Here is a 57671-nt window from a genome sequence, read left to right as displayed (position 1 = left end):
CGTCCATATCAATTTGGGTATAACGAAGGCCCAGCAGGTAATCAGCGGTGTCGGTTTTTCTATGCCATTCGGTAAAACCACTGTAAGTATCGCGGGTAATATCGCTAAAGTTATTGATATAAAATGCGCTGTTATTCGGGTTGGTGATAACAGAGCTATTTCGACTGTGTAAATGACTAAAGCCTACTTCAAGTTCACCATTAAGGGCTGGGGTGATGTAGCTTGCCTCTATTCCTTGTGCAACGGAATCGGCATCGTTTTGTCTTGCCGTGCTGGCCATCGAAACCGCGCGTTGAGAAAAATTGTCCATGGCGTGTTGGTTGCTATTTCCAAACACGCTGACTTTTAACATACGCTCATCATCGGCTTGGTATTGATAACCTAAGCGATACCACGCCGCATCTATAGACGTAATATCCATGGCAAGAGCCGCAGTACCGCTATTGTTAGTGTTCAGTGTTTGGTAGCTGACATCTAGGCTATGCTTGCCCCAACTATAGCCTGCACGAAGTTTACCGCCGTTTCTTTGGTACTGAGAATTAGGGATAGTTATGTTTGAGCCTGCATCGTTAGAGGCAGCCTCGCGCTCGTCACGTTGCTGGTGGGTAAATGCGCCGCTAAAAAAGCCATTGTCTGTGCCATAAAATGCATTGGCTTGGTACTGCTGTGCATCGCCGGGAGAAAACGCACCGGCGCTGGCATTAAACTGCAGGCCATTAGCTTGTGCAAACAAGTGCTGAGCGTCGGCACGAATGTCTAGTTTACCGCCTAAGGTTTCAACCCCTGCACTTACCGGTACTATTCCGCGATACAGCACGGCCTGAAGGCCGGGTTCAGGTAACACATGTGAAAGCGGGGAATCCATAGCGTTAGGGCCTGCGACCGCAATATCTACACCATCAATAGTCACGCCGACTCTATCACCATAAAGGCCACGGTATTGAATTAACCCGGTTACGGGGCCGTTTCGTGAAATAGTTACGCCAGGAAGGGCAGCGAGTTGATCGCCATAGTCAGCTTCGGTATTAGTAGAGGCCGAAACCGGCGCATTATTAGTGAGGGTGAGCGGCTCGCCAATAACGGTAATCACTTCTGTTGAAGCGGTGTCTTGAGCATACAAAAAAGGGGAAAAGCCAGCAGTACATACTGCTAGTGCAATGGCTGTTTTTTTCATAATTAGTCCATTTTAATTAAACAACGTCAGCGATAACGCTGATAAAAGCGCGTTATAAATAAAGTGTTATGGGAAAACTATGAAAGGGGTGGAGCGCGTGACAGCGGAGCCGCGTAGGCGTATGCGGTATAGGGCCGCTGTGCAATGGCAGTAGCAAGGTTGTTATAACTAACAAAGGTTATTAAGGGAAGTGAAAACTCAGGTGACTTTACCGCGTTGGGTAAATCAGAAAGTAGGCTATTGGTACAGTCGATATGTTCTACCGGTATTTTGCTAATATCGACACTAACATAAACAAACTCACCGGCATGTTCAGTCGCGCTTAATGATATCCAGCGCATGGTATTACCGGTACAGATAAGTTCTATATCGTTGTTGCTGTCGTTAAACTGGGTAGTAAATTGCTGGGCCTTTTCCATTGAAACAGCCGCAAGCCCCAATGCCATCGCATTTTGCAAAAGCAGGGTTAGGCATACTAGCAGTGTAAATAATGACTTCAATGGCAAAGCAGTATTCTATTTCTACCGGAACTTATCTAATAATACGTTAAAAATAGGATGTTGAAAGGGTTTTTACTGCGAGCTATTTAACCCTTAACCTTTAACCCTAGCGATTGAAGCTTACGATATAACGTCCGCTGGCTGACACCTAGTGCATTGGCAAGAGTGTCTATACTGCCTTCGTGCTTTGCCACTACCTTTTCAAGGTACTTAGCTTCAGCAGCTTCCAGAGTGAGGACTCTTTCATTTGTGTGGACAGTGGGTTCGCTAACTAGCTCGGGCAAATCGGTTGGGTAAATTACATTTTCATCTGCCAACAAGTACGCTTGTTCCACAATATTTTTAAGCTCTCGAATGTTACCTGGGTAGGTATAGTTGGTTAGCATTTCAATAGTGGATTTGTGTAAACGCTTTTTCGAAGGCAGTTCGTGCAACATGTGGCTGCACAGCAATTCAATGTCGCTTTGACGCTCACGAAGTGGCGGAAGGTGTATGGGGAAACCTGCAATACGGTAGTAAAGATCTTGTCTGAATTCACCTTTTTCCACTAAGGATTTTAAGTCTTTATGGCTAGCGCATACTAAACGGAAATCGGCTTTTTTTACTTGCACGCTTCCAACTGGGCGGTAGGTTTGAGTTTCAAACAACCGTAGTAACTTCACCTGCATGGTAAGAGGCACATCGCCAATTTCATCAAAAAATAGCGTTCCGCCTTGGGCGGCATCAACTAATCCTTTTTTGTTTGATTGCGCGCCAGTAAAAGCGCCTTTCTCGTAGCCGAATAACTCCGATTCAAAAAGCGTATCAGCTAACCCCGTACACTCTATTACCACAAAAGGTTTTTCAGCGCGGTGGCTACTGGTGTGCAGGGCATGAGAAACCAGCTCTTTACCTGTGCCCGTTTCGCCTTGAAGCAACACGGCTATATCGGATTTTGCGGCCCGATTAATTTTATTCAGCATGGCTTTAAAGGCGGCAGACTCACCTATCATTTTACCCTTGGTAGGGTAATTTGATGCAAACGCGAGTTTATCTAATATTTCTAAGTAACCAAGCAGGTCGCCATTAGCGTCGTGAACCGGCCGCATGAGAATATCACAATAGCTTTGACCGCTTTTTGTGGTGTGAATGTGAACCACACTTGCAGTCCGGCCGGTGTCTTTGCATTGCTGAATAGGGCAGCTTTCACCGCATTGATCACAAGGCTTAGTATTACCGTGTGACACCTTAAAACACTGACTTTTACCCGGAATAATATCCACAGGGTAGGTATTGCGATAAGGCTGGTTAACCGCCTCTATTACATACTGATGATTAATGAAAATAGCGGGTTTATCGATGGCATCTATCATTGCCTGAACAATCGAGATATTCATGTAACAGCTTCACCTAGCGATACGGGGTGGGTGCGCATGCGGTATAGATACAACCTACACCCATAAGGTAATTAATCTAGGTTTAAGGTATCACATTGGCACGAGCCTTGTACGTATCTTGGTAGGTAATGCTCCCCATTGAGGAAAAGAATATGAAAACGAGATTAACGGCTGTTGTGATAAGTGGGTTCTTTTTATCTGCTTCACTATTAATCGTACTATCAACCGCGCTAGCGGCGGAAATGCCGCAGCCGCAAGACAGCATAGCTACACAACACGCAACTGAAACCACCCTGGCAGGCCCCGAAGATAAGCTAAATCAAGCACGTAGCAATGCCAAAGCACTAGGGGGCGCGTTAAAGTCGAGGCTTCAGCAAGCTATTTCAAAAGGTGGTTTGGAAGCAGGGGTAGAAGAGTGCTATGTGGCTGCTGGGCCTATTGCAGAAGCGCTCAAGAAGGATGGTTGGACGGTAGGGCGCACCGCGCTGCAAGTGCGTAACCAAGACAACCAACCAGATGCATGGGAAGAAACCCAATTGCACGAGTTTGCAGATGCCTTATCTAAGCAATTGCCTATGCCGCTAGAGGCATCACAGTGGAATGAAGAAACAGGTGAATTGCGCTATATGTCAGCGATTGTTACGGGGCAAGTATGTACAGCCTGTCATGGCAATAACGTGGCCCCAGCAGTGTTAGATATTATTAAAGAGAAATACCCTGAAGATACCGCCACGGGTTTAGCGCCGGGCAGTTTAAGAGGGGCTTTCACGCTTACCTATTCACCCGAATAGCCATTTCTTTATTTAGAAGATGCAACGGGCCTTTACTGGCTCAGTTGCATCTCTATCGCCTCTCGCTTATTTCTTCTTACTCTCTTTACTTATTTCTATTCACCTAATTCCTTTCCAGTGCTTTTTGCAAACCCTCCACTTTCAGATTTTTTGACCTATTACTTCATTTAATTTTTATTTGTCAAAAATGGCGGGAATTGTCATTTTTGGCGCAATTTCCTCTCATCTTGTTTGAGATGGATCAACGCGGCTGGTTCGACTTAGTGGAATAATTGCGCCGCATGGTAGGGAATACAGGTGGTGATGGGCAATCGTGCCATAGCTGGCGCAAAGCTTGCTAAACCTCCGTCAGAAGTACAAGTCTTACGGTGCGGCCTTATTTTTAAGGTTATTGATTTAAAAGAATTTTAGCGGCTTGCCGTACTGTTTTTTAACTAGGGAGAAAACCCATGAGCGATACGTTAGTCGAGCTATCGCGGTGGCAATTTGCGCTAACTGCGATGTTCCACTTTATATTTGTGCCCTTAACCTTAGGGTTGAGTTTCATGCTTGCCATTATGGAATCCGTTTATGTGATGACAGGCAAAGAAATTTACAAACAAATGACTCAGTTTTGGGGCAAGTTGTTTGGTATTAACTTCGCCATTGGTGTGGCTACCGGCCTCACTATGGAGTTTCAGTTCGGTATGAATTGGTCCTACTATTCTCACTATGTAGGGGATATTTTTGGGGCACCGCTGGCTATTGAAGGTCTGATGGCGTTCTTCCTAGAATCGACTTTCGTTGGATTGTTCTTCTTCGGCTGGGATAAAATGTCGAAGGGAAGACACTTAATGACCACTTGGTTGGTGGCTATTGGTTCTAACTTCTCAGCTCTATGGATACTCATTGCCAATGGTTGGATGCAATACCCTGTAGGCGCAGAATTTAACTTTGAAGCCATGCGCATGGAAATGACAAGTTTTGCCGAGGTTATCTTCAATCCTGTCGCGCAAGTAAAGTTTGTGCATACCGTCTCAGCGGGCTACGTAACAGGTGCCATGTTTGTATTGGCTATTTCTAGTTATTACCTACTTAACCACAAGCATATCGCATTTGCCCGTCGTTCTTTCGCTATTGCGGCTAGCTTCGGCCTAGCGGCTACCTTGTCAGTGATTGTGCTTGGTGACGAAAGTGGTTACGAATTAGGTGAAGTGCAAAAAGTGAAATTGGCTGCGGTTGAAGCGGAATATGAGACCCACCCAGCACCTGCGCCTTTTACCGTATTTGGTATTCCTAATGATGAAAAAGAGGAAACCGAATACGCACTTCAAATTCCTTGGGCGATGGGCATTATTGCTACTCGTTCACTTACCGAGGAAGTGAAAGGCTTAAAAGATATTAAAGCAGAAAACCGCTTACGTATTCTTGATGGTATTAAAGCGTACGGTTTGCTCGATAGTGTTCGAGATGGAACGGCTTCTGCAGACGAACAAGCCCTGTTTGACGCACATAAAGATAATATGGGCTATGCCATGTTATTAGAGCCATTTACGGATGATGTCACACAGCCTTCTGAAGCGGCCTTACAAAAAGCAGTAGATTACAGTATTCCTAAAGTCGCCCCCTTATTTTGGAGTTTCCGATTAATGGTGGTATCAGGCTTTATTATGCTAGCCGTATTCTTGGCTGCCTTCTATTACAGCACTCAACATAAAATTACGCAGCCTCGCTGGTTGTTGAAAGCATCATTGTATAGCTTGCCGCTGCCTTGGGTTGCGTGTGAAGCCGGTTGGTTTGTGGCTGAGTTTGGTCGCCAGCCTTGGTCTATTGCAGAGATTCTGCCAGTGCATGCATCAACGTCTAATTTGTCTATTTCTGACATTGTTACTACGTTAGTCGCCTACTCAGCGTTTTACACTGTAATGTTCATTGTTGCTTTTTACTTGATGAAGAAGTTCGCCAAAAAAGGGCCAGTACCGCCTGAAGATAATCATAGTGATGAAGATGACGACCTAATCGACTTTGATGCAAAAGGAGCAAACGCATGATTGATTATGAATTTCTTCGCGTAGCCTGGTGGTGCCTTATTGGTGTGCTATTGATTGGTTTCGCAGTAACAGATGGGTTCGATTTAGGTGTAGGTTCACTGCTGACCATTATTGGTAAAACAGACAAAGAACGTCGCGTAATGATTAATACCATTGGGCCGCATTGGGATGGAAATCAAGTGTGGTTTATTACGGCAGGTGGTGCCATTTTTGCAGCCTGGCCGATGATTTATGCTACTGCTTTCTCAGGGTTTTACTTAGCCCTAGCGCTAACGCTAATTGCGCTTTGGATGCGTCCAATTGGATTTGATTATCGCAGTAAACTGCCAAATGCTCAGTGGCGAAAAGCATGGGATTGGGCATTGTTTGCTGGTGGTTTCATTCCTGCGCTTATTTTTGGCGTGGCCTTTGGTAACTTGTTATTAGGTGTGCCGTTTGAATTCGACAACACACTTAAATCAACGTACACCGGCTCTTTCTTTGGTTTGCTTACTCCATTTGCGCTTGTATCTGGATTATTGTCAGTGGCTATCTTACTGAATCACGGCGCTACCTGGTTACAAATGAAAACGGATGGTTTCATTGAATCTAGAGCACGTGTAACGTCGTTTATATTAAGCCTAGTGGCAGTAGCCTTGTTTTTGATTGCCGGTGCGTGGGTAGCCTTTGGGTTAGATGGTTTTGTCATTACCTCTACCGTAGATACCTTAGCCACCTCAAATCCAATGAAAAAAGAAGTCGCTATTGAAGCGGGTGCATGGATGACGAACTACTCACGATATCCATGGATGATGCTTGCACCTGTATTAGGTGTGGTAGCAGGGCTTGCATGTGCCATGTTTTCTCGCAAAGGGAATGCAGGGATGGCATTTGTTTCAAGTGCACTACTGATTACTGGCGTTATTTTAACTGCGGGCTTCTCAATGTTCCCGTTCTTAATGCCCAGTATCACTATGCCAGAAGCTAGTCTTACGGTATGGGATGCCACCTCTAGTCATTTAACTCTAAATATCATGTTCATTGTGGCTTGTATCTTTGTGCCTATCATCTTGTGCTATACCGCCTATGGCTATTATGTAATGCGTGGCCGAGTCAAAAATAGCGACTTAGATCAATCTCACACTATTTATTAAGGAGTAGCATATGTGGTATTTCACTTGGATCCTCGGCGTACTGCTAGCATGTTCATTCGGTATTTTAAATGCCATGTGGCTTGAGTCTACCGAAGACATGGACCGTCCAGAAGACGCCGAATAACTGATTAATATTCATAGCGTAATATAAAACGTAAAAGGCAACGACCTTGTGTTTTCAAGGCTCGTTGTCTTTACTTAATCAGTTATTTTAACCCGCTCTTTTAAAAGATAGGCAGTGCGATAAAGTCAATGATAAAGTTAGACAGGCAGACATTTCAAGCTAAGTTTAATCAACTCGATAATACGCACAAGCTTGGCGTGCGCAGACGGGTTTTAATAATTACTTTAGTCAAGTGTCTGTCTCTTTTTTCACTGATTGTCGCTTTCTATTTTTTCGCTCATGCCATGCACGAATGGGTGGTCGATACTCATAGAGCAAGCCTGTTTCATATTAAAGGTTTATGCGTTGCGCTGTTTATTTGTTGGATAGTTCAAGGGTTAGTGAACACGCTAACGTTGTCATACAAAAGCCAGTTAATGCAGGCTATGGAGCAAAACTTACAACTTATCTTCGCCGAGCAACAGCACGCCCTCATTCGTCAACATTCCCTTTTTTACTGGCAAACACTTTGGGTGAAGCATATTCGCGCTATCGCCAACTGGGCTTTCGATTACCGCGTACAGCAATATGTTGCTGTACTTGTCCCTTTGATGGCGCTAGTGGTTATTTTTTACGTAAACCCTGTCATAGGTATGGGGTTAGCTGTAGCCCTGCCGATTGTTCCTTTGTTTATGGTCATTGTCGGGAAAGGTGCCGCCAGCTTACATCGCAAGCATTTTGTGGCACTTGAGCGGCTTGGCGGGTTATTTACCGATAGACTCAATGCACTGCCTTTAATGGCGAGTTATCGTGCACACAACACGCAAATGCGGTTACTTAATAACGCCAGTGAACAACTTAACAAGCGCACCATGCGGGTGGTAGGCGTCGCATTTTTATCATCGTCAGTATTGGATTTTTTTGCCACTTTATCGGTAGCCTTAGTTGCGGTATTTATTGGTTTTTCACTGCTCGGCGAGCTTAACTTGGGGCCTGAAATTTCCTTACAGCAAGGGCTTTGGGTGTTGCTTTCTGTGCCACTGATTTTGAGCGAAATGAAAAAGCTCGGGCAGGTTTATCACCAAAAAGCTGAAGCTGAAGCGGCCAGCGAGTGTTTATTTCCCTTATTTACTACGTTGAACGACAATGCGCCTGCCCAGGAAAGAGAAGTGACTAAAGGCGAAATGAAGAACAAACCGTTTGTGGGGTTTGATGCGCAAGATTTTCGAGTGTCTAACTTGCTTAAAGCCGAACACCTGAAGGTTGCTTTAGGAGAGCATATTCGCCTAAACGGCGTTTCTGGTAGCGGTAAAACGGTATTGCTTGAGGCCCTAGCGGGTCAGCGTAAAGCTTCCCAAAGCTTTGACGGAAGCTATGTATGGGTGAGTCAAACCCCAGTTGTTTTACCTGGCAGTGTGAGAGACAACCTTTTACTGGATGCCCACTATAGCGATAGTGCGTTGTGCGAGGTGCTAAATTCAGTTGAGTTAGCGGATTGGCTTTCGTCGCTGCCTAATGGCCTAGATACCTTGATGACCGAGTATCCCAGCCTCTCTGGTGGCGAAGCGCAGCGGCTTGCGTTAGCTCGCGGACTGTTAAGAAACCCTGATATTTGGTTGTTAGATGAGCCCACCGCGCATATTCCCGATGAACAACACCATCGTCTGTCACAACTTATTGCGCGTGTTACACAAGGCAAAACCGTTGTTTGGGCATCGCATAAGTTATTGCCAGCGCACTGGTTTGATGCGCATTGGCATATTGCAGAAGGCGAGGTAACAGTGAAATGAAATCCAAACCGTTACAGCCTGCTGTATCTGCGCAAGGTATAGCTACATCAAAAGCGTCTTCGTCACTCACCGGGCAGACATCAATGGCTGCGTATGGCGCGCTGGGCTTAGCCTTGCTTCATGGTATAGCGGGTTTGAGTATTCTTATCATTTCATCTTGGTTTATTGCCATTAGCGCAATAGCTCCTTTAGGGTTTAACTACGTGATCCCTGCGGTGGTGATTCGTGGGCTCGCACTACTTCGTATCGCTTCTGGTTACACCACCATGTGGCTAGGACACAAGGATTTATTAACCCGAATTGCCAAAGCACGGTTAGCTGTGTTTGAGCAATTAGCGGCAAAACGCCTTGAAAGCAAAGCATGGACAGTTGAAGCGCTCGCGAACCACACTGAGCAACTTGCCTCAGCTTTTATTGCGTGGGTTTCTCCATTAGCCTCATTTATGTTGCTAATGACAGGCTTGTTGCTCACGGGGTATTTCATTAATGTGCCAGGTTATGGTTTTTTCATAGCCCTAGCCATAGTGTGGTTGGTAATTAGCGTTGTTACTGCGGTTTACGGACTGAAAGCTGTGGCTAGTTCGGCTGAGGCAGAGCTTGAATTTCGGCAACAAAGCGCGACGTTTTTTCAAGCAAGTAGTTTATGGCACCTTAAGTCAAAAACGGTAAAGGGCTTGTTTAATGCACCCTCTACTCAGCGCGTACAAGATGCACAACTAAAAGAGCAGGCGCTAGTGTCTAAAGCTATGTGGCTGTTCCAAGGTGGCGTGTTCACTTTAGTGGCGCTGGTTGTTTTGACTGCCAATACGGCAGCCTATTTTGTTCCGCTAGCACTCATTACGCCAATGGTGCTGTTGGCTGCGCCGGACTGGGCGAGCGCCACTTTCAGCAGTGTCGTGAAGCTTGCTAAGTGGCGACATAGCAAGGCAGAGCTACACGCAATGCACACCCAGCCTTTGCCCTTACTAAATGCCCATAAACCCAGCATGTCACTTTCTTTAACGGGTTTTATCGCTAAAGAAAGAAACCTACCAGCGGTCAATATGCAGTTTGAGGCATTAGGGCTGAATGTGATTAAAGGCTATTCGGGGTGCGGTAAGTCGAGCGTACTACAAGCAATATGCGGGCTCCTTCCTTTTGAAGGTCGACGCTCTATAGACAATGTTGCCACCCCGCAAGGCATGCTAGAAAAATGGATTTATGTTGAACAGCAACCCATCATTTTGGCCGGTACTATTAAACTCAATTTAGATCCGGCAGCGTCTGGAATAAGCGAAGATGCTATGCACAATGTTTTAGCCCGGGTTGGTTTGCAGCACCTTACTACCTTGGCTGAATGGGTTGGTAAAGGAGGAAGGGCGTTATCTGGCGGTGAAGGTAAGCGTTTAGCATTGGCCAGAGCCTTACTAGCGATGCCCGATGTGTTGTTAATTGATGAGCCTTTTGAAGGGCTAGACTACGAAGCACAGCAGCGCGTCGCAGAGGTCATTAATGAGAGTGCGCATTCGCGGTTAGTCATTGTTGCTACCCATGTTGTTCCTGCGGCCCTTCAATCTAATACAACCTTCTCGCTTGATGAAAAGGTTATCAGAGTAAATCTCCCCCCAGTCTTCATACTCAACTAAATGGCACCCAGCTAAGTTATAGCCAACCAAGACACAACCAACTAAGTCATAACCAAATAGATCATGCCCACCAAAACACGGTTGGCGAAGGTGGATGGCAGGTAACGTCGCCGAATTGCACGACGCTAACGCCTAGTGAACAGCAGCAACAGGCTTTGGCAGAGCTGCAACACCACGAGCGCAACACGGCTTTTGGTTTTAAGCCGCGAAGGAAATAAGACCCCAGTTGAAAGGTATGCACACTCTTAATAACTGGGCCCAAAGGGTGAAAAGCGAACAAAAAAGCGCCTCAACGGCGCCTTAAACACACATGTATAACTTGTCTTTAGAATCTAGCGCGAAGTTGTACACCGAAGTAACGGTCAGCATCACGCGGGATTTGATAACGGAAGTTATCGCCACTGTAAGTGGTTACATAGCTTTCGTCGGTCAAGTTCTTACCAATAAGGCTGATGCGGTAGTCATCATCTTGGAACGAAAACGCTAAGCTTGCATTAAGGATGGCATAGTCTGGTAACACAGCAGGATCGTTTTCCTCTGCAAACGCACCTGGTGCACCAACGAACATTTCGTCAGTGTAAACGTAAGAACCGTTTAAGATAATGTCCATGTTGTCCATCTCCCAAAGGTACTCACCGGTTACTGAGTATTTAAGGTCTGGAGAGAAAGGTAAGTCTGCGCCAGAACTGCCAGTACAAGGGTTATCGATATCTGTATCGGTTATTGGGCATAAGAACTCATCCACTTCAGCATCTACTTTCGATAAACCACCGGTTAACGATAGGTTATCTGTTGCTTGCCACATGAAGTCAAACTCGAAACCTTGAGTAGTTACTGAGCCAGCATTGGTTAAGCGGGTAATAGTAACGCCATCTAGCAATTCTGAGTTATTCGCTTGGAAACCGTCGATATCTGTTCTAAAGATAGCGGCATTGAAGATAATGTCACGGCTGGCGTACTTATAACCTAGCTCGTAAGCATCCGATGTTTCTTCACCAATAGGCAAGGTATCTGTGTCTGACATGTTGTAGAACACGTTAAACGCAGGGCCTTTGTAGCCTTGTGAGAAGGTGAAATAAGTCATGCTGTTATCAGTTAAGTCATACTGCACACCCAACTTGCCTGATACATTAGTTTCGTCAGTCTTGCCGCTGTAGTCAGTATCGAAGCTACGTACACCTACACCAGTACGGCTGTATTGGTCATTACTGCTTCGGTTATGTGAGTAGCTAACTTCATCATCGGTATAACGAATACCGAATAGCAGACGCAAGTCGTCATTAATATGGTATTTACCATCAGCAAATAATGCCCAGTTATCAAACTGCGTTTCCATGTAAGCGGTTGCGCTAACAATATCGTTTGAATTACAGCTAAGACCTTCATCAGCAATAAACTGGTTAACTTGATCGTCAGTTGGATCAGCTATACCTAAGGTGTCAGTTAAGTAAGCGCTGATAGCCTTAGGGAATTGTAAATCGTTATTTTGACAACTTGCATCACGGGTAAAGTTACGTTCAGATTTTTGTGTCCACCAGAACGCACCCACTTGATAATCGAATGCCTCACCCACAGGCGATGCTATGCGGAATTCTTGTGACGTTTGCTTCCAGTTTTGTGCGCCAATATCATGTAACTGAAACGGTTCGCCAAACACAGGGAAAGGACGGGTGCCCGCTGTTGAGGTGAAGTCACCTTCACGGAATTCTGTATTGTCCCAATCGCGGTAAGCCGTGATTGAAGTGAACTGATGGTCACCAAACATGGTGTCAACTTGCATTGAGAAACCTGTGGTTTCATCTAATGTGCGAGTTTCAAAGTCATGATCAATAAGGCGCTGTTCTAAATCTAAGTCACCAGTACCAGTACTGTTAGGTAGTGCTTCAGAATCAGGGTGACGACCACTTGGTGAAAGTTCTAAATCGGCACAACAGCTATCATCAGATTTCACGTTTTCAAAGATGAAAAGCACATCAGTGTCGTTACCCGCTTCCATATCAAGCATGGCACGAACGCCTTCTTTATCGTAGCCGTTGGTCATTTCATTGTTATAAACGTTTTTAATATAGCCGTCGAACTGTGATTTAAGTACGGTTAGGCTACCGTTTACATTATCGTTTAACGCACCAGATAGACTGGTTTTTAAACGGTATTCATTGTCTTGAAACAAGGATACTTCCGCAGTGCCTTCAAATTCATCAGAAGGGCGTTTAGTAGTAATGTTAACCACACCGGCAGACGCATTTTTACCAAACAAGGTACCCTGCGGGCCACGTAATACTTCAATGCGCTCAAGGTCATATAAGTCAACAAACGCTTGACCGGCACGGCCTAACACAACGCCGTCTACTACTGTAGAGACACTCGGCTCAGCAGCCACACTAAATGAAATAGTCCCAATACCACGAACGGTAATGGCGGAGTTCCGAGTGGTGTTACCTTTTCGGAAACTGACCGATGGTACTAATGCTTGTAGACCTTCAATGTTGTTAGAAAATGCAGCGTTAATTTGGTCTTCGCGTAAAACAGAAACCGCAACCGGCACTTCATTTAAGCTTTCTACACGCTTTTGTGAGGTAACGGTTATTTTTTCGAGCCCTTTAGGCTCAGCAGGTTCTGCTTCTTGTGCGCTGGCAGCAAAGCCAATGGTCATACAAGTACCAATGGCTAATGCCCGAGTAATACTTGAATGTAGTGTGCTAGGTCTTAGTAACATGGTGTTCTCCACGAATTCTTTTTTATGGGTTTAGTCCAGTTATATTTGCCGTGTGTCCGACGGTCTTCTCTTCAATTTCGCTTACGTTGTAGTTAACGCGTAATGCCTGTTTATCTTTTTGTCTTGCTCATTTGTCTTATATAAGACAGAAGATAGTCAAAATTTAACCAAAAAGTAAATCAATTGGAATCTTTTTGTTAATTAAGTGTTTGGTGGATGCAAAGTCAGTTTGAATTTGATTTGTTTTGGTTAAGTGTATGTTATTTATGGGGTTAAGTTTGTTAGTGGTGGATTTTGTTAGTTCGTAAATAGTCGTTATATGTTTTATTTATACAAGTTTATAACAATAAGGCTGCTGGTTTGTCTTGCATTAGACCGGTAAATTTAGGGGGTGTAGAGGCATAAAAGTAGGGTGGGCCAAATTTAATACGTAATTTGGTTAATGTGCTTTTAATGCTATCCCTAAAGTGTCACAGTTATGTGAGCATAATTATTGATTTAACTAGGAATATCAAAATGTATGGAAGGAAGTTAGGTATGGGTGTTAGTAAAAGTATTTTGTTTAAAGGCCTATGTATTGTGTTATGCATAGGTAGTGCGACAGGCAGTTATGCAGAGAATAGAATTGATACTCAACGCTCTGATGCACCAGCACTTTCAGCCTATGGCGAGTATGCTATTGGGGTTCGCAAGCTTGAGGTGGTCAACCCTAAGCAGATTGATATTCTTGCTCTTGATGCTACTAAGGCTAAGCCAAACCCACTTCCTACTTATGACCGCCCACTAACCCTAGAGGTTTGGTATCCGGCAGAGCAGGGTAGTACTGGCAATACAGTGTTAAACGCATTTATTCGCGATGGCAAACAGCAGGTTGAATTGCATGGTAAAGCGGTAAGAGATGCTGCGCCTTTAGAAACGAAAAAAGCCTTTCCATTAGTATTGGTATCTCATGGATATCCCGGTAACCGTTTTTTATTAGCGCATTTAGCGGAAAATATCGCTTCTAAAGGCTATGTAGTGGTATCGATTGACCACACCGACTCTACCTATCGTACACAAGCGGCCTTTGCATCTACGTTAGTGAATCGCTCTGTCGATCAGTTATTCGTGCTATCGCAAATTGAAACCATGGCAAAAGAGGAAGGTTCATTCTTATACCAATTAGCCGATGCCAGTAACACAGGTATTATTGGCTATTCTATGGGGGGATATGGTGCGGTAATTAACGCGGGTGCTGGCATTACCGAACAAGCGGTAAATAGCAAGCTGAGTGCGCCCTTTGGTACCTTGGCTCGCCATCAAACTGGTATTAGAGACAAGGTCGACTCTCGTGTCAAAACGATTATTGGTTTTGCGCCTTGGGGTATGAATTACCGTATGTTTAATTTAGACAGTGTGGCTATTCCTATGATGCTGGTGGCAGGTTCACAAGATGATGTGTCAGGGTATAAAAAAGGCGTGCGAGCCATTTGGGAAGGTGCAAAAAACGTAGGTCGCACCTTGCTAACCTACGACAACGCAAACCACAATGCAGGTGCAGTTATGCCAGCGCCTGAAGAGTCTTTTGTATTTGATGAAGCACTAGGTTTTGATGTGAGTTCACACTATATCGACGCGGTATGGAATAACGCACGCATGAACAATATTGCACAGCACTTTGTTACCGCATGGTTAGGTAAATACCTTAAAAACGATAGTGGAATGCAAGCTTATTTAGACCTAGTACCAGTATCAAATGACGGCGTGTGGGCCATGGATGAAGATGGAAAGCCGAAGGCAGAACATACTTATTGGGAAGGCTTCCCTCATCGCACTGCAAAAGGCTTGAGATTAGAGCAACTGCCAGCGGGGCAATAGTACTTTTGAAGTTTATACGGCGGCTCTTGCGTAGCCACGTGAAAAATTAACAATAAAAAAAGCGGCGTAGAGGTTTATTTCTACGCCGCTTTTATTTTTTAGCTAGTGCTTTTAACTATAACTTCTAAACTATAACTTCTAACCTATGACTTCTAAATACGGCCTTCAGGCGTAAAGGATTAGAAGGTGTAGCGCGCACCGAAAGTGTAGCGAGGACCATATTGACGAGCAAATAAGAACTGCTCTTCAAAACGTCCGTAACCTTGTTCAGTTTCATCGTTAATGTTTACGCCTTCAAGGAACACGGTTAGGTTTTCGTTCACATCGTAGTTTACGCTGGCATCAACCTGTCCATAAGTATCGAACTGGGTTGCTGGGTTATCTGCAGAGCCTTGGTCTTGACCAATACCAACTATGTAGTCAGAACGCCATGCATACGTCACCTTCACAGATAAGCCTTCTTTTTCATAAAACACTTGGAAGTTAGCTGAATCACTAATACCCACAAGCGGATTTTGCTCAGAGCTTAAGTCGTAAGGGTCATACTTCACATCGCCATCTACTAAGGTTGCGTTTGCACCTACACCAAAGCCAGTATCACCAAATGTATGTTGAACCGCGAGTTCAATACCCTCTACCGTTCGTGTATCGCTTAGGTTACGAGGTTTGGTTACACGCCATGTAATTAAGGGGTCATCTGCGTTAGGAGTTACTACGCCATCGGCATCTGCATAGCCGTTATCTACAAAGTATCCATAGATAGCACTGTCAGTTGCTTGCACGCCTGCTGCTTCTAACGCTGATACTGCTTCGTTCCAACGAGGACCTTGATAAATATCGTTCAAGCCTTCGAAGGTTTCTTCAGATGCTGAATACGAAATATAGTTTTTAACTGACTTTCTAAATAAACCGACAGACGCGTAACTGGCTTCGTCGTAGTACCATTCAAAAGAAAGGTCTAAGTTAGTTGATTCGTAAGGTAACAAGCTTGTATTGCCTTCTGTTGCCGTACGAGAACCAATTTTAGGGCTTCCGCTGAATGAACGGCCACCTTGTAGTAGACCGATAGGCGCACGAGTAATCGATTTACCCCATGAGAAACGGGCTACTACGTCGTCGGTGACGTCTACTTTAATATCCAACATCGGTAGCAATACATCGTACTCACCCGTAAAGTCTTGAAGCTGTAAGTCAGCCTCAAATTGGGTTATCCACTCTGACGCTGCTACCCAGTTAACTTGAGTTGGCACGCGAACTTCTGCGGCACTAGGTACTTCCGTTTCTTCATAGCGCAGGCCAGCGTTTACTTGAACATAGTAATCGCTAACTTCGAATTCCCACTCTGATTGTACATAAATAGAGTCGGTGGTTTCTTCAACATTACTCACTGACGGATCGCCACTGAAATAAGGGTCAATCGAGTAAGCGTTACTTTCACCTACCACGTCAGCGGTAAGGTAAGCTAGCTGACGAGCAACGGCTTCATCAAAGTCAAACGTGTAATAGTACCCAGGATTCATGCTAGCGCCGCCACCAGAGAATGCGTCTAGGAAGCCGCTGGTGTCGTTTCTGACGAACATATCGTCTGGGAATATTTCAGTGTAAGAAGGGCTAAAGCCCGGCCCGCCACGCAAGCCACTCCATGCGGTAAATCCTGTTAAGGTTTGCTCAGTTCGTGCATAACCAAAATCAATTTTTACCAATGGAATATCTAAGGCTGAGTTGAACCAGGTTCCGTCTAACTGAAGCTGCTCGATGTCAGAGCGGCCTGGAGAATAGATGAACTGGCTGAAGTTAGAATCAATTTCACCTGGGTTAATTTCGTTCGTGCCGTTATTCCAGTTAACAAAAACTTGTGGAATTTCACCTTCACGGTAGTCATATACCTTAGAGATAAGTTGATCAGAACCCAAAATAACTTGGCCTGCACTACCTAACCCTTCATCGTAGCCATTGTCGGTTTCATTGTACGAATCATGGTAATCAAGAGTGAAAAACCAGTCGTCATTCAATTCCCAATCTAAATTTACACCTAAAGAGCGTGCATCAACCCGTGTTGTATTTCTGCTTGCAGTAAATGAGGCATCGTCGCCGCTAATATCAGCATAAACGGCGGTACCATTGGCATCTAACTCGTAAGCATTGATGTTAGAACCAAAGTTATTCCATATACCCCAGCCAACCGTATTTGTGCCAGTCGTGGCGCGAGTAGCGGTGTAATCAACAGTAGCAGTGAAATTATCTACAGGGCGGAATTGAAAGGTAACTTGACCATTTGAGCGTTCGCGCTGTATATCATTAATGCTGTAGTTCATATCTTTTGGAAAGAAGGCAGCATCAGTGATATTGGTACGATTATCGATAACGTTAGCAGCATCTAAATCTGGTAAATCTGCGTTTTCTTGCAACACCCAGCCTTGAACACTGGCAGCCTGTTGTTGGAAATCACGTTCTTGATGAGAAAAAGACACCCCAAAACCAAACATATCGTCAGCGAAGGTGTTGCTGTAGACCCCAGCAATTTCTGGTGTTACATCATCGCCTTCAGCATTAGAGGTGTCGTAAATGCCCTTCGCCGAAAACGAGGCTTGTTGACCAGGGCGAGAAAGAGGCTTCATGGTAATGATATTTACCGTAGCACCTAACCCACCACTTGGGTTTTCAGCACGGGCTGTCTTGTGTAGCTCAAGAGTACTCACCCCTTCAGATGACAAGTTCTCTAAGTTAAATGAACGGGTGAAGCCGGTACCTGGCATTTGACGACCGTTAAGTGTCACCAAGTTAAATTCTGGGCCAAAACCACGAACGGTAATTTGGCTACCTTCACCGTTAGAACGGCTGATAGTCACACCGGTAATGCGCTGTAACGATTCCGCAAGGTTAGTATCCGGAAACTTACCTAATTCTTCTGCCGAGATGGCATCTACAACGCCGCTTGAGCTGCGTTTTACGTCCATTGAACGAATCATACTGCCGCGAATACCGCTAACCTGAATAACTTCAACTTCACTTGGTACGCTATTGTCAGAGGCTGCAGCTTCTGACGTTTGCGTTTCTGGTCTTTCTACTTCTTGCGCAGAAGTAGAAAATGCCAAAGTTGAACCCAACAACAAAGCCATTGATGTGGCGAGCTGGGTCTTTTTAAATGTTGTATTTTTCATAATTGACCTACTAAATCTTTATCAATTTATTGCTGCCGCTTGAGTGTGCAAGCGGCAGAAGCTTTGTTATTGCGCTGCAATTTCAGCATTATCTATACGGTATACCGCACCTTCACCGGCGCCCCACGCTGGGAACACCATCACAACATCGATAGCGCTGATGTCTAGCCCAGCGTCATACAAGGTTTGAAGTGGAAAGGTGTAGGTCTGCCATTCGCCAGTAATTGGATCTGCGCCTTCAAGGCTCTCTGAAATAGCAAGCTCAACGGCGGTTGAGGTATCGCCTGATTCAATCTTAAAGAGCCAAGGTGCTGATGCATCGTTAGGCGCCGAGCTTACTTTCATTTCGAAGCGCACTACGCCTGTTGAAAGCAATGAAGAGGCATCAAAATAAACATCGTCGTCGGCAAGAAAGCCCATTACGGTAGGTGTCGCACCAATACGGAATTCTGCCACTGTGCCGTGGTCGGCATCATCCACTTCTTCTGTGGGTGTAGAGCCGCCGCAGCAATCCCAAATTGACCATTGGTCAGCCGCTGTATCAGCGAATATAGTTAATTCGGTTGTAGCAGGGGTGTCGCCATCTGGGTGGTAAAACTTCACGTTATCTAAGCGATATACCGCGCCTTCACCTGCTGCCCAGTTTGGAAATACCATAATCACATCAATGGCACTTAGGTCTAGGCCAGCAGCTTGTAGGTCAGCAATAGGAAAGGTATAGGTTTGCCATTCACCAGCAGCGGGTACTTGCCCTTCAACGCTGTCAGATATCGGTAACTCAACCGCAGTGGCACCGTCGCTAGACTCAACTTTAAACAACCATTGCGCACTTGCGTTATTTGGCATGCTAACAACGCGCATATCGAATTGCAGTAAACCGCCATCGGCTAAGGCAGAAGCATCGAATGGCGTATCGCCACCGCCAGATACTGGACGGGTAATAAAGCCCATAACGGTCGGCTCTGCGCCAATACGAAACTCGGCTGTTAAACCATGTTCGTCATTGTCGATTTCTTCTGTAGGAGTTGAACCGCCACAGCAATCCCACATCGGCCAGTCTGGATTCATTTCATCTTCGAATATCACCAATTCTGGGTACGCAGACTCTTGCGAAATTTCAACATTGTTTACACGGTATACCGCACCTTCACCGGCACCCCATGCTGGGAATATCATGATGACATCAATAGCGCTGGTGTCTAAACCGGCATCAGCTAAAGCACTTAATGGAAACTCATATGACTCCCATACGCCTTGCTCAGGTGTATCGCCAGCGGTATCAGCAGGACCGACATAGCCAGTCATTAAAGGTAGCTCGACGGCGGTAGAGCCTTCACTACTTTCAATCTTAAACAACCAAGTAGCAGTCGTGTCGTTAGGGGCTGACATCATCTTCAGGTCGAATTTTACGCTACCGTTTTCTTCCATAGGCGAGGCATCGAAGGGTGATGCTTGACCTGCTGGCTCGGTAATAAATAACTCGCGACTAATAAAGCCCATGACAGTAGGTTCTGCACCAATGCTGAATTCATATACCTGACCTTCAGCGCTATCTTCTACTAACGCAGGTGTTGAACCACCGCAGCAATCCCATACTGGCCAATTAGGGTTGGTGGTACCGTCAAAAATAGTCAGGTTTTCTGCAATACCTGTTGAAGGTGGTGATGGAATTGGAGCGGCACCTTCTACAAGCGCATCGTCAAGTGAGTCGTAGCCTGGACGAACCGTTTCACAGCCAGCACCGGTATCTGGGTTTGAGGCACATTCATAAACCCGAACATAGTCGATATCAAAGCGCTGGCCATTTTCAAATGCTTCTGCATCAATGCCCGTTTCGTTGACCGCTTCAGGCCACTCTCCACCTACCGCTAAGTTTAGAATTAAGTAAAACTCTTGGTCATATGGTGCGTTATCCCAATGGGTAACTAGCTCACCCGTACCTTGTTCGAAGTATTCGGTGTACCAACCACGATGTGACAAGCCAGTGGCTTCGCCATTACTGTTGTAACGTACTTCAGAACGACGCTGGGTGGCATACAAGTAGTCGTCCATATACCAACGAATTTCACCTTCTTGCCACTCTATCGCGTAGGTATGAAAGTCATCTGCTGGGTTAGCGCCATCAGGCAATGAATAAGCTTGGCCTGAACTGTCGTTGTTTGGCCATTCTTGACCATAATGTAATGTGCCGTAGATATGCGCTTCAGGGTTGCCATCTGCATCTGCTGCTTTAAGGTTAACCGCTTCAAAAATATCGATTTCACCCGAACGCGGCCAGCCACCATACACTTCGTCAGTAGGCATCATCCAAAAAGCTGGCCAACTGCCTTGACCCGATGGCATTTTGGCGCGCATTTCAATGCGGCCGTATTTAAAATCTGCTTTGTAACGAGTAATTAAACGGGCTGATGTATAAGGCTTTTGTGCACCCTCTTCAGCGGGTAATGCAACAATGCTCAATGCACCATCACTAACGAATGCGTTTTCCTCGCTGTCGGTATAGCACTGAGCTTCATTATTGCCACCACCATCGCAGTTAACTTCACGTGTCCAGTTGTTATCGTCAATGGTCGCATTTTCGAATTCGTCGCTCCACACTAGTTCCCAGCCTGTTGCAGGGGCGCTAGTGTCAACGGCGTCTATATCCGTAGAAGTGGTTGCTCCACCACCACAGCCAATCAAAGTTGTGACCGTTAACGCGGCAGCAATCCGAGAAAGTTGAGTTACATTTTTAGTCATTATCTTCAGCCCTAATGCTAAGTAAATGGTTATCTAAAACGCCGCGTTGACCACGTCGAGTTATGTTTTGTAAGCGCTTCCATTTAAAGTTGTTATTTTTCTGTTTGAAAGCGCTTACATAAGATTAATGCACGTTAATTGAAAGATCAACAACACTCTTTGATATTTTTAACATTTGGTTTACTTGATGTGGGTGTGTTTACGTGAGGAGTGATTTTAACTTTATGTTATATATGAGTTTTATTTGGTGTGAAGCAAAATCACAGCAATTAGTACAAAAAATTAACCTTGTATTCAGGCGAATAAAAATAAAATGTTAATTGTTTAGTCGAAAGGTTTTTGGCAAAAACTGCTTAGAAATATTGCATCAGAAAACGTGTAGGTTAGCTGCTTCGATTAAAGCCTCTATTGTTTTGTTAGTAAGCTTTCACGAGTGACGGAAAGCGGGCCGCTACGGTATTTTGCATCGTAATAATCATCATCACAAACTGATGTCGCGCCCGCGGGAGCGACAAGGCGGTAAAACGAAGGAGACGCATGGTTATTAGGCAATAGCATCAGTTCAGGGTGCTCGATAAAAATCATGGGATTAATTGAGCTAAGGGCTTGATAGGCGGCAAGCTGACATAGGCGTTCGGCGGAACTGGATTCTATTTGACGAAGTGAGCTCTGAATAAGTTCTTGTATATCCTCTAATACAGACTCTAATCGCCAATGCTCACCGGTATATCGCGCTGATGGGCTTATGAATGCGTGACTAAAGGCTGGGTGTTGATTGAGTTTTTGTAATATCATTTTGGCTTCGCTAAATAGGTCAAACCTGCCTACCGTTACATAGGTTAATGCTGCACTATGATTGCGATGAAATTGAATAGACTCAGGTGCTATGGGTAAATGCTTCATCACTTCAAAAATAGAGCGAGAATGCCTGAATATACCAATTTGAATTTCATATTTGTGGAGGGTATCTGGGTTTGAAACAGGCTCAACGGTTGCAGAATGGTATGCAAGGTTTTCGTTAGATGAAGATGCTTCTCGCGCAAGCAAAATATCATCTATAAAAACAGAATCGCCTTGTGCTAGGGCGGTAAATGAAAGCGTACTGGTTTGAATCGTTAAGCCTTTCTGAATGAGGTAATCCTTATCTATTTCAATGCGATACTCACCAGGGGGAATAGCGTTAACATAGAAATAGCCATCGCTCTCTGTTCGCGTTTTAACGACGATTTGTTCAGTATTATCGATAAGTGCTATGTCAACATAACCCGCTCCACGGCTAGACGAATCACCGATTACGTAAATAGTGCCCTCAACATCATTAAAGGTATGTACTGGGAATTGAGTTTTATTAACCCCGCCGGCGTGGGTCAGTATTTGTACTTTGCCAGAGGCTGGCAACATATATGGGTCAGGAAGCGAATCTGGTTTTAAGGTGAGGTTTTGTACTCTGGCCCCAGTATTGAGCCTAACCATTCCATTTGCATCGGTACTTTTATCACGCCATAGTGAGCTTCCCGTAAACGTAAGGCCTTCTATAGGCATTTCGTTAGGGTCTTTACGTAAATTTCTATTATCGTCTAGGTAGGCAAATGCATCTATGCGTCCAGCGGTGGCCCCCGCTGAGCGTTCAAAATTCAAACTTTGCGTATACGGGTTAACATTCGTATTGCCGGTTAAGGAAAGGTTTACTGACCAATCTCCGCCCTCCATTACGCTGGCTGCCAACCCAATATTTAACGACTCAAAGCGCCAGTTGTGTTGGTGTCTAATTTCCAAGACATTGTCAGTATCTCTTCTATAACGTATGCGAGTTTCTCGATGTTGGGTGAGCGATTGTGGCCACCGCATCGACACATAGAAATTGTCGGTTGAAAAGCGATCTGAAGGAATAAAGTTCCAAGCACTAGAAAGGTTCCATCCATTAACGTCTTTGGCGTAATACAATCGGCCAGTGACCGCATCGCTACTATTGTTAGAGACGCTGACCCCTGAAGCAAAAGTCCCCCCCAGAAAGTTGTCATTTAAATTCACGTTAAAAGCACTTTGGGGTTCATCGAATTCATAGGCTCGGTGGGTCATACTGGCGTTCCAACCAAAGCGCCCAAACCACTCAGTTTTACCGTTCAAACGTAACGAGGAAATGTGCTTAATATCCTCGCCTTGTGAGTATGCATCGCTATAAAAATTGTTAAAGTAACGGGTAGAAAAGTTCAAGTTGAGGTTATTGCTGAACCTGCCGTTCCAACCTAAAAACATACCATAACCACCCGTATCCTGATCTGACACCTCAAATTTGAGTGCCGAGCCGAAAAGTTGGGTATTGATACCGGCTGTGACATACGAGGCAATTTCATCTTCCAGCCAAAGACGTTGAACGCTAGCAGATAATGTTGCGCTATCCGTGAGGCCATAGCCGAGCCGGGCGACAGTGGCTTTTCCTATTCCTGTGGTAGATACTTGACCATCCAGTAAGCGAAATTGATTGTCGGTAAGCCCAAATAAAAAATCGAATTTTCCCTGCCTTAGCTGGTTATTACCCACATTGACGGTTTTAGTTCGAACCTCTTGCTGACCTTCAGGCCCATATAGCTTCAACTCGAATAAGTTTGCGCCATAGAAGGTTTCTATATCTTCGAAAAGTACCTTATTCTCCTCGTTACTGAATTGCTCATCGATAAATTGTCCATTTCTGAAAAGTTGTATCCGCCAGCTGGGTAATACGAACTCTTCAATACTAGTGCTTGAAAAACTGCGCCGCTGCCGTGTATCCCCATTATGTACAATCAAGCCGAGTGACTGTCCAGAGCGTGTAACCAGTTCATCTCTTTGCAGCTGTATATCGCCAAACTCATAGGCAAAGTTGTCTAAGGCGTTATCAGAACCTTGGTAGTTTTCGTTTAAGGTTTTGCCAAATCGCAGGTAATGGACACTGGTGTCATCAACTCTGCTCACACGTAGGTTTGCTGAATGATATAAGAAATCGAACCCTGCGTTTATATTGGCTGAAAAACGATTATCGCTGGTCGCACTATCTTGTTTTGATAGGCGGTAGGTAACCAGTGGCGAAGTGAAGAACTGATATTGATCTTCAACCACTTTACTTACAGGCACTACGCTAGGCTTAAAGTGTAGCTGCGGATTATCAGCGCTTACGTTTGAAGATGAATTTAGGGGAAGACGGCCAGTGAGGTTGAGCTGAAGCAACGTATAATTAAACGTTTGTTCAATCTGCAATAAAGCCGCAATCATGCGTGTATCGATATAGATATCAAAATCATCGGCTGCCCAAAGAAACGTATCAGGCGGCGTATTACTAAGAGTAGGCAAGGCTTGATTGAATGCATAGTTGAAGCTGCAGAAATCGTCATTACCTTGAGATTGTATAATTCCTTGAGTCATTGATATTTCCCAGTCTAGGGAAAGCGCGTCAGCGAACAGAGATGCGGGAACTAGGTATCGTTCACCAACAGGGTAAACGTCAAAGCCATCCCATAGGGGACGACCGTTAAGGCGTAATACACTGATTAATAATTGGTCTTCGTCCAATGCCACCCGAGCCGTTGAAGAAATGGGAGGACAGGGTTCCGCCCAAGAGACGAACACCGTAAGACACAAGAATATGAAGGATAGTATCCTCATGACACGTTAGCAGGCTGCTATTTTATAACGTGTTCAATAGATAGCGCTATATCGCCACCAAATTTATCAATTTCAGTAAACCGAATAACAACGGGCCCTTTTTTGGCGTTTTGCAAGGGAATCAGTACTTTTCGACGTTCAAGAGGGCGATAGACTGCTACGTTATTCAGTACACCGATCTCTTCCCCATTCGCATCCTCTATTATGAAGTTCCCGAATAGCGAACGATTGCCTGAACGTTTTAGCCAAACTTGTACGTGTGGCTTCCCGTTATAAATAATGGTGGAAGGATTCACCATTGAAGCTTCAGCGGTAATGCGTCCATGACGCACTATAATCGGAATATTGTATGCAAGTTTGCTGGCAAGGTTTACATTCCCGTTTGTACCAGGCGCTATTTCTGTTACTAAGCGAAGATTAGCGCGGTACTCGCCATCAGCAAGTCCAGCAGGCTTTCGTAACGCGAAGCGCAGCGCTTGACGCTCTCCGGGTAGAATATTGCCGCGTTTTGGAGAATATCTAATAAACGTTGATGCTGTAAGCGGGTCTTCTGTGACCGCGTACACTAATCCCTCCTCAGTCATCGCATTAATAGATAACTCTGCTTGGTAAGACATTGGCGTTGAGCTTGTGTTACGTATTTGGATAGAGTCTGAGCGAGATTTTGAATCAAAATAAATGCGAAATTTAGATAGCGAAACATCTGCATTAGCCACACTGGAAAAAAATAGAGCAACAGAGATAACAAGAAAAATAGAAAGGCGAATGGGTGTTAACAGCCGTATCAGTATCATATTTACTTCTGATTTCGAGTATAGAAAAGAATAGGCGAACGCAGCTCGCTCGCCTCGAACGATTACTGGAACGTAACGTCAACTATATAGTTAGCTGTATAAGAGTCGCCTGGCGATAACGCCGAGTCCACAGTCATGTCACCATATACATCGATAGTAAGATCTGTACCTGATGCGTCTGTAGTAACCGCAGTCAATGTGCCGTCTGCGATATTGTCGTATGTTGCCACAGCTGAATTGATGTCGTAGTTCGCTTCAAAAGTCACATTGGTGCCAGATGCACCTGTCACTGTTACATTCACAGGAACATTCGAAGCTAAGCCTGATACCGTAATTAGACCAATAGCAATGTTAGCATTAGAAACATCGCAATCGCCCGATACTAAGCCCGCATCATTCATGGTACACACAGAGCCTACCGTCGGTTGCATTGCACCGAAGTGAAGCGTAGCAGTCTCTGCAATAGTGGCATCGGACATCGCGTCTACATTCGCTTGAAATGTTTCACTTGCTGCAAGTGTTGACGCAGAGATAGTAGAAAGTAGCGCTATTGTCATTATTCTTTTTTTCATTTTGTTTCCTCTCATACCTTTAGTCGGGGCTGTCTAACGAAATAGATTACAATTGTTCTAAAATCAGTGAGTTGCTTTGAAGTTATTATTCGAACCCAATTGACAGCGAAAATATATAACCACAGTCTTTACCCTTTTAAAAGGCGTTAAACCTCATGCTTACTTATTGAATTTAATAACTATTATCGAGATGAAAAAAAGCAGATGTTCAACGTATTGATTATGTTTAAGTTTTTTTAAGGTACTTTTTAAAGTTGTACTTTTGTATACAAGCATAAATTTTAAAATTTTCAATATTTTTTAAAAAAATTTTATTTGTGTGGGGTAGAGAGACGTTTTTAGTATTTTATTACGCACTTGAATGCTGACGGAAATTTATTATTGTGTTGTTGAGCGGACTTTAAACTGCATGTTTTTTTAACAAGTATCGTGTTTTCAAGGATGCGGTTTATAATTTCAGTATGCAGTGGACATGCTATTAAAGGAGTAACAAATAATGCACCATCATTCTCACGGTCATGCTCACGGACATAGCCATGCAGAAACTGATAGCACCCGTATAGGCTGGGCATTCTGGCTAAACTTCTGCTTTACCATCATAGAGTTTATCGGTGGGTGGTTAACTAACAGTGTTGCCATTATGGCCGATGCGGTGCACGATTTAGGTGATACCTTGTCTATTGGCCTTGCATGGTGCTTAAGTAAATTGGGTAATAAATCGGCTACCGACAAATACTCATATGGTTTTAAGCGATTGAGCCTCTTGGGCGCTATGATCAACGGGCTCATTCTTGTTGCAGGCTCAGCGTGGGTTTTATCAGAAGCTATTCCTCGGTTGGCGAACCCTGAAATGCCGATGACAGAGGGCATGATGGGCTTGGCAATAATGGGCATTTGCGTGAACGGATTTGCGGCTTATAAGTTAAGTGGCGGCCATTCAATGAATGAAAAGGTGCTCAACTGGCACCTTATTGAAGACACTATGGGCTGGGTAGCAGTACTCATTGTAGCTATCGTTTTACATTTTGTAGATTGGCCTATTCTCGACCCAATCCTATCTATTCTATTTACCCTATTTATCTTATTCAACGTGCTGAGATACGTAGTGCAAACCATGAAATTGTTTTTGCAAGGGTCGCCTGATGATACCCAGAAGCAGGCTATTTCTGATGTCTTGTTAAGCATTGAGCATGTTGAAGAGCTACATCATGTTCACTTTTGGTCTCTTGATGGCGAACAGCATGTGCTAACAGCGCACGTGGTAATTAATTGCAGCATTGATAACACTAAACTTCTGTCTCTAAAGCAAGAGGTGTCACATCGGTTAGCGCCGTTTAATTTGGCTCATACCACTATCGAATTTGAATTGCCTGGGGAGCCCTGTCGGGATGAAAGTGACAATTTACATGTTCATCCGCATCACCATGAACATGTTCATCTTAAATAACAAAGGCGGCCAAGGCCGCCTGTTTGTATTATGGGTGTGCTAAGCGTTTTAACCCTAGTTCGTATCTGGCACGCCACCACTTAAGGCTTATGCCGATGGCGACAAAGCAGGTGCTTCATAGCCCTACCAACGAGGGAATAAAGGCGTTGCTAATACCGCCCACGAAACCTACTGGTGAGAACATCAGGTACAAAGTAACAATTAAGCCAACCAGTATAATTGCGCAAGGAATAGCATAGCGCCACGGTGTCATATCCACTTCTGCTTTAGGAACAAAGCGCCATGGTTTCGCCATAGGGTAGAAGTGACCGATGGCCAACATAATACCTAGCTCGATAGCAAATAAAATAGCGTAAATATGAATAAAGTTAATCTCTACTTGCCACACAAATTTCAATAAAGCGTAGGCAATTACGTGGAAGATAATGGCGACTTTGGCAGCAAGGGCAGGCACATTTTTAGTAAATAAACCAACTAGTACAATGGTAATAACGGGAATGTTATAAAAACCAGTAAAGATACGGATGATTTGCCACAACCCTTCTGGCGCCAGCATTAACAGCGGCGCAGTAATGAAAGACACCACAGCAATAACTAAACTGGTAATTTTGGCTACACGGATAAGCTGAGAATCACTCACCTTATCTTTCTTAAAGGGTTTGTATACGTCTAAACAAAACAGCGTGGCCGCACTATTTAATAGTGAGTTAAATGAGCTAAAAACCGCCCCTAATAATACGGCTAAGAAAAAACCAGACAAGTATTGTGGTAGCACTTCTTTCACTAAGTGGGGGTAAGCCAAGTCGATAGTTTGCAGGTTTTCATTTTGGTACAAGTGATACGCAATAACCCCGGGTAACATCATCATAAAGGGCACGAGTACTTTAAAGTATCCCGAAAACAACACGCCCTTTTGACCTTCAATTAAGTTCTTAGCACCAAGTGTGCGTTGAATCACGTATTGATTGGTACCCCAATAAAACAGGTTGGCCAATATCATACCGGTAAAAATAGTCCCGAAGGGCACGGGGTCATCCGCCCCACCTATGGCATTAAGCTTTTCAGTTTCGGTTGTTGCAATAGTGGTTAGGCCGGCCGCGAAGCTACCATCACCCAATGCAATTAAGCCTAAAATAGGCACCAATAACCCAACAATAAGAAGGCCCACACCGTTAATGGTATCTGACACTGCCACTGCTTTTAAACCGCCGAATATGGCGTACAAGGCACCGATACTGCCCACCATAATAATGGTGACAATAAGGCTGGCTTCATAACTTAAATTCAATAACCCAGGCACATCGAACAACCGAAGAACGGCAATAGAGCCTGAATAGAGCACTGAGGGAATAGTAATTAAGGTGTAACCCACCATAAATAACACCACGGTCATTCTTCTTACGTTATCGTCGAAACGGTCACGTAAAAATTCGGGTAGGGTGGAGAAGGCGCCCGCTAAATAGCGGGGCAAAAATATCAGCGCCATGATAATGGTAGAAATACCGGCGGTAACTTCCCATGCCATAGCACTTAAATTGTACCCAAACGCAGAGCCGTTAAGCCCAATAAGCTGCTCTGCAGACAGGTTGGTCAGGATCATCGAGCCCGCAATGAAGGTGCCGGTTAACCCCCGACCTGCTAAAAAATAGCCGTCTTGGGTATTCACTTCGCCTTTCGTTTTCATGTACGAAATAATGGCGACCACGGCCATAAAGGCCATGCAGGTCAGTAAGGTAAGCGTCACATTCATGCTAATACTCCGACGACTATTACGGCCACATAGTGGTAGCAGACATATCCATTTCGGTATGTTCTACCTCAGGGCCTAAAACCACTTGCTCACCTTTGCGAACAAATACCGCCAGCTCATTCAAACCTAGGATTTGCTCGTAGTACTTACCGCCTTGGTAAGTGTCTTCGTCGGTAGGTGAAGTGCTAGCAGCATTAAAACGAACCCAATCACCTTCTGGTAAATAGAACTTCACTTTACCGCCAGGCACAATACAAGGCACCACTAACAAGCTTTCGCCGCACATGAATTGTTGCTCAAACTGGCTAGCAAGTGGGTCGTTAGGGAAAGCGAGTGCCATAGAACGCTGCACTGGTAAGCCGGTTTCACTGGCTTGTTGCGTAGCTTTTTCTAAATAAGGCAGTAAGCGGTAACGCAGCTTTAGCGCATTAAAGACAGCATCAGACGCTGCTTCACCGTATGACCAAGGTTCGCGAGGGCCAATGCCATGCAGGCGCATGTGAGCAGAGAATACTGATGCCTGTGCCCAGCGAACGTAGAGTTCAGCGTCGCGGGTATCTTTATAGAACCCGCCTATGTCGGTGGCGAAGAATGGACCACCCGACATGCCCCAAGATAAGCTACCGCGGATACTCGCAGCTAGACCATGCCAGTCTGCTTGAGGATCGCCGCCCCACTGGGCAGGAAAACGTTGGCTGCCGGTCCATGCTGAACGACTGAACAGAAATGGCCCGGTTTTACAGTATTTCTCAGCCGCTTCGTACACGCAGCGGTTATACAGCATGCTGTATACGTTATGCAGGCGGTCACCTGAGTCACCACTGTAAGAGAGCATGTTGTCATCTTCTAACTGCTCACCAAAGTCGGCTTTAATCATATCAACACCCAATTCGAACAGAGGCTTGTGTGATTCTTTCCAAAATTCGTAAGCGTCAGGGTGGGTGAAATCTAAAATACCTGAATCAGGTAGTGGCGTAAGTACTTCACCGAAGGGGCTTAAATCCCATTCGTAGCGATAAGCTTCGCCCGTGCGTTTGTCTTTAATTAACCAGCCTTTTTCAGCGGCCTTTGCGTACAGTGGATTTTTCACTGAAATCATGGGGTATTCCCATACGCAAATTTTAAAGTCCATTGCTTTTAGTTCATCAAGAACCGGCTTAGGATCGGCATAGCGAGTTGGGTCCCATTCAAATGCAAAACGGGTATCGGTGTCTTGCCACGCTCGGCCATCTAGCGTAATGACGTCGCAAGGCATGTTCTTTTCACGCACTTCGCGGGCAACAGCTAATAGCTCTTGTGAGTCTTTATAGTAGGCCTTGGAAAGAATAACGCCTAGGCTCCACTTTGGTGGAACAGGGGCAAAGCCGGTTAAGCTACTGTAAGTATGAATACTTTTCGCCGGGCTATCACAATGATACAAGAACATATCTAGCAAGGTGTCTTCTACCACGCAAACGTATGCCCGCTGCGACCAAGGCGCATAGCCCACACCGTGCGTAACCGGCGTTGGCGTGTGAACAAAAAGGTTCCAGCCTTCAGGGCTCCAAGCGTAAGGGGTATTTTTATAAGACTTTTCCGTGTTTACGCCAAGTGCATCATGATTATATGAACGAACCAACTGGCCGCGTTTATCTAGCTTGCCCCACTTTTCACCTAAGCCGTATATGGATTCATCGTCGCCAAGTTCTAGGCAAACAATCCAGCCCGCATCGGTTTTCGCGAAAGGCGGTAGGCGATGTTGGCGCACAAAGTGACCGTCGGTAGCCGATTCTTGTACTACAATATCGTTTCGATAAAGTTTGAAATGAAGTGGAGCAGAAAAAAGCGCTAAACGATAGTCTCCTGCATTAACGGTGCAGTGTTGCTCATCGCCTGTGAAAACCAGTTGCTGAGTATCTGGCGTAGTAATAAGCATGCCATAGTCAAAGCCATCATCTAACGTGGCATTTTCTCCACCTGACTGAATACGTAGGCCGAATTGGCTGATAGAAAATAGTAAACTGCCATATTGGGTAGGCACCGCTAGGTGATGATCGTCTTTCAGATAAGGGCTCGCGGTAATGTCTGCCGCCTTTATGCTGTTCCAGTCTGGCTCGGTTACCGAAAATGCATTACTCATATCACTTCACTCTTCGTGTCTTATATAAGACATAAGTTAATGAAATGTAACTTGGCTGTCAACGAGCAATTACACTTTTCAGTGCAAAATATTACAAGTGTGGGTTGTATGAGAAACGGCGAATGGCGTTATTGCTATCAGTTGATGCTTCTAGCCTGTGTTTAGTTAAACACGTGGGGCACGTTTTGAAGAATCAAGGTTAGCCCACTAAGCGCTAATGTACTAATGGCCAGTAATCTTACCACGCTTGGTTCAACTCGCGCAGCTAGTAGCCTACCAATGCGCGTAAAGATTAATATGAGAGGGATAGCAAAGAGGGTAGATATAACCGTGGTGTGATCGGGCAGGGTGCCAAAAGGCACCATGGCTAAACGGATAAGCGCGGTAACACTAAAAATGGCAAGTAAGGTATAGCGCACTTCGTGTACTGACCAATTCTGGCGATAACATTGGAATACTACCGGTGGACCGAAGGTAGAAAATAACCCCCCTAACACCCCGCCTAATGCGCCTGAAACTAAAAAGCCCCAACCTTTACCTGACGCACTGGCTTTGCTTCTTTTTATAATAAGTAACACGCAACAGGTTAAAATAGCTAATCCGAGTAACATATTTAGCCAAACCGACAATCCAGCGGATAGGAACTCAAGCAACGCATAGCCTACAGCGATAAAAGGTATGCCACCAATCAACACAAGCGTGAAGGCTTTGCGGTGGATAAGGTGAATATTCTTCAAGACAATACTGGTTGAATTCACCAAGCCTAAAACACTAATTAAAAATGTTGTGGCGGTAAGAGGAAGCAAATTAAACAGGGTAAAACTAGATACCACCATTAACCCGAAGCCAAACCCGCTTAGGGTTTGCAGAACAGTAGCAAAGCCCAATAGAATGAACATAGGTACTAGGGTTTCAAGTAACATTTTGCATCTACACCTGTAGTTGAGTGTGATTTACATCAAAAATGCGCTATAACTCTTGTGTATGATATAACAACAAAAATTAAGCATTAGGTTAGGGTTTCATGTCTTCATCTCAGTTTGACCACAAGTTAAGTGGTCCCAGTCTTGCGTTCCAACCGCTCTATCAGCAAGTTGCCGAATATATAAAGCAACTCATTGTGGAACGTCGGTGGCAGCCTGGTGAAATGTTGCCAAGCGAGTTCAGACTAGCTGATGAATTTAACGTTAGCCAAGGCACAGTTCGTAAAGCGTTAACCTTGCTTACCGACACGAAAATTGTAACACGTCGCCAGGGTGTAGGTACCTTCGTTTCCGAGCATACTGCACAAGATGCCCTGTTTCGATTTTTCCCGTTGCAAGCTGATGGCAAGGGGGCAGACCTACCCAAAGCCGAGCTGCTTGGCATAGAACTCATATCCCCAGATAAAAACGTACAAACCGCGCTAAATCTATCCGGTAAAGAGCGAGTGACAAAACTTGAACGTCGCCGCATTTTAGATAACGAGTTTTGTATGCTGGAAACGATTTTCCTGCCTGCTAAATACTTTGCCGGTATGCACGAACGCAAAGATATTCCACATACCTTATACCATTTTTACCAAACAGATTTTAATCAAACCGTCTTTAAAACCCGAGACGGTATTAAAGCGGTACTGGCCTCAGATAACGATGCCAAGCTACTACAAATAAAGGCCGGCGAGCCGTTGTTGCTGGTAACACGGGTGACAGAGTCTATAGACGGTAAACTGATTGAATATCGCGAAAGCAAATGTAGGAGCGATCACTATCATTACCAAGTAGAGCTCGATTAAATCAGGGCTAGCAACCCTTCTACTCGCTTAGCGCACAACCTTTTTAAATCGCCATACTCTGTACATATTGCTGCTACTTTTAATGCAGCTCCTATCAGCATTCTACGCTTTAATAGCGATGCCTTTAAAACCAGTGACCTTTAAAGTTATACCTACAAAATAAGGGCTTCGGTAGACCGTCATTCAATAACGTCACTTCGTTATAAACACAAAAACCACTTCGCGAGTATCAAAAAGTGAGTGCCCAATTTATTTTGTTAACACTTTGTTGACATGGCATGCGTCCTATAATAACTTATGTCTTATACAAGACTAAAGTCTTTTTTATTAAACAGGATTAAAGATATGAACGCGTTAGAGAAAATTCCTGAGGTTGGGTTTGGTTTCTGGAAGGTAGATACCGCCATTTGTGCTGATACAGCATACGAGGCCATAAAGGCAGGCTATCGTCATTTAGACTGTGCCGCTGATTATGGTAATGAAAAAGAAGTGGGCGAAGGTATTCAGCGTGCTATTAAAGATGGTCTTTGTACCCGTGAAGAGCTTTGGATCACATCTAAGCTTTGGAATACCTTCCACGCGCCAGAGCATGTGCCGCTAGCACTTGAAAAAACATTGAGCGATTTACAGCTAGATTATATCGACTTGTACCTTATTCATTTCCCAATAGCGCAAAAGTTTGTACCTATTGAAACTCGTTATCCACCAGAGTGGTTTTACGATACTACGCAAGAGAACCCAACGATGGAGTTGGCGCCTGTTCCACTTTATAAAACATGGGAAGCCATGGAAAGTTTGGTAGATAGCAAAAAAGTAAGCCGTATTGGTGTGTGTAATTACAACACTGGGCTACTTCACGACCTAATGAGCTACGCTCGTATCAAGCCGGCCATGTTGCAGATTGAATCTCACCCGTATTTAACGCAAGAACGATTGATTCGTTTAGCGAAAGACTACGACATGAACGTTACCGCATTCTCACCGCTTGGTGCACTGTCTTATCTTGAGCTAGAAATGGCGGATAAAACGGAGTCGGTACTAGAGCAAGACGTAGTGAAAAAAGCAGCAGCTGCCCATGGCAGAACCCCTGCACAAGTAGTGCTTCGCTGGGGGGTGCAACGTGGCAATGCCATTATCCCCAAAACATCGAAGCCTGAGAGAATGCGCGAAAACTTAGCGCTGTTCGATTTCGAACTTACCGACGAAGAAATGCAGGCTATTTCAGCGCTTAACATGAACCGACGCTTTAACGATCCCGGTCACTTCTGTGAAGCTGCCTTTAATCGTTTCCACCCTATTTACGACTAGGAGAGTACTATGAGCAACGCGATAGAATATGCCAATGTGCCAACCCAACACAGCTATAATGGTCAAGTTTTTCCGCAAATTGTGGTGAATAACGATGGCTGTAAAACCGTAGAAGAAACGGTGACGTTTATTCAACAGAACCAGGCTGAGCTAGAAGCACAACTCGCCATTTCGGGGGCGTTGTTGTTTAGAGGGTTTCCTCTAAATTCGGCGGAAACCTTTGACATCTTTTCGGCGGGTTTTGGCTACGCAAACTTTACCTACAAAGAGTCGTTGTCTAACGCGGTACGTATCAATTTTACTGAACGTGTTTTCACCGCTAATGAAGCACCTAAAGATGTGGAAATTTTCTTACATCACGAAATGGCACAAACGCCAATTTCACCCAGCAAAGTATTCTTTTACTGCCAGTCAGCAGCCGACGAGGGTGGTGCAACACCCTTATGCCGTTCAGATAAATTATATGAAGCATTGAAGGCTGAAAACCCAGCGCTTGCTAGCGATTTTGCGGAAAAAGGCTTGAAGTACACTACTACTATGCCCGCGGCAGATGATGCTAATTCTGGTCAAGGCCGCAGCTGGAAAAGCACCTTGAGTGTAGAAAGTACAGCAGAAGGCGAAGCCAAATTAAAAGAGCTCGGCTACAGCTGGGAATGGTTGGAAGATGGTAGCTTACGCGCCGTTACTCCTGTGTTACCCGCGGTTATTGATTTAGGCGATGGTTCACATTCATTTTATAACCAATTAATCGCAGCTTACATGGGGTGGAAAGGTGTGCGTGAAAATCCATCTTCAGCCATCACCTTTGGCGATGGCTCTGCTATTCCAAAAGAAGGGTTAGAGCGAATTGCTGAATTGTCGCAGCAGTTTACTTTCGACCTCGAGTGGCAAGACGGTGATGTTGCCTTGGTTGATAACTATCGTGCGATGCATGGCCGCCGTCCCTTCTCGGGTGAAAGAAAGCGCCAAGTGTTAGTGGCACTTGTTGCTGCTGAGCGTTAATTGTTATGACCGAGTTTGCCGCAAAGTGTAAATCGATTTGGCCTGGTTTTGGTATTGCTACAATAACCGGTATGGCAGCGCTTTTTTTAAGTGAGCATTATGGCGCGCCCGCCATGTTGTTCGCGCTGTTACTGGGTATGGCAATCTCATTTTTGTATCAGGCCGATGGGGTGTGCAAATGCGGCATTGATTTCACTGCCAGCACGCTATTGCGTGCCGGTGTAGTGCTGCTTGGTTTGCGCATTGCTTTGGGCGACTTAGTCGTACTCGGTTGGCAAACTGCGGCAATGCTTGCCTTTGCTATTTTCTCAACCATAGTGTTGGGCGTGGTAATGGCAAAAAGCGTAGGGATGCAGAAACGCTTTGGCGCACTAACTGGCGGCTCGGTAGCTATTTGTGGCGCCTCTGCGGCATTAGCGATTTCTACTATTCTGCCTGCTGGCAAAAACCATGAGCGAGATACTTTGCTCACGGTGATTGGTGTAACGGCTATGTCGACTATCGCTATGATTGTTTATCCGATTATCGCAGGTCAGCTAAACATGAACGATACCGAAGCGGGTATTTTCCTAGGCGGTACTATTCATGATGTGGCCCAAGTGGTAGGGGCCGGTTATTCGGTATCTGAAGATGCCGGAGATATGGCTACGCTCACTAAACTCGTGCGAGTTGCCATGTTATTGCCTGTTGTTATGATCATGATGGTGATAGTAAAACGTGCACACAGCAGCGTGCAGGATCTCGATGGCGAGATGCCTAAGCTACCCGTGTTCTTAGTGGGTTTTGTGGCTCTTATGCTATTAAATAGTTTTGTTACCCTACCTGAAGTGGTTATCGATTCAGGTTCACAAATATCACGCTTTTTCCTTGTGGTCTCAATTACTGCCATTGGTATGAAATCAAACTTAGGTAAATTGGCTGAAGTGGGCATGTTACCTATTGTACTTATTGTGACGGAAACCCTGTGGATAGCTTTGCTTATTTTAGGTTATCTGTTTTTGAGCTAGTTCTTGAGTTAGCTTTTTTAAGTTAGTTTTTCGTCAAAAATGCACTCGTAAAGGAGGCAATGCGTGCCTATCTCAAACAAATCTAAGCAGGATGTGAGCACGCATTCTGAATCATCAGACCAACAGCCTACAGTAAACAAAATCGGTATACATGCCCTTTACGCCGAAAATCCTATCGCCGCCGACGAACAGGTATTTGGGCGTAAAACCGATGGCCTTACACGCCGTGGTTTTCTATCAGGATTTAAAACCCTCTCATTGTTACTAGGCGCAGAAATTGTTTATGGCCGTTTTATGCCAGCAGGGCTTATTCCCGCTGCATTAGCGCAGACAGAAACGCCCTTTAGCATTGAAGGTAAAGACGGGTTAGTGGTGCTAAACGACAGACCCGTTAACGCCGAAACACCCGCGCATTTACTTGACGATAAGATTACGCCAGCGTCGAAATTATTTGTGCGAAACAACGGGATTGTACCTGAAATAACGCCTAAAGATTTTGATGAAAATGCGTGGACACTCACTATTGAAGGGGAGTCGGCAGCAGCTTCACGCACTTTCACGTTAAGTGAGCTTAAAGCCAATTTTAAACACTACACCTATCAATTAACGCTTGAGTGTGGCGGTAACGGTAGAGCTGAATTTTCGCCTGCGGCCAGCGGAAATCAATGGACTACCGGCGCGGTAGGCTGCCCTTCATGGACAGGGGTACGCTTAAAAGACGTACTTAACGCAGTAGGTATCAAAGATGATGCTGTCTACATTGGTTATTACGGTGAAGACTTACATTTGAGTCGAACGCCGGGCAAAGCAGCGATCTCTCGTGGCGTACCTATTGGCAAAGCGCTAGAAGATGAATCGTTAATTGCTTTTGAAATGAATGGCGAACCGCTACCGCTTATGAACGGCTTCCCTATGCGGTTAATGTTTGGCGGTTGGCCTGCTTCCACATCGGGTAAGTGGCTGTCTAAAATTGTTATTCGCGATCGGGTACACGATGGCGCGAAAATGGGCGGCAATGCCTATCGTGTGCCGTGCAAACCAGTCGCACCAGGCACGAGTGTGCCAGAAGACGAAATGTGCATTATTGAAGCTATGCCGGTGAAATCCTTAATTACCTATCCTAAGTCAGGTGCCGAGCACAGCAAAGGTAAAGCATTGGCAGTGCGTGGGCATGCATGGAGCGGCGAAGCCGAGATAGCCAAGGTTTTTACTTCCATTGATTTTGGACAAACCTGGCAGCAAAGCGCGTTGTCGAAACCCGTTAATCGCCACGCGTGGCAACATTTCAACGTCGATATAAGTTTTAAACAAGCCGGGTATTACGAAATTTGGGCGCGAGCTGAAGATGCAAATGGCCGGTCTCAGCCAATGGTACTACCTGGTTGGAACCCTAAAGGCTACCTAAACAATGCGTGTCATCGCGTTGCAGTAAAGGTGGTGTAGCCAATGAACAGGCTGACAAGCGCGCTAATGCTATCGGTGTTATGTACAACATCACTAGCAACGCTAGCTAACGAACATAAGCTCAACCACGTTACAGGGCTTATTGATGCCACGGGGCATAACATGGTGGCTGCACATTGTACGGCGTGTCATTCCGCTAAGCTTATTTCGCAAAATCAAATGAGCCGTGAACGCTGGCTTGAAACGATACGCTGGATGCAAAGCACGCAAAAGCTATGGCCCTTAGGTGATGCTGAACCTGTCATTTTAGATTATCTAACTACGTGGTATGGACCTAAAACACAGAGTCGCCGTGCACCCATTCCGGCCCATTTAATGCCGAAAGAATCTGACTAGTTTTATCGCAATTAAAAGCTAAAAACCTAGATGACAAATATAAAAAACGGGAGCCTAGGCTCCCGTTTTAATATTTGTACAGTAAGTGCTAACTTAGAGCTAACCTAAGATAAGCACTAGCCCGTTAGCCCTGCAATCATGCACTATGGGCACGCAATGTCTGACACTGCCGCATCTTCGCTAGATGCATTCGCTTCAAAACGTACATTGGACACCAATAATGACGCCGACGCGTTAGCGTTAAGCGCAAATGGTGAGAAAAGCTCAGCAAATGACGCGCCTGCTTCTACGAAACAGCGTGAAGGAATAACAACCGTTTGCCATTCGTTTGAATTCGCCGCGAAGCTATTTAACGGCAACGACACACCGCAATCACGACTACTACAACCAATAGACACACTAAGGTTATCTAGGCCTTCTGCTAATTTCACATCAAGCACAAGTGCCGATCCATCTTCACTGTAATCACGCATATCTTCAGGGAAGGGCGAATAGAAGCCTACAGTCGCTTTGTCAGTAAACGTTAGCGATAGGCTATCTTCTTGCACCATGCGGTCGGTGGTACGTACACTTGCGCCTTCAGATTTCACCGTATTGCTTGCTACCCTAGTATCACCCGAGGCGTCTTTAATCATTAGTTGCCAAGGCTTTTGTGTAGAAAGTACGTAAATATCATGAGCAGGTAACGGTGCGTTTGCATCAACGCCAGTCGACTCAGACAGCGGCGCTTCGATAGGATCAGACTCGCCGAACGCTAATCCATAGCCATATGCAAACTGTGCAGTTTCACCATCATCTTTGTTCACAATTTGGGTCGGCGTTGCTGGCCATGAAAATGACAATTTACCGTGCATAGGGTATTTTATGTCACCGTTTTTCTTGGTGAACAATACATCGGCAACACCTTGGCCTTCAGAGCCAGGTAACCAGGCTACTACAAATGCATCACTGGCGTTAATTTCTGGGTTTACCCACAATGGACGGCCGGTAATGAAAACAGACACCACAGGAATACCTTGGCCCTGGAAAGATTTCAACAGCGCAAGATCTGACTTGTCGCCACGTTGATATTCAACATTTGAAATATCGCCATTGCCTTCAGCATAAGGATTTTCACCAAATACGATAATCGCCACATCAGGTTTTGCTTTTGAAGCGGTTTCAATCACACCCGCTTCAAACGCTGTTCCTTCAAATAGCGTAGCCGTTCCGCCCGCTTCGCTAACCGCTTGCTCAATACCCTCAAAAATAGAGGTTGCACCTGGGAAGTCACTATTTTTATTACCCGTGCCTTGCCACGTTATAGTCCAGCCGCCTGATTGCTTACCTATATTATGGGCAGCATCGCCAGCAACAACCACGTTCATATTTGGCGCTAGGGGCAGCAAGTTATCTTGGTTTTTAAGCATCACTAGCGACTTTCGAACCGCTGAACGAGCAATATCGCGATGAGCTTGTGCACCAATAATCTCGCTATTGCCTGATAACGCACGGTTAGCCGGAGATGGTTGCTCAAACAGACCCATGCGCACTTTTACCCGCAATACGCGGCGTACCGCATCGTCTAAACGAGACTGTGGTATAACCCCTGATTTAACCTGTGCAATGGTGTTTTCATACAAAGGTTTCCAAGCACTGGTCGGCACCATAAAGACATCAAGACCGGCATTCATAGCCTGTGGGCAGCTTTCGTTAGTACAGCCTTCAATTTGACCATGGCCGTTCCAGTCACCCACGATGAAGCCGTCAAAACCCATTTTGTCTTTTAGCACATCAGTAAGTAAATATTTGCTGCCGTGAATTTTCTTGCCATGCCAGCTGTTGAACGATGCCATTACCGATTGTGAACCAGCATTTAAGCCTTCAACATAGCCTTGTGCGTGAATGCGAAATAAGGTTTCTTCGTCGGCAATGTTATTACCTTGATCGTCACCACCTTGTGTTCCGCCATCACCAATAAAGTGCTTTACCGTTGAGATAACATGGTTATCGTCAATGCTGCCACTGGCAATATCGCCTTGCATGCCAGATACAATAGCCTTGGCATAAGCGCCTACAATGGCAGGGTCTTCTGAATAGCTTTCATAGGTTCTTCCCCAACGATCATCACGGGCTACCGCAACAGTTGGCGCGAATATCCAATCAATGCCAGTCGCACGTACTTCTTTGGCAGTCGCTTCGGCAATTTGAGTGATAATGGCAGGGTCGTTCATCGCACCCAAACCAATATTATGTGGAAACAAGGTAGCGCCAATGACGTTGTTGTGACCATGTACTGCATCGGTTCCCCACATGGTTGGAATGGTGCTTCCGTCAACAGAGTCGTCTATTGATGCTTGATACATGGCATCGGCAATGGCAATCCAATCTTGAGGTGTAGCGTGCTTATCATTATTGGGAAATGCACCACCGCCATTTAAGTACGAACCAAACCCGTAGGTACGCATGTCTTCTAGAGTCACATCGCGAATTTCAGGCTGTATAGTTTGCGCCACTTTTTGCTCAAGGGTCATAGTAGATAAGATTTCGTCTACTTTAGCTTCCACCGCTTCGCTGTTTTCTGTACTAAAGGTAATTTCAGGCCAAAAGTCGGGTACTGATTTTTGTGATGCTTGCTCAGTCAGCTCAGTTTTCGGCGTGCTAGCCTCGTCTGTCGCTGGCTGACAACCTGCCATAACCAATGCTGCGGCAATTAATGAATATGAACTTAGTTTCATAAAAATCCCTTGTTTATTTGTGGCTAGCAGCCAAGTTAACGGTAGCACCACGAAGCCCGTAATAAGCAATATATAAATAGCAAATAACCGGCAATAAGAAAGAAAGTTGAACACCCACGTTGTCAGCAATAACACCTTGCAGCAGTGGTACAATAGCGCCGCCCACTATGGCTAAACACAACATGCCAGAGGCTTGTGCTGTTTTTTGGCCTAGCCCTTTAAGTGCAAGACTGAAAATGGTGGGGAACATGATAGAGTTACAAAGTCCTACCGCTAAAATAGTCCACATGGCGATATTACCGCTGCTGAATACCGAAACAATTATAAGTGTGCATGAGGCAAATGAGTTTACGGCCAGTAGTTTGCCCGCGGCCACTTTTTGCATTACCGCGGCGCCAATGAAACGCCCTACCATAGCGCCACCCCAATAATAGGCTATGTACTTAGATGCTTGGCTTTCGCTCATGCCTTTAATGCTTTCTAGTCCAAAGTAGTTGACTAAAAAGCTGCCAATCGCAACTTCAGCGCCTACGTATAAAAACAAACCTAGCGCACCCAATGACAGGTGGCGATGTTTTAATAAACCGGTATCTGTCGTGGTAGCGACATCCATTTCACTGTGCGTGGGTGAGGGAAGCTTCACTTTAACCATAACCACAGCCATGGCCACTAATACAGCGGCCAATGTTAAATAGGGAAGGACTACCGCATTTGCATCTACTGCTGCGTTTTCCATTCCTTCATGGGCACCAAATAACACGATGCCACCAATAATTGGCGCGACTGTAGTACCCAACGAGTTAAACCCTTGGGTCATGGTGAGTCGACTAGAAGCGGTATCTGGGTTACCCATAATGGTTACCAAGGGGTTTGCAGCCACTTGCAAAATAGTGATACCTGAAGCTAATACAAACAATGCCCCTAAGAACATCCAATACTGAGTGAAAAGCGCTGAAGGAATAAATAGCACACAGCCCACTGCAGCAGTAATTAACCCCACACCAATGCCTTTTTGATATCCGGTCGCACTCACTAACTTTCCGGCTGGAATAGAAATAAGAAAGTAGGCGCCAAAGAAGCACGATTGCACCAGCATAGCTTGAGTATAAGAAAGCGAGAATAACGCTTTCAAATGGGGGATCAGAATATCGTTAAGTGCGGTAATAAAACCCCACATAAAAAATAACGACGTTAACGTAGCTAACGCAAGTTGACTGGTGGTTGTAGACCCAGCCGTGGTTTTTATTGTTTGATTCATAGGTAACGCCCTGAATTCACTTGTTAGTAAACGAAATTTCGTGTTCGCATTTGGCTTGTTGGTTACTTTGCGTTAACGAATTGGTTCGGTATTTGTTAACACTTTGTTGGTCAGTATAGGGGGCGAAAATGAAAATGCAAGCGCTTACATTGTTTGATTGTATGCGTTTACATTTTTATTTAAATATTACAATTACCTGCTGTGTTCTCCTGCCTTTTTAATAGTTTGACCTTGCATAGTTAATATTATTTACCAATAGCACTTGCTTTTTCTCCTTAAATAAATAAGATCAAATGCAAATTGTTATCATTTGCATTATTGATTAGAAAGTAAATTAAATGAATCATTCTTACACTGTTACTTTGCTATTAGCGAGCACGCTACTGCCAACATACGCCCTAGCCGAAACCGAGGCGCCGGTTGAACGCGTTGTGGTAACGGGAACACGTACACCCAAGCTTCTAGGTGCATCTCCGGTAAAAGTCGATGTGATAGATAAAGCGGAAATTTCAAGGCTCAGCAAGGGAACGCTTCGGCAAGTGCTGGAAGTTATGCCTGGGGTTGTGGTTAGGCGCAGTCAAAAAGACGGGTATAACGTACAGTTAAATGGCTTTAATGGCGACCATGTATTGGTGTTAATTAACGGTCAGCCAGTTATTTCTCCAACAGGCTCTTCAGTCGATTTAGATCAAATTAGCGTTGCCAACATTCGACAGATTGAAATTGTACGCGGCGCAGCATCGGTTCTTTACGGTAGTTCAGCCATGGGGGGCGTTATCAATATTATTACTGATGTGCCAGAAGGCTCACAGTTATCCGCCGACTATGAACTTTCTCACTACAGTGATGATGGGCTCGACAGCGATACCCTAGGGCACACGGCTAAGGTTAGCGCGGCTAAAGAGATAAAGCACTGGCAGCTAGGATTGACCGCACAGCATATTACGAACCCCGGCTTCGATTATGACCCTGATACCGTGTCTCAAGATGGTGGTGCGGTGGATAAATCCTTCGTGCAGTTTTCCTTATCAACAGGTATCAATGACCTCGATTTTAGTTACAAAGGCCAATGGCTAGATGAACAGAAAGACAAACCTCAGTCCTCTATTCCAGGGCAAGCTAGCATTATTAGTTATGTGTCTAGCGTTACCCAATGGCAGCACGATGTAAAACTTGCTGAACAGCAGAATTGGCATGTTAATGGGCGCTATTTGTCTCACGATGAACAAAGCGGTAATACCAATGGCTTGCGCCAAACCGATATTCAATTAGCGGAAATTGAGGCGCAGAAAATTCTATCTTTGGGTGATGTTGAGTGGGTAGGGGGGTTGGTAGCCCATGCTGATAACTTAGACCAGCAAAATGTGGCAACGGGAACGGTAGAAGTTGACGATGTTAGCCGAGAAAGTACCGAAGCGTACTTGCAAGCCAATTGGCAGCAAAACGATACTCAAGCCTTATTGGGCCTTCGAGTACAAAATGATTCTGATTTTGGTTGGCATACGGCAGCAAAGCTCAGTGGTAGTCAAAGCTGGAAACTTGATGAAACCACACTACAAGTACGTGGCGGCGGTGGTACCAGTTATCGAGTACCTAATTTAAAAGAGCGTTACTACGTGTTCGATCACAGCAACCTAGGTTACATGGTATTGGGCAATGAAGACCTTGTGCCAGAAACGGCGCTAAGCGCCAATGTAGGATTGAATGGGCGATTAACTCCGAAACAAAGTCGATGGTGGTATCAGGCCGATATCGATTTTCATTACACAGAAGCAGAAGACTTTATTACCACCGCGGTAGATGTAGAAGCATCACAAGAGGCCGGACTTGATATCTCTGTGTACGAAAACCTCGATGAAGCCACGCTTTACGGTGCTGATTTGAGCGTAAGCGCGCAAAACGATAACTGGCAGTGGCAACTTAACTATAGCTACTTACATGCCGAAGATGGTGATTCTGAGCGCTTGCCCGAACGGCCCACTCATTTAGTGAAAGCCTCAGTGACCTACCAATTTGATAAAAGTGATACCAGCGTTCAATTGTATGGCGTGCATGAAAACGACGTTTCTCCCACCTCTGGTTACACCGTTACCGCGAAAGACAGCTACACCACCTTAAATGCCGTGGTGCAGCATGACTTTTCTCGCCACTGGCAAACCCGCTTGGGGGTTGAAAACCTTACCGATGAACATCGCTCACCCGATTCACTTTCGGCGGGGGCTTTTGATGCTCGGCCTATTTCAGCTCGCCGAGTTTATTTGGGCGTGAGTTACCAATACTAACCCTCTGGAAAGATCCAGTACTTAAAAACAAAAAACAAAAAACAAAAAACTTAAAAATAGAGAACTTAGGAACCAATATCTAAAGACAGAAAAAGCCAGCAATAAGAAACAATAACAGAATTAGATCATAGCGCCGTTTACTCAATTAATCCCAACGGCTAAACACACAATATAGAAAAGGAAAGAACACATGAATAAAAAATACTTAGCATTATTACTTGCGATGACATTGGGGCTTGCCGCTTGCGGTGGTTCTGATAGTAGCGATCCAGCTATTGAAACCCCTGATCAAAGTGGTGAAGATAGTGGTGAAGACAGCGCCGATAATTCAGGTGACGAAACCGATGACAGCGCGGGTGATGAAGGCGAAACCAGTAATGAAGTGGCTACAATTTATGGGCCGTACAGCACAGGTAGTATATCTGAACCGGTTGCCGTGTATTTTGATTTAGATACACAAACCCAGGTTACGCTTACCGAAGAAGAAGCCGCGAGCGACACCACTTGGGATATCGGCTTTAAACGCACGTCGGTATTTTTAAATACAGCACAAGAGACGCCAGTAAGTGTCTACTTTACTGCCAACAACAGTGACTTCTACGATGATAGTGGGGCAGCTGTGGCAGACTTATTTTTAAATGCGACCGCTGATAGCGAGCTTGATGATTATTTAGCCGTAACAACGAGCGATGTGCCAGATGCCGACGCTTTTTCTACCGATGCTGAGTCTGCCGTTATTGGCGATACTTTTTATAATTATGATACCACTACCCATGTAGTGACCGCGGCTAGCGATACTTACTACGTGGTGTCATCAGATGAAAATTACACCAAATTCCATGTGACTGACATTGTGACTGAAGGGCGTGGTATCGGCGAAATTACATTGGGCGTAATGCATCAAAGTGTACTTGATGGGCAAACCACGTTTGCAGAAGAAGTATCGCTAAGTGTTAACGCAGTAGGGTGTACGTCGCCTATCTACGTCGATTTCGATGTGCAGCAAGAAGTAACAGAAACCGATGCATGGGATATCACTATCCCTTGTGCAGATGGCGCAGGTGAATTTGCCCTGTCTATTGCCGATGATGCAACTGTACTTCGCACCGATGCTGATACCTATGCAGGCATAGATACCGAAGCCGCTGCATTTTATGGTTTCAGTGCTGAAACCGTTAGTGACTATGCGTTTACCGCTAACAACTGGTACTACTATGACAGCACGAGTCACTTGTTGTACTCACAGTTCGGGGTATACCTGATATCGGCAGGTGATAGCGTATTTAAATTTCAAATAACTAGCTACTACGATGAAGATGGTACATCAGGTGCTTACAGCTTCCGCGCTGACCCCGTTACCGAGGAGTAATTAATGGCTAAAACCAAATTACCCAGCTTAGTTAGCACGAAAAAAGTGCTACATAGGCTAAGCGTGATAAGTGTATTTTGGTGTTTATGTAGTGGCGGAGTATATGCTGCCGCTACATCCTCAGCACCTAATACCCACACCGCACCTAATACCCACACAGCACTGTCCGCATCTTCGGTACATGAAAACCAGCAAGCTGACACACCCCGAATTATTGCTGCAGGTGGCAGTGTAACGGAAATCATCTACGCGCTAGGGCGGGGTGATTGGGTGGTGGCAACAGACAGTACAAGTATGTTTCCCGCGGCGGCGACTGAGGTAACAAAACTAGGCTATTTTCGTCAACTTAGTACAGAAGGCGTGCTTGCCCAACAGCCTTCTTTGCTATTAGGGGCGAGTGCCACAGGCCCAGAACCCATGTTAGAGCAAGTTGCCAAAGCAGGGGTTGATGTACACGTTTATCATGTCTCAAAAGACATAGACGGTTTAAGCGAGATGGTGCTTGATATTGGTCACAGAGTGTCGGCGGTAGAGAAAGCCGAGCAGCTTGTTACTGACTTACATCGTCAAGTGGACGTTCAGCAAAGGCAATATTCCGAAGCAATAGCATCTTACGTAAGTACAGGTTACCCCAACACTATTAGTGCGCTTTTCGTGGTAGCGAATAATGATAGAGGCATTACCGTGGCAGGGGCCAAAACTGTACCGCAAGCACTGTTTGATACCTTGGGTATGACCAATATTGCAAGCGATCTTGTCGGTTACAAGTTAATGGATGCCGAATCAGTACTCGCCCGAAACCCTGATGTAGTGTTTGCCGCTGGGCATATGCTGCATGGCAAAAATGCGCTTAATTCACTGTGTTCCCACCATGCGATTGCAACAACATTTGCAGGCCAACACTGTTTGGTGAAAGCCATGGATAGCAGTATTGGGCTGGGCTTATCCCCTCGTTTTGCTATTGCGCTAAAAGCCGTTGCTGAACATGGGCTGCGTGTTTTATCCCTTAAAGCCGCCAACACGGTAATGCAAGAGTCAGCTAGCCAAGTGCATATTGCACAAAGCACAGGTTTAGATAAAAACACAAATACAGACAATAATAGTCATGATATGGGAAGGTTCGAGTGACAGCGTTTTCCTCGAGCCCCGGCGCCCCGAGTCATACGCCGAACAATAAGGTGCTTAGAAAAGATGTCTCGGGCAACAACGCATCAGCATTGATGGTAAATCTAGTTGCAACGAGAGCAAAGCGTAAGCGTTATGGTTTAGCCTTACTTGGGGCTTTATTGCTGGTAAGCGCCTACGTGGGGGTTGTGAGTGGCAGCTTATCGATTAACGTGAGCGAGTTGTTGTGGCATGAACTGTCGCAGTTAACAAGGCCACTTTTTTCTCAAGGCGCGTTAATTGAGGTAGGCGGGGCTAATCGAGAGGGTACATTTAATAGCACGCACTGGTACGTACTTACTGAGCTGCGTTTGCCTCGGGTTATTATGACCTTATTTATTGGCGCGTTATTAGCGGTGTCTGGTTGTGCCATGCAGGGCTTGGTGAGAAACCCATTGGCCGATCCAGGTTTAATCGGTATTGCCGGTGGCGCCGCGGCTGCAGCAGCAGTCAGCATGGCTATAGTGCCGCCACTCGTACCCGCGCTCGCCTCTGTTTGGGTGGCACTTTGGGCGTTTGGCGGGGCGTTATTGTCCGTGTGGACCGTGTTACGTTTTGCTAATAGTGCGCAAGGTGTCTCGGTGGCTACGCTAATACTTGCAGGGGTAGCAATAAATGCTTTCACCGGCACCATTATTGGCGCCATTAGCTATGTGGCTAGCGACGATGCACTTCGCCAAATCACCTATTGGACTATGGGCAGTTTAGCCGGCGCTAGTTGGACCTTATGCGCGCTGGTAGCGGCGGCCGGCATTATCGCTATTACAGGTTTAATGATGTCTCGAAATGCACTTAATTTATTAGCCTTAGGTGAAAACGAGGCGGCATACATGGGGCTGAATGTAGCGCGTTATAAGCAAATTATACTGTGGTTGGTGGCATTTGCTGTCGCCTTAGCAACCGCTCTGTGCGGCATTATCGGGTTTGTGGGTTTAGTTGTGCCGCACATGTGCCGCACATTATTTGGCGTCAATCACAATGTACTCATTCCTGCTTGTGCATTAATGGGGGCACTGTTGTTAACGGTTGCCGATACGTTGGCTCGTACATTATTCACTCCAATGGAAATCCCTATAGGTATTGTCACATCCGCCATAGGAGCACCTTTTTTCTTGTATCTGCTATGGCAACAAAAAGGGGTATTTAATGGCTCGCTGTAACCACGCTGAATCACAGAAGCATGAAACCCTACTCACCCTCATTGGTGTCGATGTTATTAGGGGAAAACGACAGCTACTGTGCAACCTTAATCTTGTGTTTAATGCGGGGGAATTTATTGCCCTTGCGGGCGAAAACGGCTGCGGGAAATCATCCCTGCTTACTGTGATAGGCGGCCTAGCGCCGCTTGATAAAGGCACGCTTTTGTTTAACGGTGAGGCCCTAAGTGAAATAGGTTTGCGAAAGCTTGCAAACTATCGCGCGGTCATGGCGCAAAGTGCGTCTACCCCTTTTGGCTTTGTAGTAGATGAAATATTGCAGTTAGCGCGTCATCACATTATTGAGTCGCCTGACAATCGACATCATATTATCGGCAAGATTGCTGAGCAGTTTGACATTACTCACTTGTTGTCGCGAAATATTCAAACCTTGTCAGGGGGCGAGCGGCAAAGAGTATTTTTAAGCAAAGCAATATTGCAGTTACTACCGGTAAACCCAAAGGACAGCTTAGTTGGAAAACTGTTGCTGCTTGATGAGCCAACCTCTGCACTAGACCTACGGCATCAAAAGTTGGTGATGCAGCAATTGGTCAGTCTCAGTAACCAGGGGCTATGCATAGTTTGTGTGAGTCACGATCTCAATTTAATTTCACCCTATTGCAGCAGAATGATTTTACTGGCTGAGCAGGGGTGTATAGCCGATGATAAGCCGGAAAATGCGCTAACGATAGACACATTAGCACGCTGCTATCACACCCAATTAAACGTTATTCGTAACCAAGAGCACGATGTGTTTGTTACGCATTAATTTGAACAGAAGGAGTTTCTTATGAGCATGCAAGATATTGCATTTTCAGCAAAACAACTAAGCCGAACTCACCACAGTGGTGTGTTAGGCACTCATTCCACCTCAATGCCGGGTTATCCCTTTGGTTCAGTCGTTCCTTTTTATCTTACCCCCGCCGGTGATGCCATTATCTATATTAGTGATATAGCGCTGCATACTCGTAATATTAAAGCGAACGATAAAGTCAGTTTAACCATATTCGATGCTGCAGAAGATGACTCTCAAGCAAACGGCCGTGTCACTATTATGGGCAATGCAGAACTTGCGAATAAAGATGATGTGAAAGCGCAATATTTACGGCTGTTCCCACAAGCCAAAGGGTATGAAAAAACTCACGACTTTAACTTTTATGTTATCCGCGCCGAGCGGGTACGCTTTATTGGCGGGTTTGGGAAAATCCATTGGATAGATAAAGCGTACTGGCAGGTTGAAGAGCAAGAGTGGCATGGTTCACCAGAAGGCATGATTACTCACATGAATGAAGATCATGTTGATGCCATGCAGTTAATTTTACAGCATAAAATCGGCGTGAATATTGAGCATCCTATTATGCACAGTGCATTTCCAGAAGGTATGCATTGTGGTAGCGAGGAAGCGACCTGGTTCATTCCATTTGAATCCATTTGTGAAACTTCCACCGATGTTCGAAAAGCCCTTGTCAAACTGACTAACGATGCACGCACGGCATTGAACATACCCAAAGCGAGCTAAAAGATTCGCGCTATCGAAACGTCGTGTTCTTTTATCGCCGTAAGTGCTAGATATCCTACCTTTATTGGAAACCCAGCGAAGTGCTTAGCTGGGTGTTCTTCTGTGAATAAAATGTAAAATTCTTCTCTATTACTCCTCGTCTCTATATGAAAGCGTTTACATGAAATGCTACACTTTGTTCCATATAACCGGCTTTGTACATAAGTGCCAATAGCGCATCTTATATAAAGCGCTAATACACCTTGGCTTTGCACAATCTGAGTATTGTTAGTGCCTGTGATATTCATTTTTTATCGTCTGTTTTAGACAGGCGCTGATACACACATTCGAATAAGGTTTTGTACACATGGAAATTTTAGCCCAACCTGGCTCTCCTTTTATGCAATCAAATTTCACTATGGGGGTTGCGACATCGTCATTTCAAATAGAGGGCGATGCAGACAACAGAGAGCCAAGCATTTGGGATACGTTTTGCAATACACCTGGAAAGATTGCCGATGGTAGTCATGGCCTAGTGGCATGTGATCATGTGAACCGTTTGGAAGAAGACTTAAGCATTATCGATTCGTTAAATGTAGACGCTTATCGATTTTCCATTAGCTGGCCACGAATTATTAAAAAAGATGGTTCGGTTAATCAACAAGGGCTCGATTTCTACCTTGCCTTGCTAGCCAAGCTAAAGCAAAACAACATAAAGCCTTATGTCACTCTATATCACTGGGATTTACCGCAGTATTTAGAAGATGAAGGAGGCTGGTTAAATAGAAAAACGGCCTATGCGTTTGCTGAGTATGTGGATGTGGTGAGTAAAGCTTTCGGTGATAACGTATTCTCATACGCCACCTTAAATGAACCCTTTTGTAGTGCTTATTTAGGGTATGAAGTCGGCATTCATGCTCCAGGGAAAGTGGGTAAAGAGTTTGGTAAAAAAGCCATACACCATTTGTTGCTGGCTCATGGTTTAGGCATGCGGGTACTGCGTAAAAATGTACCCAATATCGAGTCTGGCGTGGTACTTAACTTTACCCCGTTTTACCCAAACTCTAATGATGAAAAGGATATTCGTGCCACAAAATTAGCGCATGATCATCATAACGACTGGTACATTAAACCGTTAATGCATGGTTGTTACCCTGCTCTTATCGATGACATTCCGGCAGCGCACCGGCCAGATATTCTCGATGGCGATATGGATATCATTTCTGAGAAAATAGATTACTTAGGTGTGAATTATTACACTCGCGCTAAGGTTTCCGATGATGGCTCTGAAGATCCTTGTCAGTTGCCAGCCCCAGAGGGAAGTGAAACTACCGCAATGGGCTGGGAAGTTTACCCGCAAGGGTTAACTGATTTGCTGCTACAGTTGCATAATGACTACCCACTACCACCGCTTATTATCACTGAAAATGGCTTGGCCAGTGATGATACGCTAACAAAAGATGGGGCAGTAAACGATGAGCAGCGTATTCGATATCTAACCACTCATTTGCAGGCGGTAGCTGATGCCATTGAAGCAGGGGTTAATATAACAGGCTATTTTGTTTGGAGCTTGTTAGATAATTTTGAATGGGCGCTGGGTTACGAGAAACGCTTCGGTATTATTTACGTTGATTACGATACGCAAAAACGAACGTTAAAAGCCAGTGCACTAAGATTACAACAATTGCTAGAAGAAAGACGAAAAGCGTTAAACGCAGCCTGATAGATGCGCAATTGATTAAAAGCATAAAATAATAAAGATAACGGTGAAGCCAATGGTAAGTGCAAAGGAAAAGATTGCCTACGGGTTAGGCGATACGGCAAGTAATTTCATTTTTCAAACCGTCATGCTGTTTTTGACATTCTATTACACCGACGTTGTCGGCATACCGGCTGCAGCGGTAGGGAGCATGTTCTTACTGGTTCGCGTATTTGATGCGGTTACCGACCCTTTAATGGGATCTTTGGCCGACAGAACAAGAACGCGGTGGGGCGCATACCGCCCCTATTTATTATGGTTGGCTTTGCCTTTTGCGCTGTGTAGCGTGCTTGCGTTTACCTCGCCTGAATGGCTTACCGAAGACGGTAAGCTTTACTATGCATTTATCACCTACGCACTGTTAATGATAATGTATACGGCCATCAATATTCCTTATTCTGCATTGGGCGGCGTGCTAAGTGCCGATGCTTCAGAACGGGTATCTATCCAATCTTATCGCTTTGTCTTCGCAATGGGTGGTGGGCTGCTGGTGACATCATTTATGTTGCCATTGGTTGATTACTTAGGGAGCGGCAACGAAGCGCTTGGGTATCAGCGCGCTATGATAGTGATGAGTATAGTGGGGATGGTACTTTTTCTACTTTGCTTTGCTGGTACTAAAGAGCGGGTAAAACCTGCCAATGAAACGCCTGCACCCTATAAAACTCAGCTAGCGGCCATTTGGCAAAATGACCAGTGTCGTGTTCTTTGTATGGTTGCGATTGTGTTACTTACCGGCATGGTGATGCGAAACACGCTAGCGCTTTACTATGTGAAGTACGTGTTGCAGCGGCCTGAATCGGCCACATTGTTTGTTACTGCGGGTATGGTAGGCAGCATTATAGGCTGTGCGTTGGCGAACCCAATTGCTAAACGATTTTGCAAAATCAAAGTCTACACTTGGCTTCAGTTAGCCAGTGCAGCAGTGTGTATCGTAAATTATTTTGTGCCTTATCAGGCGTGGTTTACGGCCATTGCACTGCATTTCCTTTGGGGCCTTATATTGCAAATGGCTACGCCGCTACTGTGGGCAAAAATTGCTGATGTGGTGGACTATGGCGAAGATAAAACGGGGCTTCGTATGACCGGGTTAACTTACTCAACCGTAGTCTTTTTTATTAAGGTTGGACTAGCTTTGGGCGGCGCACTTGCGGGGTGGTTACTCGCATCAGTTAACTATCAACCGGACGCATTTTCACCTGATGTGGCAAAAGGAATTGTGGCGTTATTTTGTATCGGGCCGGCAATTGCATCGATAGGTGTTGCGATTATTATGCGCTGGTATACATTAGATAACCAAAAAATGATGGCAATTCAGCAGCGCCTTGGATTGACCACAGACGATGCGCATCGCGCATCGTAACAATAATTACGCAAAGCAAGGATATACACAGCGCACGTATGCACTGTTAATGCTATATGGTAACGATTAAACAAGTAAGTGAATTAGCCGGCGTGTCGTCAGCTACAGTATCTCGGGTTATCAACAACACAGATACCGTTAAAGAGAAAACGCGTCAGCAAGTGCTTGATGCGATGGAGAAGCTTGGCTATCGACACAATGTCATTGCGGCTTCCCTTGCCTCAAATAAAACCCATACCGTTGGGTATGTGGTTCCTGAATTACACGGCTCATTCTTTGGCGCCATGATGGCCGGTTCTGAAAAAGTACTTAGGCAAGCCAACAAACATATGTTTGTGGTAACAGGGCACAGTGACGAAGCCTTAGAGAAAAAAGAAATAGAAGCCTTGCTGAGTCGCCGCTGCGATGCGCTTATTTTGCATGTTGAGGCGGTCAGCGATGAGTACCTTATCGACCTTGCCAGCCAAGATGTTCCTATTGTTGTGGTTAACCGCTACATAGAAGCTATTGGTGAAAAATGTATCAGCCTAGACAATGTGCTCGGCGCATATCTAGCCACCAAGCACCTTATCGATTTGGGGCATACTCAAATTGCATACGCCGCAGGCGCACTGTTTAAAGCGGATGGTTTTAATCGTTTACTTGGGCACAAAAAAGCATTAGAAGAAGCCAATTTTTATTTTGATGAAGAGTCCGTGGCTGAAGGTAATTTCCAAGCCTTCTCGGGTGAAAAATGTGTGGATGAACTGTTTCGTCGCAACGTAAGTTTTAGTGCCATCGCCTGTGCAAATGATGAAATGGCATCAGGTGCTATTAACTCACTCAGAAAGCATGGTAAACGCGTACCGGAAGATATCTCCGTCATCGGATTTGATAACGTTGACTTTGCTAGTTACCTAACCCCTAAACTGACTACCGTGAACTATCCAGTGCGCGAAATTGGTGCTATGGCATCTCGCTGGATTTTAAATCAGGCTTATGGCGATGGAAAACTGACAATGGAACATATTTTGTCGCCCAAATTGATTATTAGAGGAACCACCAGAAAATTCGAGTAACTTCAACCAACGACGAATGGTGAAGTTACGCTTTTTTCTGTTATGCTGAATTTTCACACATATTAAAATTTGGTCACCCTATGTTCGTTTCTCGAAGCAAATACTTAGAAAAAGAGTCTCAGGCCACGCAACTTGAAAATCGCTATCAAGTTGCCCTAGATAAAATATCAGCCTTAGAGTCTGAAAATACAGAACTTCATCGGCAAGTTACCGAGTTAAGCGATACTTCAAAGAAAAGTAAAGACGATGTGGTAACACGGTGCTTGGTTAACTCTTTTAACCAAGTGGAAGGTATTCGAGAAACCGTATTAGGGTCTTATCAAAAAATAAACACCGAAAATCAATCAATATCAGACATTAATGAATTGTTTGAGCAGTCCTCTCAAGTACTTACCAAAATTGTCAAAGACATGAGTGGTTTGAATACCCAAATGGTGAGTATGAGCGAGCGCATTTCTGGGTTATCAAGTACAGCGGATAACATCAACAAGTTTGTATCTACTATTACCAGTATATCGGATCAAACCAACCTACTGGCATTGAATGCTGCTATTGAAGCCGCCCGTGCGGGTGATGCTGGTCGTGGATTCAGTGTCGTCGCCGATGAGGTGCGTGCACTCGCTACTGAAACCAATAAATCAGCGACAGAAGTGTCTGAACTAGTAAATGATATTATTCAATCTACGGCAAAAGCAGTTTCAGGTGTTAACGAATTAAGAGGCAATAACGAAGAGCTAGAAGAAGGGATTAGTACCCTTAATAGCAGTTATGAAACCATGGTTTCTCATTGCGATAGCATGAAAACGACCATTAATGAGGGGGCGTTAAGCTCCTTTATACAAACGGTTAAGCTAGACCACGTAGTATGGAAGTCAGATGTATATGCGGTTTTATTTTGTTACAGCGATAAAAAATCAAGTGATCTTGCTGACCACGCGAGTTGTCGTTTGGGAAAGTGGTATAGCGAAAATCAGGGTGCGGCTATTGGCAAGTCGTCACCATTCAGAGATTTAGAAACACCTCATGCAGCGGTTCATCGTGCTGGTGTAGCTGCTATTAATGCAAAAGCAGAGGGTGATATTTCAACACTAGAAGCTAAAGTGATTGAAATGGAACGCTCTAGCGAGAAAGTAATGCTGCTATTAGACAAGATAGTGAGCTAACTTGTTTTCTCATATACCTAAATGCGTTTGAAGAGGTATAGACTAAAAGGCTTATATATTGAGCGATGCTTCAATACCCCCTAGCCCCAATGAGGTTGCTGACTTAAAAGCTCAAGTAAAATTACTTGAGCGACAGCTTAAGCGCCAAAAGATAGCGCGGGCAAATGCTGAGTGGTTTTTAGAAAGCTACTCAAGCGATGCCTATTCGGCAACGCAAGCCTTGCGGAAAGCATTGCATGAATCAAAAAAAAGAGAGCGAGAATTAATCTTTTTGAATCGCTCTGCTTCCCACCTTAAAACCTCCGATAGCGGGGCAAGTTTCATTTTCTCCGCTATTGAGTCAGCAGTAGAGTTCAGCGATGCCTTTTGTGGTTTAGCCTTCATTACCAAAGCCGGAAAAGTGGTTCAAGGAGATGACAACAAAATTTGGCAAGTAGAAAATGGTTGGGTTGAAGCCAGCGATTTAGCCAAGGTTATGTTAGATGAACTCCCGCTGTCTGTTAAAGAAGACTATAGCCAATGGTGTGTAAATATCGTTGAAAGGCCAGACAATCATGAAGAGGCTTACGTATTACATTTCATGCAGAACTTGGGCAATGGCGAGCAGGCATGGCTAGCACTACTGACCAAAAACAGTGAATTAGATGAAGAAATGCTTTATGTGCTGGATGCAAATAAGCACTATCTACAATTTGGTATAGGCTACCGAAGTTCTAAACACGAAATTAAGCATCACAAAGCCGCCCTATCCTCGATGGAAAAAGACCAACGCTATCTGCAAGAAAAGCTAATAACCGCAGATAAAATGGCCATGTTAGGTCAGTTGGCGGCCGGTATTGCCCACGAAATTAATAATCCGATTGGTTATGTACGTAGCAACACCTCGGTGGCTGGCGATATCTTTAAAGATTACCAGAGTGCTTTGTCTGAAATAAAGGTACTTTGTGAAGATGCGGGTGGAGAAATAGAAGCCCGTTATTTAGCGCTTGAAAACACGTATTCATTAAAAGATAGTGCCGAGGCTATCTCTGAAATGTTTGAAGAGTCCTCAGAAGGTATTGAAAGAATTATCGATATCGTAAAAGCGCTAAGAGGGTTTTCCTACCCTAGCGGTGATAAGCGCGTAGCCATTAATGTTGCCGAAGCGATAAGCTCAGCCTTACGAATCACGAATAACCTGCACAAGTATAAAAATAAGGTCATATTCACGCCTCCTGAAACCGATATCGAAGTACTAGGCAACGCTGGGCAAATACAGCAAGTACTCGTCAACTTACTTACTAACGCCATCTATGCCACAGATGAAGGAAAATGCATTAAGTTTGATGTTGAATCCCTAGAAGGCGAGGCGGTCATTACGTTGCAAGACGAAGGCAAAGGTATGTCAGAGGAAGTCATTGGCAAAATGTTTACCCCCTTTTTCACCACTAAACCACCTGGTGATGGCACCGGCCTTGGTATGTCTATTTCACTGACTATTATTGAAGAACACGGCGGCCAGTTTGAAGTGACCAGTGAAATCGATAAGGGCACCACAATTAAGGTACGCCTGCCACTGGCGTAATCTTTTTATTCGTATAATCTTCATTATTACCGAATTCTTTTTCTACTTTAGTATTAATTGTTACCATGATCGTCTACCCTTTTAATGAATTACCGATGAATAGGGCTCTCCTATTTACTTTGATACCACTATAGCAATGGATTTTATTAGTGAAGAAAAATCAGTCTGTTACCCAGCGCGAATACAAATTCCCTTCTCACTACCGCCTTATCTCTTCCACTGACAAACGGGGTGTCATACAACACTGCAATGACGAATTTGTAGAGGCAAGTGGGTACAATCGAGAAGACCTGATAGGAAAAAACCACAACATTATCCGTCATCCGGATATGCCCTCAAGTGTGTTTAAAGAAATGTGGCGAACTTTAGAGTCGGGTCAAAGTTGGGCTGGACTCGTTAAAAATAGAAGAGAAAACGGCGACCACTATTGGGTGTCAGCATTCGTAACTCCCGTATACGAAAACGGGCAAGCGGTGGGTTATGAGTCAGTTAGGGTTCATGCCGCCGATGAAGAAATAACACGAGCATCCGCTATATATGCCAGGTTATCGGCAGGAAAATCGCCAATTCCCTTTGCTGCAAAGCTTGGTCAAACACTTTCACCCATGTTACCCATGATAGTGGTAAGTTTATTATTATTGGTAGCCATTGGTTTTACCGCGGGTTTGGTACCCCTGGGTGTTACTTTCATTGCGCTACTGATTATGATGGCGTGGCAATCGGCAAAAAGTCGGAGCTATTGGCGGGAATTTCTTTCGTTAAGCCCTGCTAGTTATAGTAATGAACTCGTGGCACAAACGTATTATGCCGATGTTGATTATATTGCTCAGGCTAAGTTGGCGTTAGGCTGTGAACTCGCGCGTACGCGCACGGCGTTGACCCGCATCAAAGATGCATCTGAGGGGTTGGAAGATATTGCGGTTTCAACTCACAGCCAAGCCGAGCTAACCAGCAAAACGATTATTCAGCAAAATCTTGCCACCCAGCAAATTGCCACAGCGGTAACTCAAATGAGTCAGGCTATTCAAGAAGTGGCTGAGCGAGTAGAGAGCAATGCTGTTAGTGCCAAAACT

40 protein-coding genes (2 of these 40 only partly in view) are annotated in these 57671 nt (G+C 45.0%); 26 read left to right on the top strand and 14 right to left on the bottom strand.

Translation table 11 applies throughout. The features are described from left to right. The 3 genes from AMBT_RS19820 to AMBT_RS19810 form a co-directional block, all read right to left on the bottom strand. Positions 1 to 1174, bottom strand: partial view of a TonB-dependent receptor gene (locus AMBT_RS19820; protein WP_013786443.1) — the 5' portion only. The gene continues 920 nt to the left of window position 1, outside the view; the window shows 1174 of its 2094 coding nt (coding positions 1-1174); its start codon is at positions 1172 to 1174; its stop codon lies off the left edge, out of view. A 77-nt stretch (positions 1175 to 1251) separates the two neighbouring features. Further along, entirely contained in the window at positions 1252 to 1674 is a 423-nt protein-coding gene (locus AMBT_RS19815) for a hypothetical protein (protein WP_232363159.1), read from the bottom strand. An 86-nt stretch (positions 1675 to 1760) separates the two neighbouring features. Then, positions 1761 to 3026 carry a sigma-54 interaction domain-containing protein gene (locus AMBT_RS19810; protein WP_041453156.1) on the bottom strand — a complete coding sequence of 422 codons (1266 nt, stop codon included), beginning with the start codon at positions 3024 to 3026 and terminating at the stop codon, positions 1761 to 1763. Between the two features lie 176 nt (positions 3027 to 3202). Between AMBT_RS19810 and AMBT_RS19805 the strand changes: the two genes are divergently transcribed. The 6 genes from AMBT_RS19805 (at position 3203) to AMBT_RS19780 (ending at position 10522) form a co-directional block, all read left to right on the top strand. Then, the gene (locus AMBT_RS19805; RefSeq protein WP_013786440.1) at positions 3203 to 3841 is read left to right on the top strand and encodes a Tll0287-like domain-containing protein; all 639 of its coding nucleotides are present in this window, start codon (positions 3203 to 3205) and stop codon (positions 3839 to 3841) included. 449 nt (positions 3842 to 4290) lie between these two features. Then, on the top strand, positions 4291 to 5871 hold the full coding sequence (locus AMBT_RS19800) for a cytochrome ubiquinol oxidase subunit I (protein WP_013786438.1): 1581 nt from the start codon (positions 4291 to 4293) through the stop codon (positions 5869 to 5871). Further along, a complete protein-coding gene (gene cydB / locus AMBT_RS19795; protein WP_013786437.1) occupies positions 5868 to 7004 on the top strand; it encodes a cytochrome d ubiquinol oxidase subunit II in 1137 nt (378 codons plus the stop codon). Before AMBT_RS19800 ends, cydB begins: the two co-directional genes overlap by 4 nt. Before the next feature lie 10 nt (positions 7005 to 7014). Next, on the top strand, positions 7015 to 7128 hold the full coding sequence (cydX, locus tag AMBT_RS22275; RefSeq protein WP_013786436.1) for a cytochrome bd-I oxidase subunit CydX: 114 nt from the start codon (positions 7015 to 7017) through the stop codon (positions 7126 to 7128). Positions 7129 to 7256: 128 nt separating this feature from the next. Next, the gene (locus AMBT_RS19785; RefSeq protein ID WP_013786435.1) at positions 7257 to 8897 is read left to right on the top strand and encodes an ABC transporter ATP-binding protein/permease; all 1641 of its coding nucleotides are present in this window, start codon (positions 7257 to 7259) and stop codon (positions 8895 to 8897) included. Continuing rightward, positions 8894 to 10522: an ATP-binding cassette domain-containing protein gene (locus AMBT_RS19780; RefSeq protein ID WP_013786434.1), complete on the top strand. Its 1629-nt coding sequence runs from the start codon at positions 8894 to 8896 to the stop codon at positions 10520 to 10522. The genes AMBT_RS19785 and AMBT_RS19780 overlap by 4 nt, the downstream gene beginning before the upstream one ends. A 325-nt stretch (positions 10523 to 10847) precedes the next feature. Here AMBT_RS19780 and AMBT_RS19775 read toward each other — a convergent pair whose 3' ends face one another. Then, positions 10848 to 13238 (bottom strand): TonB-dependent receptor, encoded by a 2391-nt coding sequence (locus tag AMBT_RS19775; protein ID WP_013786433.1) that lies wholly within the window; start codon positions 13236 to 13238, stop codon positions 10848 to 10850. Between the two features lie 537 nt (positions 13239 to 13775). Here AMBT_RS19775 and AMBT_RS19770 point away from each other — a divergent pair. Continuing rightward, positions 13776 to 15095, top strand: coding sequence for an alpha/beta hydrolase family protein (locus AMBT_RS19770; protein ID WP_013786432.1), 1320 nt, complete (start codon positions 13776 to 13778; stop codon positions 15093 to 15095). A 179-nt stretch (positions 15096 to 15274) separates the two neighbouring features. On the opposite strand, the gene AMBT_RS19765 is transcribed toward AMBT_RS19770, so the two are convergent. The 5 genes from AMBT_RS19765 to AMBT_RS19745 all read right to left on the bottom strand — a co-directional run bounded on the left by AMBT_RS19765 (position 15275) and on the right by AMBT_RS19745 (position 26000). Beyond that, positions 15275 to 18256 (bottom strand): TonB-dependent receptor, encoded by a 2982-nt coding sequence (locus AMBT_RS19765; protein ID WP_013786431.1) that lies wholly within the window; start codon positions 18254 to 18256, stop codon positions 15275 to 15277. A 66-nt stretch (positions 18257 to 18322) separates the two neighbouring features. Next, positions 18323 to 20995: a glycoside hydrolase family 16 protein gene (locus tag AMBT_RS19760; RefSeq protein ID WP_013786430.1), complete on the bottom strand. Its 2673-nt coding sequence runs from the start codon at positions 20993 to 20995 to the stop codon at positions 18323 to 18325. A 405-nt stretch (positions 20996 to 21400) separates the two neighbouring features. Beyond that, positions 21401 to 24541 carry a carboxypeptidase-like regulatory domain-containing protein gene (locus tag AMBT_RS19755; protein WP_148259135.1) on the bottom strand — a complete coding sequence of 1047 codons (3141 nt, stop codon included), beginning with the start codon at positions 24539 to 24541 and terminating at the stop codon, positions 21401 to 21403. 110 nt (positions 24542 to 24651) lie between these two features. Then, a complete protein-coding gene (locus tag AMBT_RS19750) occupies positions 24652 to 25428 on the bottom strand; it encodes a fimbrial biogenesis chaperone (protein WP_013786428.1) in 777 nt (258 codons plus the stop codon). Between the two features lie 62 nt (positions 25429 to 25490). Then, positions 25491 to 26000, bottom strand: a complete 510-nt coding sequence (locus AMBT_RS19745; RefSeq protein WP_013786427.1) for a hypothetical protein — start codon at positions 25998 to 26000, stop codon at positions 25491 to 25493. A 496-nt stretch (positions 26001 to 26496) separates the two neighbouring features. Here AMBT_RS19745 and AMBT_RS19740 point away from each other — a divergent pair, with 496 nt between their 5' ends. Further along, positions 26497 to 27447 (top strand): cation diffusion facilitator family transporter, encoded by a 951-nt coding sequence (locus AMBT_RS19740; protein WP_013786426.1) that lies wholly within the window; start codon positions 26497 to 26499, stop codon positions 27445 to 27447. A 115-nt stretch (positions 27448 to 27562) separates the two neighbouring features. Here AMBT_RS19740 and AMBT_RS19735 read toward each other — a convergent pair whose 3' ends face one another. From AMBT_RS19735 to AMBT_RS19725, 3 genes are all read right to left on the bottom strand, one after another. Continuing rightward, positions 27563 to 29197: a solute:sodium symporter family transporter gene (locus AMBT_RS19735; protein ID WP_013786425.1), complete on the bottom strand. Its 1635-nt coding sequence runs from the start codon at positions 29195 to 29197 to the stop codon at positions 27563 to 27565. Positions 29198 to 29216: 19 nt separating this feature from the next. Then, positions 29217 to 31316 (bottom strand): glycoside hydrolase family 31 protein, encoded by a 2100-nt coding sequence (locus AMBT_RS19730; RefSeq protein WP_013786424.1) that lies wholly within the window; start codon positions 31314 to 31316, stop codon positions 29217 to 29219. A gap of 161 nt (positions 31317 to 31477) precedes the next feature. Next, positions 31478 to 32239 carry a sulfite exporter TauE/SafE family protein gene (locus tag AMBT_RS19725; RefSeq protein ID WP_013786423.1) on the bottom strand — a complete coding sequence of 254 codons (762 nt, stop codon included), beginning with the start codon at positions 32237 to 32239 and terminating at the stop codon, positions 31478 to 31480. Positions 32240 to 32340: 101 nt separating this feature from the next. Here AMBT_RS19725 and AMBT_RS19720 point away from each other — a divergent pair, with 101 nt between their 5' ends. The 6 genes from AMBT_RS19720 (at position 32341) to AMBT_RS19695 (ending at position 38207) form a co-directional block, all read left to right on the top strand. Continuing rightward, positions 32341 to 33090, top strand: coding sequence for a GntR family transcriptional regulator (locus tag AMBT_RS19720; protein ID WP_013786422.1), 750 nt, complete (start codon positions 32341 to 32343; stop codon positions 33088 to 33090). 345 nt (positions 33091 to 33435) lie between these two features. Then, positions 33436 to 34398 carry an aldo/keto reductase gene (locus AMBT_RS19715; protein WP_013786420.1) on the top strand — a complete coding sequence of 321 codons (963 nt, stop codon included), beginning with the start codon at positions 33436 to 33438 and terminating at the stop codon, positions 34396 to 34398. 9 nt (positions 34399 to 34407) lie between these two features. Next, positions 34408 to 35400, top strand: coding sequence for a TauD/TfdA family dioxygenase (locus tag AMBT_RS19710; protein ID WP_013786419.1), 993 nt, complete (start codon positions 34408 to 34410; stop codon positions 35398 to 35400). Positions 35401 to 35405: 5 nt separating this feature from the next. Continuing rightward, entirely contained in the window at positions 35406 to 36407 is a 1002-nt protein-coding gene (locus AMBT_RS19705) for a YeiH family protein (protein WP_013786418.1), read from the top strand. 174 nt (positions 36408 to 36581) lie between these two features. Further along, positions 36582 to 37850: a sulfite oxidase gene (locus AMBT_RS19700; RefSeq protein WP_417874144.1), complete on the top strand. Its 1269-nt coding sequence runs from the start codon at positions 36582 to 36584 to the stop codon at positions 37848 to 37850. 3 nt (positions 37851 to 37853) lie between these two features. After that, positions 37854 to 38207 carry a hypothetical protein gene (locus AMBT_RS19695; protein ID WP_013786416.1) on the top strand — a complete coding sequence of 118 codons (354 nt, stop codon included), beginning with the start codon at positions 37854 to 37856 and terminating at the stop codon, positions 38205 to 38207. A 143-nt stretch (positions 38208 to 38350) separates the two neighbouring features. Here AMBT_RS19695 and AMBT_RS19690 read toward each other — a convergent pair whose 3' ends face one another. Both AMBT_RS19690 and AMBT_RS19685 read right to left on the bottom strand, forming a co-directional pair. After that, complete coding sequence (locus AMBT_RS19690; protein WP_013786415.1) at positions 38351 to 40924, bottom strand: glycoside hydrolase family 3 protein; 2574 nt, start codon at positions 40922 to 40924, stop codon at positions 38351 to 38353. A 13-nt stretch (positions 40925 to 40937) separates the two neighbouring features. After that, a complete protein-coding gene (locus AMBT_RS19685) occupies positions 40938 to 42182 on the bottom strand; it encodes a sugar MFS transporter (protein ID WP_013786414.1) in 1245 nt (414 codons plus the stop codon). A 338-nt stretch (positions 42183 to 42520) separates the two neighbouring features. Between AMBT_RS19685 and AMBT_RS19680 the strand changes: the two genes are divergently transcribed. The 12 genes from AMBT_RS19680 to AMBT_RS19620 form a co-directional block, all read left to right on the top strand. Continuing rightward, entirely contained in the window at positions 42521 to 44464 is a 1944-nt protein-coding gene (locus tag AMBT_RS19680) for a TonB-dependent receptor plug domain-containing protein (protein ID WP_013786413.1), read from the top strand. Positions 44465 to 44654: 190 nt separating this feature from the next. After that, positions 44655 to 45833, top strand: a complete 1179-nt coding sequence (locus tag AMBT_RS19675; protein WP_013786412.1) for an HmuY family protein — start codon at positions 44655 to 44657, stop codon at positions 45831 to 45833. Between the two features lie 3 nt (positions 45834 to 45836). Next, positions 45837 to 46961, top strand: a complete 1125-nt coding sequence (locus tag AMBT_RS19670) for a heme/hemin ABC transporter substrate-binding protein (protein ID WP_013786411.1) — start codon at positions 45837 to 45839, stop codon at positions 46959 to 46961. After that, positions 46958 to 48157 carry a FecCD family ABC transporter permease gene (locus AMBT_RS19665; protein ID WP_013786410.1) on the top strand — a complete coding sequence of 400 codons (1200 nt, stop codon included), beginning with the start codon at positions 46958 to 46960 and terminating at the stop codon, positions 48155 to 48157. Before AMBT_RS19670 ends, AMBT_RS19665 begins: the two co-directional genes overlap by 4 nt. Next, the gene (locus AMBT_RS19660) at positions 48144 to 48962 is read left to right on the top strand and encodes an ATP-binding cassette domain-containing protein (RefSeq protein WP_013786409.1); all 819 of its coding nucleotides are present in this window, start codon (positions 48144 to 48146) and stop codon (positions 48960 to 48962) included. The genes AMBT_RS19665 and AMBT_RS19660 overlap by 14 nt, the downstream gene beginning before the upstream one ends. A 21-nt stretch (positions 48963 to 48983) precedes the next feature. Next, the gene (locus AMBT_RS19655) at positions 48984 to 49712 is read left to right on the top strand and encodes a HugZ family pyridoxamine 5'-phosphate oxidase (RefSeq protein ID WP_013786408.1); all 729 of its coding nucleotides are present in this window, start codon (positions 48984 to 48986) and stop codon (positions 49710 to 49712) included. A gap of 346 nt (positions 49713 to 50058) precedes the next feature. Next, on the top strand, positions 50059 to 51414 hold the full coding sequence (locus AMBT_RS19645; protein WP_013786406.1) for a GH1 family beta-glucosidase: 1356 nt from the start codon (positions 50059 to 50061) through the stop codon (positions 51412 to 51414). 52 nt (positions 51415 to 51466) lie between these two features. After that, entirely contained in the window at positions 51467 to 52813 is a 1347-nt protein-coding gene (locus AMBT_RS19640) for a glycoside-pentoside-hexuronide (GPH):cation symporter (protein ID WP_013786405.1), read from the top strand. A 56-nt stretch (positions 52814 to 52869) separates the two neighbouring features. Next, positions 52870 to 53871 (top strand): LacI family DNA-binding transcriptional regulator, encoded by a 1002-nt coding sequence (locus tag AMBT_RS19635; protein ID WP_013786404.1) that lies wholly within the window; start codon positions 52870 to 52872, stop codon positions 53869 to 53871. An 80-nt stretch (positions 53872 to 53951) separates the two neighbouring features. Next, positions 53952 to 55034, top strand: a complete 1083-nt coding sequence (locus tag AMBT_RS19630; protein WP_013786403.1) for a methyl-accepting chemotaxis protein — start codon at positions 53952 to 53954, stop codon at positions 55032 to 55034. 58 nt (positions 55035 to 55092) lie between these two features. Then, the gene (locus AMBT_RS19625) at positions 55093 to 56598 is read left to right on the top strand and encodes a sensor histidine kinase (RefSeq protein ID WP_013786402.1); all 1506 of its coding nucleotides are present in this window, start codon (positions 55093 to 55095) and stop codon (positions 56596 to 56598) included. Between the two features lie 149 nt (positions 56599 to 56747). Then, positions 56748 to 57671, top strand: the 5' portion of a protein-coding gene (locus AMBT_RS19620) for a methyl-accepting chemotaxis protein (RefSeq protein WP_013786401.1). The gene runs 657 nt beyond the window's last position; only the first 924 of its 1581 coding nucleotides appear in the window; its start codon is at positions 56748 to 56750; the stop codon falls past the right edge of the window.

Origin of the sequence: Alteromonas naphthalenivorans (assembly GCF_000213655.1) — a bacterium.
In the GTDB taxonomy this organism is placed as follows: Bacteria; Pseudomonadota; Gammaproteobacteria; order Enterobacterales; family Alteromonadaceae; genus Alteromonas; species Alteromonas naphthalenivorans.
Note: the sequence above shows the minus strand (reverse complement) of the source record. Positions and strands in the feature narration are given on the sequence as shown.

Bases quoted from the DNA above. Each gene is read 5' to 3' on its own strand.
- AMBT_RS19810 (WP_041453156.1), bottom strand. From the start codon at position 3,026: ATGATAGATGCCATCGATAAACCCGCTATTTTCATTAATCATCAGTAT.
- AMBT_RS19805 (WP_013786440.1), top strand. From the start codon at position 3,203: ATGAAAACGAGATTAACGGCTGTTGTGATAAGTGGGTTCTTTTTATCT.
- AMBT_RS19800 (WP_013786438.1), top strand. From the start codon at position 4,291: ATGAGCGATACGTTAGTCGAGCTATCGCGGTGGCAATTTGCGCTAACT.
- cydB (WP_013786437.1), top strand. From the start codon at position 5,868: ATGATTGATTATGAATTTCTTCGCGTAGCCTGGTGGTGCCTTATTGGT.
- cydX (WP_013786436.1), top strand. From the start codon at position 7,015: ATGTGGTATTTCACTTGGATCCTCGGCGTACTGCTAGCATGTTCATTC.
- AMBT_RS19785 (WP_013786435.1), top strand. From the start codon at position 7,257: ATGATAAAGTTAGACAGGCAGACATTTCAAGCTAAGTTTAATCAACTC.
- AMBT_RS19780 (WP_013786434.1), top strand. From the start codon at position 8,894: ATGAAATCCAAACCGTTACAGCCTGCTGTATCTGCGCAAGGTATAGCT.
- AMBT_RS19775 (WP_013786433.1), bottom strand. From the start codon at position 13,238: ATGTTACTAAGACCTAGCACACTACATTCAAGTATTACTCGGGCATTA.
- AMBT_RS19770 (WP_013786432.1), top strand. From the start codon at position 13,776: ATGGGTGTTAGTAAAAGTATTTTGTTTAAAGGCCTATGTATTGTGTTA.
- AMBT_RS19765 (WP_013786431.1), bottom strand. From the start codon at position 18,256: ATGAAAAATACAACATTTAAAAAGACCCAGCTCGCCACATCAATGGCT.
- AMBT_RS19760 (WP_013786430.1), bottom strand. From the start codon at position 20,995: ATGACTAAAAATGTAACTCAACTTTCTCGGATTGCTGCCGCGTTAACG.
- AMBT_RS19750 (WP_013786428.1), bottom strand. From the start codon at position 25,428: ATGATACTGATACGGCTGTTAACACCCATTCGCCTTTCTATTTTTCTT.
- AMBT_RS19745 (WP_013786427.1), bottom strand. From the start codon at position 26,000: ATGAAAAAAAGAATAATGACAATAGCGCTACTTTCTACTATCTCTGCG.
- AMBT_RS19740 (WP_013786426.1), top strand. From the start codon at position 26,497: ATGCACCATCATTCTCACGGTCATGCTCACGGACATAGCCATGCAGAA.
- AMBT_RS19735 (WP_013786425.1), bottom strand. From the start codon at position 29,197: ATGAATGTGACGCTTACCTTACTGACCTGCATGGCCTTTATGGCCGTG.
- AMBT_RS19730 (WP_013786424.1), bottom strand. From the start codon at position 31,316: ATGAGTAATGCATTTTCGGTAACCGAGCCAGACTGGAACAGCATAAAG.
- AMBT_RS19725 (WP_013786423.1), bottom strand. From the start codon at position 32,239: ATGTTACTTGAAACCCTAGTACCTATGTTCATTCTATTGGGCTTTGCT.
- AMBT_RS19720 (WP_013786422.1), top strand. From the start codon at position 32,341: ATGTCTTCATCTCAGTTTGACCACAAGTTAAGTGGTCCCAGTCTTGCG.
- AMBT_RS19715 (WP_013786420.1), top strand. From the start codon at position 33,436: ATGAACGCGTTAGAGAAAATTCCTGAGGTTGGGTTTGGTTTCTGGAAG.
- AMBT_RS19710 (WP_013786419.1), top strand. From the start codon at position 34,408: ATGAGCAACGCGATAGAATATGCCAATGTGCCAACCCAACACAGCTAT.
- AMBT_RS19705 (WP_013786418.1), top strand. From the start codon at position 35,406: ATGACCGAGTTTGCCGCAAAGTGTAAATCGATTTGGCCTGGTTTTGGT.
- AMBT_RS19695 (WP_013786416.1), top strand. From the start codon at position 37,854: ATGAACAGGCTGACAAGCGCGCTAATGCTATCGGTGTTATGTACAACA.
- AMBT_RS19690 (WP_013786415.1), bottom strand. From the start codon at position 40,924: ATGAAACTAAGTTCATATTCATTAATTGCCGCAGCATTGGTTATGGCA.
- AMBT_RS19685 (WP_013786414.1), bottom strand. From the start codon at position 42,182: ATGAATCAAACAATAAAAACCACGGCTGGGTCTACAACCACCAGTCAA.
- AMBT_RS19680 (WP_013786413.1), top strand. From the start codon at position 42,521: ATGAATCATTCTTACACTGTTACTTTGCTATTAGCGAGCACGCTACTG.
- AMBT_RS19675 (WP_013786412.1), top strand. From the start codon at position 44,655: ATGAATAAAAAATACTTAGCATTATTACTTGCGATGACATTGGGGCTT.
- AMBT_RS19670 (WP_013786411.1), top strand. From the start codon at position 45,837: ATGGCTAAAACCAAATTACCCAGCTTAGTTAGCACGAAAAAAGTGCTA.
- AMBT_RS19660 (WP_013786409.1), top strand. From the start codon at position 48,144: ATGGCTCGCTGTAACCACGCTGAATCACAGAAGCATGAAACCCTACTC.
- AMBT_RS19655 (WP_013786408.1), top strand. From the start codon at position 48,984: ATGAGCATGCAAGATATTGCATTTTCAGCAAAACAACTAAGCCGAACT.
- AMBT_RS19645 (WP_013786406.1), top strand. From the start codon at position 50,059: ATGGAAATTTTAGCCCAACCTGGCTCTCCTTTTATGCAATCAAATTTC.
- AMBT_RS19640 (WP_013786405.1), top strand. From the start codon at position 51,467: ATGGTAAGTGCAAAGGAAAAGATTGCCTACGGGTTAGGCGATACGGCA.
- AMBT_RS19635 (WP_013786404.1), top strand. From the start codon at position 52,870: ATGGTAACGATTAAACAAGTAAGTGAATTAGCCGGCGTGTCGTCAGCT.
- AMBT_RS19630 (WP_013786403.1), top strand. From the start codon at position 53,952: ATGTTCGTTTCTCGAAGCAAATACTTAGAAAAAGAGTCTCAGGCCACG.